The following is a 56,247-nucleotide window of genomic DNA, read 5'->3' as shown; positions in this document are numbered from 1 at the left end:
AATATTAAACCGCCGATCAGGCCGCAAAAGGCCATTGACCGACTGATCGATGTGCTTGAGCCACACGCGACGCCCGTTAACGCGATCGCCAGAAAAAGACTCACCTGGGAATATAAAGGCAAAACCCAGCTCTTTATTTTTAAAAAAGGCGAGCTATCGATTATTCGGAATTCCGACAAGCTATTGATGGTGACCGTCTATGAGCCCCACCTTTTCGGCGTGGCGGAAATGCTACAGCCCAGCCGCAGCCATAGCCTGCGAGCGGAAGTCTCTTCCGAACTGCTACGCATCGACTATGACCTGGCTTCCGCGCTCTTTCGTCAGCATAACCTGTGGGAGGAGGTGACCAGCCTGCTGGCCTATCATACTTCTTACCTGGTATATCGTGACGATCTGGTCCTGCAACAGCGAACCTATTCAGTGATCCGTAACCATCTGCTGGAAATGATGCTATTAACCGCAGAGACCCGACTGCGCGTGTCTATTCTTGAATATATTCAGGACAGGACCCACCTGTCGCGCAGCAGTATTCTCAATGTCTTGTCAGCATTAAAGAAAGGCGGTTATATTGCTTTCGCCCGCGGCGGTTATTTGCAAAGTATCACCTCACTTCCTGAAAAATTTTGACCGCGTCAGTCACCTTTATTTGTTGTTACTCGCCTCAATGTTGAAAATGTTTAAATTTAAATTAATAAACGCTAACGGTAAAAAAAGAAAAATTTTATGCTGAGCACCTGAATTTACCGGCGGACAACATGTCCCTGGGCTCGACCAGCAGGCAACCACTCACGGCGTTAACCGCCGGGCCTGCACCGGCTCAGGATATGCCCCGGAAATCGGCCAGGCGTGAGCAGCGGTAGCGGGAGTTGACCCCCTCGCCTGCCGTCTGCAGCGACCATAACGATGAGATCCAAGAACCCGTTAATTTTGCCCGAACGCCCGTATCGGGCTTTTTTTTATCTGAAGGAATTCAACAATGAAGTCGATTGCTCCAAAATTGTTTGCCGTGATGATCGCCCTGGGGGCCAGCAGCGCCGTCTGCGCATCCGTTAACCTGCATGGTGAAGCCGGTGCCGAGTTCACCAATCTGTCCGCCAGCTTTGGCGCCGGGGAACCGGGTATGACGTTCAATACCCAGTGGGCTCACAGCGACAATGACGGGGACAGCGTAGGGCTGGGAATGGGCTACAACTTTAACCTTGGACCTTTTCTGATGACGCTGGGCGGTAAAGGCGTCTATCTGAATCCCAAAGATGGTGATGAAGGCTATGCCATCGCCGCTGGCGGCGGCGCAGAGCTGCCCCTCGGCCAGTACTTCACGCTCTTCGGTGAGGGGTATTACTCGCCGGACTCAATGTCCAGCGGCGTCGATGATTATGTGGAGGCCAATGCCGGATTACGTATTAACGTACTCCCGTCTCTGAATATCGAAGCAGGCTATCGTTATATCGATATGGCGGGGAAAGATGGCAATCGTGACAATACCCTTGCCGACGGGGCCTATGCCGGGGTTAATTTCCGCTTTTAATCCTTACACAGGGATTGCTGTCCGGCAGTCCCTGTCTTCTCTCAGCTGGCCAACGGCACGCTTTTCAGCACGCGGTTGATCTCCTGCAGACCGGCAACATTATTCTCTTTACGGTAAACATCATTCATGGACGCCATCTGCTCCAGACGGGTCAGGGCGCCATACACCTGGTACGCCTCACTATGTCTGTCAAACACATCGCGGCGCTCCACATCCTGCAAATAATGATTTTTCAACGAATGGTTAAGGCGACCAATCAGCGCCGTATTGTCCTGGAAATAGCGCGTCACCGCCTGGGCATTATTCGCTGTCGCCCCAGGCTCACTGTGCGATACCGGTACCGTTAGCGCATTAATCGTCTCCACCGTTTGGGAGGGCGATGTTGAACTGCACCCTGCTAAACCGAGCACACCGGCGACGATAAGCAACCCGATCTTGTTCATTATGTCACTTCACCTCTGTTAATTTGACGAGGCGACTTTAACGACAGTAAAAGAAGGGAACCAGCAAAGAGATGTTTATAATTAAATGGCCGGAGGGGACAAAAACAAAAAAAGACGCTTTTCAGCGTCTTTTTTCTGGAATATTGGTACCGAGGATGGGACTCGAACCCACAAGCCCGTTAGGGCACTACCACCTCAAGGTAGCGTGTCTACCAATTCCACCACCTCGGTACAGAATACTTAGTGCGGGATGTCGCTGGTCGGCTGAGCCGGCGCAGTTGGCTGAGTTTGCTCCGTTTTCGGTGCACTCAGGTTATCCCACTCACTTCCTTTACTGGTCTTGTTGCTGTTGATGTTACCCAGCGCCAGACTGATGATGAAGAACAGCGCAGCCAGGATACCGGTCATACGGGTCATGAAGTTGCCAGAACCGCTGGACCCAAACAGTGTGCCGGAAGCGCCTGCACCGAAGGAGGCTCCCATATCAGCGCCTTTACCTTGCTGCAGCATAACCAGACCAACAAGGCCAATCGCTACAATAAGGAAAACAACCAAAAGAGCTTCGTACATAATCAACCTGTTCCTTGCGGATTTGCCGCATACCAAGTGCTTCGACCAATAAAGCGGGACGTTTTAACGTTTCCCACTGAAGCGGGTGTGAATACTAACCAAAGCGAATGACCTTCGCAAGGGCAATTTCGACACATTGTATCAACTGCAGAAAAAAACAGCAAAAAGTCGGTTTTCTATCATAAAAAAGGCGGCAAGCGCCGCCTTTTTAACCACTTAGCCGGCAAGCTTAGACGCTTTTTACCGCTTCGGCGATGCGATGCGCAAACTCGTGCACCTGATCTTCATGCTCGCCTTCTACCATGACGCGGATCAGCGGCTCCGTTCCGGATTTACGCAGCAGGACACGGCCGCGTTTCCCTAACGCTGCTTCCACTTCTGCGGTCACCGCTTTGACATGCTCGTTCTCCAGTGGGTTACCGCTGCCTTCGGTAAAACGCACATTCACCAGTAACTGAGGGAACATCTTCATGCCACTGCAAAGGTCATGCAGACTCATATGGTTACGTACCATCGCCGCGACCACCTGCAGACTGGCGACGATGCCATCGCCGGTGGTGGTTTTATCCAGCAGGATCACGTGGCCTGAGTTTTCCGCACCAATGCGCCAGCCTTTTTCCTGCAGCATCTCCAGTACATAACGGTCACCGACCTTCGCGCGGGCAAACGGGATGCCTAACTGCTTGAGCGCCAGCTCCAGTCCCATATTACTCATCAGGGTACCAACGGCGCCGCCGCGCAGCTGCCCCTGACGCAGCCCTTCCCGGGCGATGATGTAGAGGATCTGGTCGCCATCGACTTTATTGCCTTCATGGTCAACCATGATCACCCGATCGCCATCGCCGTCGTAGGCAATACCCAGATCGGCTTTCTCCGCCAGCACGCGCGCCTGCAACGCACGCACGTCGGTGGCGCCGACCTCTTCGTTGATGTTGAGGCCGTCAGGCTCGCAGCCCATCGCGATAACCTGAGCGCCCAGCTCGCGGAAGACATTGGGGGCAATGTGATAGGTCGCACCGTGCGCGCAGTCCACCACCACTTTCAGCGTGCCGAGGCTCAGTTCGTTGGGAAAGGTGCCTTTACAAAATTCAATGTAGCGCCCGGCGGCATCAACGATACGGCTGGCTTTGCCCAGCTCTGCCGAATCCACGCAGGTGAGTTCTTTCTCCATTTCGGCTTCAATCGCCTCTTCCACATCATCCGGCAGCTTGGTGCCCTCAATGGAGAAGAATTTAATACCGTTGTCGTAGAAAGGGTTATGCGAAGCTGAAATAACGATCCCCGCCTCGGCGCGGAAGGCGCGCGTCAGGTAGGCGATGGCCGGTGTCGGCATGGGTCCGGTGAACGATGCAGAAAGCCCCGCTGCCGCCAGCCCAGCTTCCAGCGCAGACTCCAGCATATAGCCGGAAATACGGGTATCCTTGCCGATGATAATTTTACGCGAGCCGTGGCGCGCTAACACTTTCCCCGCTGCCCAGCCCAGCTTAAGCACAAATTCCGGAGTGATCGGCGCATCGCCGACGCGGCCACGAATACCATCGGTGCCAAAATACTTGCGGTTACTCATAACGTTTTTTTCCCTTAGCGGCGAGGGTGGCTTCCACCACGCGCAGCGCTTCTACCGTTTCTTTGACATCATGGACGCGGATTATCTGCGCGCCCTGCATTGCTGCAATGACGGCACACGCCAGGCTGCCGTTCAGCCGTTCTGACGGCCCGACGTTCAGCAACTGACCTACCATCGACTTCCGCGACATACCAACCAACAAAGGCAGCCCAAAGTGGTGAAATTCACCCAGTCTGGCCAGCAGCTGATAATTGTGGGAGAGATTTTTACCGAAACCGAATCCCGGGTCGAGCAGCAATTTTTCTTTTGCGATCCCCGCCTGCTCGCAGCGCACAATATGTTCTGCAAAAAAGCGCTTGACATCGGCGAAGACATCCTCATATTTCGGCGCCTCCTGCATGGTTTTCGGCTGACCTTGCATATGCATCAGACACACCGGCAGCCCGGTTTCCGCAGCGGCCTGCAGCGCGCCAGGTTCGGTCAGCGAACGAATATCGTTAATGATATGCGCCCCTGCCCGGGCCGATTCGCGGATAACCTCCGGTTTGGAGGTATCCACCGAGATCCACACTTCAAAGCGCTGAGCGATCGCTTCGACAACCGGGATCACCCGCGCGAGTTCCTCTTCTACGCTCACCTCAGCCGCCCCTGGCCGCGTGGATTCACCGCCGATATCAATGATGGTCGCCCCGGCGTTAATCATCAGATTGGCATGCTTCACCGCCTCAACCAGCGAGTTGTGAGCGCCGCCATCGGAGAAGGAGTCGGGAGTCACATTAAGAATGCCCATCACATGCGGATGAGAGAGATCGAGGGTTGAGCCCTGGGCTACAAGTTTCATCACAAAATCCCTGAGACTGAAGAGGTTAAAAAAAGAAAAACCCCGGAGCGGGCGCCCCGGGGTTTTTAAGGTTAAAACAAGACATCAACAGCGGTAGCTTACTTGTCGCCCAGCTGCTCTGACATGGTGTTGCCCGGGTTCGGCGTACGCGGTTCATCAACCGGACGCGGCGCACGAGGCGTGCCATTGTTGTCAGAGTTATTCGAAGAACCCGGTTCTTCCCAACCCGCCGGCGGACGAACATCGCGACGAGCCATCAGGTCGTCAATCTGCGGCGCATCGATAGTCTCATATTTCATGAGCGCATCTTTCATCGCGTGCAGGATATCCATGTTGTCGTTCAGCAGCTGGCGAGCACGACCGTAGTTACGCTCGATCAGCGATTTCACTTCCTGGTCGATGATACGCGCGGTTTCATCGGACATATGCTTCGCTTTCGCTACGCTACGGCCGAGGAAGACTTCGCCTTCTTCTTCCGCATACAGCAGCGGACCGAGTTTGTCGGAGAAGCCCCACTGGGTCACCATGTTACGCGCCAGGTTCGTCGCCACTTTAATGTCGTTGGACGCGCCGGTAGAAACATGTTCCGGACCGTAGATAATCTCTTCCGCCAGACGACCGCCGTACAGGGTGGAGATCTGACTTTCCAGTTTCTGACGGCTGGCGCTGATCGCATCGCCTTCCGGCAGGAAGAAGGTCACACCCAGCGCACGACCGCGCGGGATAATCGTCACTTTATGGACCGGATCGTGTTCCGGAACCAGACGGCCGATAATGGCGTGGCCTGCTTCGTGGTAAGCAGTCGATTCTTTCTGCGCTTCCGTCATCACCATGGAGCGACGTTCCGCACCCATCATGATTTTGTCTTTCGCTTTTTCGAACTCAACCATCGAAACAACACGTTTGTTGCCGCGAGCAGCAAACAGCGCCGCTTCGTTGACCAGGTTCGCCAGGTCCGCACCAGAGAAGCCAGGGGTACCGCGCGCAATGATCGCCGCGTCGATATCCGGCGCCAGCGGTACGCGACGCATATGCACTTTCAGGATCTGTTCACGACCGCGAACATCCGGCAGACCAACGACAACCTGACGGTCGAAGCGGCCTGGACGCAGCAGCGCGGGGTCCAGAACGTCCGGACGGTTAGTCGCCGCGATAACGATAATACCTTCGTTACCTTCGAAGCCGTCCATTTCAACCAGCATCTGGTTCAGGGTCTGCTCACGTTCATCGTGACCACCGCCAAGACCCGCGCCACGCTGGCGGCCGACGGCGTCGATTTCATCGATGAAGATGATGCAAGGCGCTGCTTTCTTAGCCTGCTCGAACATGTCACGCACACGAGATGCACCGACACCGACGAACATTTCGACGAAATCAGAACCGGAAATTGTGAAGAACGGTACTTTTGCTTCGCCAGCGATCGCTTTCGCCAGCAGCGTTTTACCGGTACCCGGAGGGCCGACCATCAGGACGCCTTTCGGGATCTTACCGCCCAGTTTCTGGAAGCGGCTCGGCTCACGCAGGTATTCCACCAGCTCACCGACTTCCTCTTTCGCTTCGTCACACCCGGCAACGTCGGCAAAAGTGGTTTTGATCTGGTCTTCCGTCAGCATACGGGCTTTGCTTTTGCCGAAGGACATCGCGCCCTTCCCGCCGCCGCCCTGCATTTGCCGCATAAAGAAGATCCAGACGCCGATCAACAGCAGCATTGGGAACCAGGAGATGAAGATGGAAGCCAGCAGGCTTGGCTCTTCTGGTGGTTCGCCAATAACTTTGACGTTTTTAGTCAACAGGTTATCGAGCAGCTTCGGATCGTTAACCGGAATGTAAGTCGTGTAACGGTTACTATCTTTCTTGGTAACGTTGATCTCACGTCCGTTGATACGCGCTTCGCGAACCTGGTCCTGATTGACCTCTTGCAGGAAGGTAGAATAATCCACCTTGCGGCCATTCGACTCGCTGGGCCCAAAGCTCTGGAATACTGACATCAGCACAACGGCAATGACCAGCCAGAGTATTAGGTTTTTCGCCATGTCACTCAAGGGATTAACCTCTTATTACAACTGTGTTAAAAACAGCGTCAGGATACTCTATATCCAGTTTCTTTCAAACTTTCGTTTGAAATCTGCCGGTTATGGTTTACGCCCGGTCGCTACAATATACACTTCACGCGAACGAGCGCGGGAAGAGTCCGGTTTACGAACTTTGACCTTCGTAAACAGGGAGCGAATTTCTCGAAGATACTCATCGAAGCCTTCGCCCTGGAACACCTTCACTACAAAACTACCACCTGGCGCTAATACATCACGAGACATTTCAAGCGCCAGTTCTACCAGATACATAGCCCGGGGAATATCCACCGCCGGTGTTCCGCACATATTCGGCGCCATATCGGACATGACAACTTGGACTTTACTGTCGCCCACTCGCTCAAGTAACGCTTTCAGGACTAATTCATCACGAAAATCGCCCTGAAGAAAGTCCACACCAACGATTGGATCCATTGGTAAAAGATCACAAGCGATGATGCGGCCGCTGTTGCCGATCTGCGTGACCGCATACTGCGACCAGCCACCGGGAGCAGCACCGAGATCGACTATCGTCATCCCCGGCTTAAAAATTTTGTCACTTTGCTGTATTTCATCAAGTTTAAACCAGGCACGGGAACGTAACCCCTTTTTCTGTGCCTGTTGAACATATTTATCGCTAAAGTGTTCCTGAAGCCAGCGGCTTGAGCTGGCAGAACGCTTTTTACCTGTCATTTAACATTCCCGTTCGGGTTCATCGTACTTTACTGCGTAAAAATCGACGCGGTAGTTTGGCGATATATGGGAGATGGCGGTAGAATGACCCGTTTTCAATCCCAACGTAAGCAAAAAAACACGATGAATCTGAGTACTAAACAAAAACAGCACCTGAAAGGTCTGGCACATCCGCTCAAGCCGGTAGTTATGCTTGGCAATAATGGTTTGACCGAAGGGGTACTGGCCGAGATCGAACAAGCGTTAGGGCACCATGAGCTCATCAAGGTGAAGATCGCCTCAGAAGATCGCGAAACTAAAGCCTTGATCGTGGAAGCCATCGTACGTGAAACCGGCGCCTGTAACGTACAGGTCATCGGTAAAACGCTGGTTCTGTACCGCCCAACGCCAGAGCGTAAGATCTCGCTGCCACGCTAAGAATATCCTGAATCTCGACACAACTTTGTGTAAAACGAGGGATTTCTGCGGCCAGGCGAGCAAAATGCCATGCTCCTGACGTTGATAAAAGGCCGCTATGCGGCCTTTTTCCTTTCTTTACAATCTATAAACATCGTAGCGGGAAATACGCCTTACAGGTATTCAACCTTAGTAATTTCGTATTCCACTTCACCACCCGGAGTACGGATAGTCACAACGTCATCCTGCTCTTTGCCGATCAGACCACGGGCGATCGGCGAGTTCACGGAGATCAGATTCTGCTTAAAATCAGCTTCATCATCACCCACGATGCGGTAGGTCTGTTCCTCATCGGTATCGAGGTTGAGCACGCTGACGGTTGAGCCAAAAATTACCCGGCCATTGTTCGGCATTTTGGTGATATCGATCACCTGGGCATTGGACAGCTTCGCTTCAATATCTTTGATACGCCCTTCGCAGAAGCCCTGCTGCTCACGCGCAGCATGATACTCAGCATTCTCTTTCAGATCGCCGTGTTCACGAGCGTCAGCAATAGCGGCAATGATTTCAGGACGACGCACAGACTTCAGATAATCCAGTTCTTCGCGCAGTTTCTCAGCGCCACGTAAGGTCATCGGAATCGCTTGCATTAGTTATACCTCTTTATCATTCCTTCAGGGAACGGAGAGCTCCGCCCCGCCACCTGCCCTGCCCACAGGCAGGACACGAGCAAAAAGAAACCGACCCGGGAAACACTCCCCAGGTCAGCAGCAATTTTTCATTTGATAGGTATTTTACCCCGAAGTTCATTATGGGTCATCGTTTACTTTACTGGGCGTTGCACCGTAGTATGACGGCCTGGCTTCAGGTTGTTAGCGCGAGATTATGCGATTTCCCAGATTTATCATCGGATTGACTGCCGGTATAGCGCTTAGCGCTCAGGCGGCGAATATTGACGAGTACATCAACCAGCTTCCCGCCGGTGCGAACCTTGCCTTTATGGCGCAAAAGGTCGGTGCATCGACGCCGGAAATCGACTACCACAGCCAGCAAATGGCGCTCCCGGCCAGTACGCAAAAGGTCATCACCGCGCTGGCGGCTCTGCTGCAGCTGGGGCCCGATTTTCGCTTTACCACCACGCTGGAAACCAAAGGCTCACTTGACGGCGGCGTGCTGAAAGGCGACCTGATTGCGCGCTTCGGCGGCGATCCGACGCTCAAACGGCAGGATATTCGCAACATGGTGGCGACGCTGAAGAAAGCTGGCGTGCAGCGTATCGAAGGCAATGTGCTCATCGATACCTCGGTCTTCGCCAGCCATGACAAAGCGCCGGGCTGGCCGTGGAACGACCTGACGCAGTGCTTCAGCGCCCCGCCGGCGGCCGCAATTGTCGACCGTAACTGCTTCTCTGTCTCGCTGTATAGCGCGCAGAAACCGGGCGATCTCGCCTTCATTCGCGTTGCGTCCTATTATCCTGTCACCATGTTCAGCCAGGTGCGAACGCTGGCGCGCGGCTCAGCAGAAGCACAGTACTGCGAGCTCGACGTAGTGCCAGGCGATCTCAATCGCTATACCCTCACTGGCTGCCTGCCGCAGCGTAGCGAGCCGCTGCCGCTGGCCTTCGCCATTCAGGATGGCGCCAGCTACGCCGGGGCGATCCTCAAAGCGGAGCTGACCCAGGCGGGGATCACCTATAGCGGCACGCTGTTGCGCCAGACGCTGGCCAATGACCCCGGAACGGTATTAGCCACCACCCAGTCGGCTCCACTGCACGATCTGCTGCGGATCATGCTGAAGAAGTCAGATAACATGATTGCCGACACCGTCTTTCGTACCATCGGCCACGCCCGCTTCGGCGTACCAGGCACCTGGCGGGCAGGATCCGATGCCGTACGCCAGATCCTGCGTCAACAGGCTGGGGTCGATCTCGGCAACACGATCATCGCCGACGGCTCTGGCTTGTCGCGCCACAACCTGATCGCCCCGGCGACCATGATGCAGGTGCTGCAGTATATCGCCCAGCACGATACCGAGCTCAACTTCATCTCCATGCTGCCGCTGGCGGGCCACGACGGGTCGCTGCAATACCGCGCCGGTCTCCACCAGGCGGGCGTGGATGGCAAAGTCTCGGCGAAAACAGGTTCGTTGCAGGGAGTTTATAACCTTGCAGGCTTTATCACTACCGCCAGCGGACAAAAGGTGGCCTTCGTGCAATATCTCTCCGGCTACGCCGTGGAACCCGCCGACCAGCGTAATCGCCGCATCCCGCTGGTCCGCTTTGAAAGCCGCTTGTATAAAGATTTGTACCAGAACAACTAAAACAAAAGGGCCGCATCAGATGCGGCCCTTTTTGATCCAGCGAAGTCAGGATTAGCGTTTGTAGATGAATTCGACGCCTTCTTCGTCGTCTTCGTCCCAGTCGTCATCCCAGTCTTCGTCATCTTCCACTTCGACTTCGGCTTCTTCAAGCTGCTGACGGTGATAGTCGTCCCACATGAACTCGACTTTCTCCGGCTTCTGCTCTTCTTCCACATGCACGATCGGGTTTTCGATGATAAAGGTCATCACGTCCCAGCACAGCTCTTTCACGCCCTGCTGGCTGGCCGCTGAGATCAGGTAGAATTTATCTTCCCAACCCAGCGCTTCGGCAATCGCCTTCGCTTTGGCTTCGGCTTCCGCTTTGTCCATCAGGTCAATCTTGTTAAAGACTAACCAGCGTGGCTTGGAGGCCAGCTTCTCGCTGTATTTCTCCAGCTCGCCAATGATAATGCGGGCATTCTCAACCGGATCGGAACCATCGATAGGCTCGATGTCGATGAGATGCAGCAGCACACGGCAGCGCTCAAGGTGCTTGAGGAAGCGGATACCAAGGCCTGCGCCTTCCGCTGCGCCTTCAATCAGCCCCGGGATATCGGCGACCACGAAGCTCTTCTCGTTGTCCATACGCACCACGCCCAGGCTCGGCACCAGGGTGGTAAACGGATAGTCAGCCACTTTCGGCTTGGCGGCGGAGACCGCGCGGATGAAGGTGGATTTGCCGGCGTTCGGCATCCCCAGCATCCCGACATCGGCCAGCAGCATCAGCTCCAGCTGCAGGTCGCGCTTATCGCCCGGGGTACCCATGGTCTTCTGACGCGGGGTGCGGTTAACGGATGATTTGAAACGGGTGTTGCCCAGACCGTGCCAGCCACCTTTCGCCACCATCAGACGCTGACCGTGTTTGGTCATGTCGCCCATGGTCTCGCCGGTTCCCTGGTCGATAACCCGGGTCCCGACCGGCACTTTCACCGTCACGTCTTTACCACGCTTACCGGTACAGTCGCGGCTCTGGCCATTCTGCCCGCGTTCGGCGCGGAACGATTTTTCAAAACGGTAGTCGATCAGGGTGTTCAGGTTCTCGTCCGCTTCCAGCCAGACATCGCCGCCGTCACCGCCATCGCCGCCGTCCGGACCGCCTTTCGGAATATACTTTTCGCGGCGGAAGCTTACGCAACCATTGCCGCCGTCACCTGCTACGACCAGGATCGTTGCTTCATCTACAAACTTCATTTTACTCTCCGTAAATCATTCGCCTGAGCGGGGCAGCGGTACTACCGCCTCTCGCTTACGCCAACGCCCCCAAAGACGATGGCCGATGGCGGAATACATCGCGCCCGCAACCACGACAAACGCACCGAGATAACCAATCAGGTTTAACATCGGTCTGGCGAAAACATCGGGCCAGGCCATTGATAATAAATCAGAAAACAGTAGCGTAAACAGTGGCGTCAAGGTGATTAACGCGCTGACCTGCGCCGCCTGCCAGCGCGCCATGGCTTCCGCCAGCGCCCCGTAGCCGACCAGGGTATTTAGCCCGCAAAAAATCAGGCATGCCAGTTGCCAGTCGCTTAGCTGGGATATCACCCCGGGCTTAGCGAGCGGCAGTAATGCAATCGTACATAAAGTGTACAGCAAAAATAGTATCTGCTGTGATGCCAGACGGCGCAATAACACCTTTTGCGCGACGCCATAGCTTACCCACACCGTTGCAGCAGCAACGCCGAAAATTACCCCCCATGTGTAATCCGTCAGGCGGGTAAAGATTTCAATCAGGCTGGTGTTGAAAAACATCACCAGCCCGCTGAGCAACATCAACGCGCCCACCACCTGGGTACCGCGCATGCGCTCTTTCAGAATCACGACGCTTGCCACCATCATGCCCACCGGCGATAGCTGGCCGATGACCTGAGAAGCAGTGGGGCTGAGATATTGCAGGGAAGAACTGAACAGAATGAAGTTACCGAACAGGCCACCGGTGGCAATGGCTAACAAAACCAGCCAGCGCGGCTTGCGAAAAATTCGCAGCGGCGGCAGTTTGCCTTTGATCGCGAGGATCGCGCCAAGCCCAATGCTGGCCATCAGGAAGCGATAAAACACCACCGTAGGCGGCTCCATCACCTCAAGAACCTGTTTCATCGCAATCGGCAACGCTCCCCAACACATCGCGGTGGTAAGCGCCAGAATAATGCCAATCCCAGCCTGCTGCTTCATGCCTGTTTCCCTGCAAAATTTTCCAGTAGACGAATGTAAAAAGCCCCGCAACGTGTTGCGGGGCTTTCATCCGTTACCGGGACGCGAAAAACTTATTCAGCAACGATGCTGATGAATTTACGGTTTTTCGGGCCTTTAACTTCGAACTTGACTTTACCGTCAGTCAAAGCGAACAGAGTGTGGTCACGGCCGCAACCAACGTTGGTGCCAGCGTGGAATTTGGTACCACGTTGACGAACGATGATGCTACCTGCCAGAACTGCTTCACCGCCGAAACGTTTTACGCCCAGACGTTTAGCTTCTGAATCGCGACCGTTACGAGTCGAGCCGCCAGCCTTTTTATGTGCCATTTAAATCTACTCCTCAGGTCTTAGGCGCTGATGCCAGTGATTTTCACATCAGTGAACCACTGACGATGGCCCTGCTGCTTACGATAGTGTTTACGACGACGAAACTTAACGATTTTAACTTTCTCGCCACGACCGTGAGCAACAACTTCAGCTTTGATTACGCCGCCCTCAACGAAAGGAACGCCGATCTTGATTTCTTCACCGTTTGCGATCATCAGCACTTCAGCGAATTCAACAGCTTCGCCAGTTGCGATGTCCAGCTTTTCCAGGCGAACGGTCTGACCTTCGCTTACTCGGTGTTGTTTACCACCACTTTGGAAAACCGCGTACATATAAAACTCCGCTTCCGCGCACCTCTTTATGTGATTCAGAGTGCGCTATAAATATTCACAATAGGGCGCGAATATTACGCAAAACGCGAGCCTTTGACAAGAGCGATTAGCGATCAATGCAGAAAAAAAACACAACTTTCACGACAACGTTTATCTACGGCAATTTTTCAGTACAATCATATCTTCTTTTAATTCTGTCTTAATCCTTCTGTGATCCCACCTGGATTCATGGTAACAGGACATTTGGCCCGGCTTTTGCGATGAATTTAGAAAAAATCAATGAGTTAACCGCGCAAGATATGGCGGGTGTCAATGCGACGATTCTTGAGCAACTCAACTCCGATGTTCAGCTTATCAATCAGTTAGGCTATTACATCGTCAGCGGCGGCGGCAAACGCATTCGCCCGATGATTGCTGTGCTTGCCGCGCGCGCGGTGGGCTATCAAGGGAGCGCGCATGTCACTATTGCTGCGCTGATTGAATTTATTCATACCGCCACGCTACTGCATGACGACGTCGTCGATGAGTCTGACATGCGTCGCGGCAAAGCCACGGCCAATGCGGCGTTCGGCAATGCCGCCAGCGTGCTGGTTGGCGATTTCATCTATACCCGCGCCTTCCAGATGATGACCCAGCTAGGCTCACTGAAGATCCTCGAGGTCATGTCGGAGGCGGTGAACGTCATTGCCGAAGGCGAAGTGCTGCAGTTGATGAACGTCAACGATCCGGATATCACGGAAGAGAACTATATGCGCGTCATCTACAGCAAGACGGCGCGCCTGTTTGAGGCGGCCTCGCAGTGTGCGGGAATGCTGGCCGACTGCTCCGCGGAAGAAGAGCGCGCGTTGCAGGATTATGGTCGCTATCTCGGCACCGCTTTCCAGCTGATCGACGATTTACTCGACTACAGCTCCGACGGAGAGCGACTCGGTAAAAACGTCGGTGATGACCTGAACGAAGGCAAACCGACGCTACCGCTGCTGCATGCTATGCATCATGGCACCCCCGATCAGGCGGCGATGATCCGCGGGGCGATCGAGCAGGGCAATGGTCGCCATCTGCTGGATGCTGTTCTGGAAACCATGGCCACCTGCGGTTCGCTGGAGTGGACGCAGAAGCGTGCTGAAGAAGAAGCCGATAAAGCGATTGCAGCCCTGCAGATCCTCCCGGACACACCGTGGCGCGAAGCTTTGATTGGACTGGCACATATTGCGGTCCAGCGCGATCATTAACCCCCCCTCCTTTCCCGCGCGATGCGCGGGAAAGTTCCAGTAAAATGCCACTTCTCTCCCTAAACTTCCGAATATCTTGATAGATTCTGAATATTCTGGCGCCTTAACAGAACTTGTTAGAACCCTACATAGTACGCGGGTATAGTGTCCCCATCGCCCATGTGGACGATCTGGACCTTTAACACCAGGAGAATTTATGGATAAGTTCATCGACTGGCATCCCGCCGATATTGTTGCTGGGTTACGTAAACGGGGAACATCGCTGGCGGCAGAGTCGCGACGGCACGGCCTGAGTTCTTCAACGCTGGCGAACGCCCTGACCCGCCCCTGGCCGAAAGGCGAGTTGATTATCGCCACGGCGCTGGAAACGCAGCCGTGGGTCATCTGGCCGTCACGCTACCACGACCCGGTGACTCATGAGTTTATCGACAGAACGCAGATGATGCGTCAAAAGAAGACAGACAGGTGATGTGATAATCGACAGGGTCCCGAACCAACGCCCCGGGGCCCTGTCAGGACACGGTTACTCGCCCTTCACGCGCTGAATATTGGCACCCAACGCCTGCAGTTTATCCTCGATACGCTCATAGCCACGATCGATGTGGTAGATGCGATCAACGATGGTGGTCCCTTCAGCGATGCAGCCTGCCAGCACGAGGCTCGCCGACGCACGCAAATCGGTCGCCATCACCTGCGCGCCCGAAAGCTGCTTCACGCCGTGACAGATAGCGGTATTGCTCTCGATCTCCGCGTGCGCGCCCATACGGATCAGTTCCGGAATGTGCATGAAGCGGTTTTCAAAGATCGTTTCGGTGATCACGCCGGTCCCTTCCGCCACCAGGTTAAGCAGCGTGAACTGGGCCTGCATATCGGTCGGGAAGCCCGGGTGCGGCGCGGTACGCACGTTGACCGCTTTCGGACGGTTGCCGTGCATATCGAGGCTAATCCAGTCTTCGCCCGTTTCGATGTCAGCCCCGGCGTCACGCAGTTTCGCCAGAACGGCATCCAGAGTATCCGGCTGCGCGTTACGGCAGAGGATCTTGCCGCCGGAAATCGCCGCGGCCACCAGGAAGGTGCCGGTTTCGATACGGTCCGGCAGTACACGGTATACGCCGCCACCCAGACGCTGCACGCCTTCGATGGTAATGCGATCGGTGCCCTGGCCTTTGATTTTCGCGCCCAGCGCGTTAAGGAAGTTGGCGGTATCGACAATTTCCGGCTCGCGCGCGGCGTTTTCGATAATCGTCGTCCCCTCCGCGAGGGTCGCTGCGCTCATGATAGTTACGGTAGCGCCGACGCTCACCTTATCCATCACGATATGCGCGCCTTTCAGGCGACCGTTGACCGAGGCTTTGACATAACCTTCTTCCAGTTTGATCTCGGCGCCCAGCTGTTCCAGACCGCTAATGTGCAGGTCGACCGGACGCGCGCCGATGGCGCAGCCGCCTGGCAGAGAAACTTGTCCCTGACCAAAACGCGCCACCAGCGGGCCCAGCGCCCAGATGGAGGCACGCATGGTTTTCACCAGGTCGTACGGAGCACAGAATACATCAACCGGGCCGGCGTCAATCCATACCGAACCATTGCGCTCAACCTTCGCGCCCAGCTGGCTCAGCAGCTTCATGGTGGTATCGATATCTTTCAGCTTAGGTACGTTCTGGATCTCTACCGGCTCTTCGGCAAGCAGCGCGGAAAAGAGGATTGGCAGGGCGGCGTTCTTTGCACCAGAAATGGTGACTTCGCCCTGAAGGCGAGTCGGCCCCTGAACACGGAATTTATCCATTGATTCTGTTCTCTATTAAAAATTCACATACGCTGCAGGGGACCCCCCACAGCTTAGAAGCCATTTAGTTTGCGGTCTCGCGCCCACTCCTGCGGAGTGAAGGCCTTGATCGACAGCGCATGGATACGGTTGTCAGCAATATATTCCATCAGCGGCGCGTAGACGCTCTGCTGCTTTTTAACCCGACTCATGCCATCGAACATCTCACCCACAGCAATAACCTGAAAGTGGCTGCCATCGCCAGAGACGTGGACTTCCTGGAGGGGGAGTGCGTTCATCAGCACGGTCTGAATTTCATGATTTTCCATGGGCTCAAATTTATCTGATAGTGAAAACAGCCCAACATCTTAGAGGAAAGTGGCGCGGTCTTAAACAAGCAAAAAGCCCCGACGAAAAGATTGCCGGGGCTTTCGGAATAGCTTCAACGCTAAGGCACTGAAAAGATTATGGGATCATATCGACAGGCAGGTTGTAAAGACCGATCAGCGTTTGCAGATTTTCGCTCTTCGCGATCAGCTGCGCTTCCCGCCCCTGACGGCGGATCAGTGCCACAAAATGCACTAACAGCGCCAGGCCCGCCGTGTCCACGCGCGTAGTCTGGCTGAGATCGATGATCGTCGCCCCCTCCGTCGCCCTGGCGCGTGCTTCCCAGAGCGGGACCAGCAGATCCTGGTCCAGCTCTCCGTGCAGCGCCAGCGTCTCGCCCTCGCGAGTCCAGCTCAGCTGCCCGGTCATTATTTTTTCTGTTCCAGGGTGATCGGCTGAGCGGAGATCGCTTTCAGCTGCGCGGTCAGGCCGTCAACGCCCTTGGTGCGCAGCAGATCGCTCCACTCATTCTGTTTGGTGGTGATCATACTGACGCCTTCGGCGATCATATCGTAGGCCTGCCAGTTACCGGTCTGGGTATTTTTACGCCACTGGAAGTCCAGACGCACCGGCGGACGACCGTTCGGGTCGATGATAGTGACGCGGATCGGAACGATGGTTGCGCTGCCCAGCGGCTGCTCCGGCGCAATCTGGTAAGTCTGCCCGTGGTACATCGCCAGCGCCTGGCCGTAGGCCTGCTTCAGATATTCACGGAAGGCGGCAAAGTAGGCCTCACGCTGCGCGGGGGTCGCTTCTTTGTAATAGCGGCCCAGCACCAGCGCGCCAGCATATTTCACCTGCACATACGGCAACAGCTCCTGGTCGACGATGTCGCGCAGATAGTTAGGGTTGGCTTTGATCTTCGGCTGTTCATTCTTCAGGCGATCGAAGGTTTTCTGCGCCGCTTCATTCATCAGCTTATACGGGTTGGACTGGTCTGCCGCCTGGACAGCGGTCAGCGGGGCAATCACCAGCATGGCGACCATGAGTAAGCGTTTAAACATATCGTGTTTCTCCTGAAATTAATGCGTCGTGCCGGCTGCCGGCGTCGCGTCAGTATGACCTTCTGCCTCGGCCTTATCATTGCCAGAATTCTGATTGTCGCCGCCCTTGCTGTTATAAAGGAACTGACCAATCAGATCTTCCAGCACCATGGCGGACTTGGTGTCCTGGATAGTACCGCCGTCTTTAAGGATAGTCGTCCCAAGGTCCGGGTCTTCAAAACCGACGTTCAGCGCCAGATACTGTTCGCCCAGCAGACCCGAGGTGCGGATCGCCAACGAACTGGTATCCGGGATATGGTTGTAGCGCTCATCGATATCGAGCTCCACGCGTGGCAGATAGGTTTTCGGGTCGAGAGTGATGTCCGCTACCCGTCCCACAACCACACCGCCGATGCGTACCGGCGAACGCGCCTTCAGGCCGCCGATGTTATCGAAGGTCGCGTAAAGGCGGTAAGTCGGCTCAGTACGTAGCGAGGTGACGTTCGCCGCCTTCAGGCAGACAAACAGCGCCGCCAGCAGCGCCACCAGTAAGAACACCCCTACCCAGATTTCATTTTTTTTCGTTTGCATGAACTCAATTCCCAAACATCAGCGCAGTCAGCACAAAATCCAGCCCCAGAACCGCCAGCGACGCATGCACCACGGTGCGTGTTGTCGCCCGGCTAATCCCGGCGGAAGTGGGGATAGCGTCATAACCGTTAAATAACGCAATCCAGGTTACCGTAATGGCGAATACCAGACTCTTAATCAGGCAGTTCACCAGGTCCATTCGCCAGTCGACGGCATTTTGCATCGCGGTCCAGAAAAAACCACCGTCAATGCCTTTCCAGCTTACGCCTACCAGCGCACCACCCCAGATCCCTACCGCGACAAAGATAATCGTCAACAGCGGCAGCGAAATGACGCCAGCCCAGAAGCGTGGAGAAATCACGCGACGCAGCGGATCCACCGCCATCATCTCCATACTCGAGAGCTGCTCCGTGGCCCGCATCAGGCCAATCTCGGCGGTCAGCGCCGATCCGGCGCGCCCGGCAAACAGCAGCGCAGCGACCACCGGCCCCAGCTCGCGCAGCAGCGACAGCGCCACCAGCATGCCAAGACTGGTCTCTGCGCTGTAGGTGGTTAAGACCAGATACCCCTGCAGCCCGAGCACCATACCGATAAACAAGCCCGATACAATGATAATCAGCATCGACAGAACGCCAACGTTATAGAGCTGACGAACCAGCAGCGGCGCGTGCTTGCGAAACTCTGGTTTGCCCACAACGGCGTTGAAAAGCATTAATCCGGCGCGTCCAAACGTCGCGGTGGTTTTAATCCCGCGATGCCCTAGCGCGGCCAGCGCATTAAACAGCATGAGTCGCTCAACTCCCTATGCCTAATAAATCATGGTGATAGTCGCCAGCCGGATAACGGAACGGCACCGGGCCGTCGGCAATACCATCAATAAACTGACGAACCCGAGGATCGGTATTCTCCCGCAGCGACTGGGCGCTACCGTGGGCGACAATCTTTTTATCCGCCACGATATACGCGTAGTCCGCAATGCTAAGCACCTCAGGCACATCGTGCGAAACCACGATGCAAGTGACACCCAACGTGTTGTTGAGTTCAGAAATCAGCTTCACCAGCACGCCCATGGTGATGGGATCCTGCCCGACAAACGGTTCGTCGAACATAATCAGATCCGGCTCAAGGGCAATCGCTCTCGCCAGGGCGGCGCGGCGCGCCATCCCGCCGGAAAGCTCGGAGGGCATTAACTTCGCAGCCCCACGCAACCCCACTGCTTCCAGCTTCATCATCACCGTCGTATGCAGCAGCGCAGGCGGCAGCTGCGTATGCTCGCGCAGCGGATAGGCAACGTTATCAAAGACATTGAGATCGGTGAACAGCGCGCCAGACTGGAACAGCATGCTCATCCGCTTACGCACCGTATAAAGACGCGATCGCGTCATCTGCGGCACGTTCTCGCCATCAAACAGGATCTCTCCCCTGTCCGGCGGGATCTGCCCGCCGATCAGGCGTAACAGGGTAGTCTTGCCGATCCCCGAAGGTCCCATGATCGCAGTAATTTTACCGCGCGGCACCGACAGCGAGATGTCGTCGAAGATCACACGATCGCCGCGTGAAAAGCGGATACCGCGTACTTCAACTAAATTCGCCTGAGTTTGGCTCATAAAATCATCCTTACTAAACACCTGACGGGCAAGCATGGCCCTTTCTTGCGCCACAATCACAACATTTTTACAGAATCTTACCTGCACAGGTTAGCGAAAGCTGGCATTTGTTTTACTTTTGGCACACATAAAGTCAAAATTAAGAATTCGTTACGCTGCGTAGGGATAACCCAGCGAGGCGACGATTATACCTGAAGAAAGGACTTTAGATGCTCTTAGCGACGGCTCTGTTAATTATTGGTTTACTGCTGGTTGTCTACAGCGCCGATCGTCTGGTCTATGCCGCTTCCATCCTGTGTCGTATGTTGGGGATCCCGCCGCTGATCATCGGTATGACGGTGGTGAGTATCGGCACCAGCCTGCCCGAGATCATGGTTTCCACCACGGCCTCGCTGCATGGGCAGATCGATCTGGCGGTCGGCACCGCGCTCGGCTCCAACATTACCAATATTCTTCTGATCCTCGGACTCGCCGCCTTACTCAGGCCATTTACCGTGCATTCTGATATTCTGCGCCGCGAATTACCGCTAATGTTGCTGGTCAGTGTGCTGGCCGGGCTGGTGCTCTACGATGGACAGCTGTCCCGTCTCGACGGGCTGTTTTTACTGGCGTTAGCGCTTCTGTGGCTGCTGTTTACCATCAAAATCGCCCGTCTGGCGGAGCGCCAGGGCAGCGATAGCCTGACTCGCGAACAGCTGGCGGAGCTGCCGCGTGAAGGATCGCTGCCGGTCGCTCTGCTCTGGTTAGGGGTCGCGATGATTGTCATGCCCATGGCTACCCGTATGGTGGTGGATAACACCACGGTATTGGCAAACTTTTTTGCCATTAGCGAGCTGACCGTCGGTCTGACGGTGGTGGCGATAGGCACCAGCCTGCCAGAGCTGGCCACCGCTATCGCCGGGGCGCGGAAAGGGGAAGATGACATTGCTATCGGCAATATCATCGGCGCCAATATCCTCAATATTGCGCTGGTGCTGGGTTTACCGGCGCTGATCGCGCCGGGGAGCTTTGCGAGCGAAGCCTTCACGCGCGATTATGGCGTGATGCTGCTGGTCAGCCTGATCTTCGCGGTGCTGTGCTGGCGCCGCCAGCAGCAGCCGGGACGACTGGTTGGCGCACTGCTGGTCGGCGGCTTTGTGGTTTGGTTGGCGATGCTGTTCTGGACAGCGCCGCTCTTCGTTGAATGACTCGGGATAACATCATGTCGCAAATAGATTTGCCCACGGATTTTGACTTTCAACAGGCAGGCCGTCAGGTGCTGGAAATTGAACGTGAAGGTCTGGCCCAGCTCGATCAATATATAAATGAAGACTTTACCCATGCTTGCGAAACGATTTTCCTCTGCGGCGGCAAAGTCGTGGTGATGGGGATGGGCAAATCCGGCCACATCGGCCGCAAAATGGCGGCGACGTTCGCCAGTACCGGCACCTCGGCTTTTTTTGTCCACCCCGGCGAAGCGGCGCACGGCGATTTAGGAATGGTCACTCCACAGGATGTGGTGATTGCGCTGTCGAATTCCGGCGAATCGAATGAAATTCTGGCGCTGATCCCGGTCCTGAAGCGCCAGCAGGTGAAGCTTATCTGCATCACCAGCCGGCCTGAGAGCAGCATGGCGCGCGCAGCGGATATCCATCTGTGCGTGAAAGTGCCCAAAGAGGCCTGCCCGTTAGGGCTGGCGCCCACCTCCAGCACCACCGCGGCGCTGGTGATGGGTGATGCCCTCGCCGTCGCTCTGCTGGAAGCCCGTGGCTTTACCGCCGAAGATTTCGCCCTGTCTCATCCTGGCGGCGCACTCGGTCGTAAGCTGTTGCTGCGCGTCAATGATATTATGCATACCGGTGATGAAATCCCGCACGTCGGCCTGCAGGCCACCCTGCGCGATGCGCTGCTGGAAATCACGCGTAAAAATTTAGGCATGACCGCCGTTTGCGATGACGATATGAACATCATCGGGATCTTCACCGATGGTGACCTGCGCCGGGTCTTTGATACCGGCGTCGATATGCGTAATGCCAGCATTGCCGATGTCATGACCCGGGGAGGGATCCGCATCCGTCCCGGCACCCTGGCGGTAGATGCGCTAAACCTGATGCAATCCCGTCATATCACCTGCGTGCTGGTTGCCGATGGCGACCACCTGCTAGGTGTGGTACATATGCACGATCTCCTGCGCGCGGGCGTAGTGTAAGTAAGGAAAAAATAATGAATAATGCTGATGCTCAGTTAGCGACATGCTATGGGCCGGTAAGCCAGGCGTTTCTCGATCGCGCGGCTAAGATCCGTCTACTGATCCTCGATGTTGACGGTGTATTATCCGACGGACTTATCTATATGGGTAATCACGGCGAGGAGCTGAAAGCGTTCAACGTCCGCGATGGCTATGGTATCCGCTGCGCGCTGACCTCCGGCATCGAAGTGGCGATTATTACCGGGCGAAAAGCTAAACTGGTAGAAGACCGCTGCCAGACGCTGGGCATTACGCATCTCTATCAAGGTCAGTCGGATAAGCTGTTGGCGTTTCGCGAATTAGTCAGCAAACTGGCGGTTCGTCCGGATGAAGTGGCGTATATCGGCGACGATCTGATCGACTGGCCGGTGATGGCGGAAGTGGGTTTAAGCGTCGCCGTCGCCGATGCGCATCCGCTGCTGCTGCCGCGGGCGAATTATGTCACGCGCATTAACGGCGGACGCGGCGCGGTACGCGAAGTCTGCGATTTGTTACTATTGGCGCAGGGCAAGTTGGATGAGGCCAAAGGGCAATCAATATGAGTAAAACCAGACGTTGGGTTATCATTTTACTGTCGCTGCTCGCGCTGATCCTCATCGGCCTGAATCTGGCGAATACGGACGACACGGCCCAGCCGGAGGTCAATCCCAACGACCCGACGTATAAAAGCGAACATACCGACACCGTCGTGTACAGCCCGGAAGGCGCCCTGAGCTATCGGCTGATTGCCGAGCATGTGGAATACTTTTCCGATCAGGAGGTTTCCTGGTTTACCAAGCCGGTGATGACCACCTTTGATACCAATAAGGTGCCAACCTGGTCAATCAGGGCAGATAAAGCGAAGCTGACGAATGACCGAATGCTCTATCTTTACGGGCACGTTGAGGTGAATGCGCTCGCGCCTGACTCTCAACTGCGCAAAATTACGACGGATAACGCCCAGATAAATCTGGTCACACAGGACGTTACCTCCGATGACATGGTGACGTTATACGGCACCACATTTAATTCCAGCGGCCTGAAAATGCGTGGAAACCTTCGCAGCAAAAATGCCGAGCTGATTGAAAAGGTGAGAACCTCTTATGAAATTCAGAACAAACAAACTCAGCCTTAAGATTGCGCTCGCCGGCGCTTTACTGGCCGCCAGCCTGCCGGCCCTGGCCAAGACGGGAGATACCGATCAGCCGATCCATATCGAGTCCGATCAGCAGTCACTGGATATGCAGGGCAACGTCGTCACTTTCACCGGTAACGTGGTCGTCACCCAGGGGACGATCAAAATTAACGCTGATAAAGTGGTGGTCACCCGTCCGGGCAATGAGAAAGGTAAAGAGGTGATCGAAGGCTTCGGTAACCCGGCCACCTTCTACCAGATGCAGGATAACGGCAAGCCGGTAAAAGGCCGGGCGTCGAAAATGCGCTACGAGCTGCAGAATGATTACGTCGTGCTGACCGGCAACGCTTACCTTGAGCAGCTCGACAGCAATATCAAGGGCGATAAGATCACCTATCTGGTGAAAGAGCAAAAAATGCAGGCCTTCAGCGACAAAGGTCGACGCGTCACCACCGTTCTGGTGCCGTCTGAGCTGCAGGATAAAAGCGGCAATCAGCAAAAGAAGAGTAACTAATTCGTTATGGCAACCTTAACTGCGAAGAACCTCGCCAAAGCTTATAAAGGCCGCCGCGTGGTGGAAGATGTCAGTCTCACCGTTAACTCCGGAGAGATTGTCGGCTTGCTCGGCCCGAACGGCGCCGGTAAAACCACCACCTTCTACATGGTGGTCGGCATTGTGCCGCGCGACGCGGGCAATATTATTATCGATGACGAAGACATCAGTCTGCTACCGCTGCACGCGCGCGCGCGCCGGGGCATCGGCTATCTGCCGCAGGAAGCCTCTATTTTTCGTCGTCTGAGCGTCTATGACAACCTGATGGCGGTCCTGCAGATCCGTGACGATTTAACCAGCGAACAGCGGGAAGATCGCGCCAAAGAGCTGATGGAAGAGTTTCATATTGAGCACCTGCGCGACAGCCTCGGTCAGGCGCTCTCCGGTGGTGAACGCCGCCGTGTCGAAATCGCTCGCGCGCTGGCGGCGAACCCGAAATTTATCCTTCTGGATGAACCCTTTGCCGGTGTTGACCCCATCTCCGTTATCGATATCAAACGCATCATTGAACACCTGCGCGACAGCGGCCTCGGCGTACTGATCACCGACCATAACGTCAGAGAGACCCTCGCCGTCTGCGAACGGGCGTATATTGTCAGTCAGGGACACCTTATTGCTCATGGTACGCCGCAGCAGATCCTCGAAGATGAGCAGGTTAAGCGCGTGTATCTTGGGGAAGACTTCAGACTCTGATAGGGTAGAGGTTACAGACGTTTTAGCCGGAGATATTTACCCTGAACATGAAGCAAGGTTTGCAATTAAGGCTTAGCCAACAGCTTGCCATGACGCCGCAACTGCAGCAGGCTATTCGTTTGCTGCAGTTGTCCACGTTAGAACTCCAGCAAGAGCTCCAGCAAGCGCTGGAAAGTAACCCATTGCTTGAGCAAACCGATCTTCACGACGAGGTAGAGGCGAAAGAAGTGGAGGACCGCGAGTCCCTCGATACCGTCGATGCGCTTGAGCAAAAAGAGATGCCGGACGAGCTCCCTCTCGATGCCAGCTGGGATGAAATCTATACCGCCGGTACGCCGTCAGGCAACGGCGTGGATTATCAGGACGACGAGCTGCCCGTCTATCAAGGCGAAACCACTCAGACGCTGCAGGATTATCTGATGTGGCAGGTCGAGCTGACGCCCTTCACCGACACCGACCGCGCCATTGCCACCTCCATCGTCGACGCCGTCGACGATACGGGCTATCTCACCATTCAGATTGAAGACATCGTCGACAGCATTGGCGATGACGAAATCGGCCTGGAAGAGGTGGAGGCCGTTCTGAAGCGCATCCAGCGTTTTGATCCGGTTGGCGTCGCGGCGAAAGATCTGCGCGACTGCCTGCTGATCCAGCTGTCGCAATTCGCTAAAGAGACGCCGTGGCTGGAAGAGGCCCGGTTGATTATCAGCGACCATCTCGATCTGCTGGCTAACCACGATTTCCGCACCCTGATGCGAGTGACGCGCCTGAAAGAAGAGGTGCTGAAAGAGGCGGTGAATCTGATCCAGTCGCTGGATCCCCGCCCTGGCCAGTCCATTCATACCAGTGAACCGGAATATGTCATTCCCGACGTACTGGTCCGCAAGGTCAGCGGCCGCTGGACCGTGGAGCTCAACGCCGACAGCATTCCCCGGCTGAAGATTAATCAGCAATATGCGGCAATGGGCAACAGCGCCCGCAATGACGCCGACGGCCAGTTCATTCGCAGCAATCTGCAGGAAGCCCGCTGGCTAATCAAAAGTCTCGAAAGCCGCAACGATACGCTGCTGCGCGTCAGCCGCTGCATCGTTGAACAGCAGCAGGCTTTTTTCGAACAGGGTGAAGAGTATATGAAGCCGATGGTGCTGGCCGATATCGCCCAGGCTGTCGAGATGCATGAATCCACCATTTCCCGTGTCACCACGCAAAAATATCTGCACAGTCCGCGCGGTATTTTTGAACTGAAGTATTTCTTCTCCAGCCATGTGAATACCGAAGGCGGCGGCGAAGCCTCGTCGACGGCCATTCGCGCGTTGGTGAAGAAGTTAATCGCCGCGGAAAACCCCGCGAAGCCGTTGAGCGACAGTAAGCTCACCTCCATGCTGTCCGAGCAGGGTATCATGGTCGCGCGCCGCACTGTCGCGAAGTACAGAGAGTCTTTATCCATTCCGCCGTCAAACCAGCGTAAACAACTGGTCTGACACAACCGATAAGGAAGACACTATGCAGCTCAACATTACAGGACACAACGTCGAGATCACCCCCGCGATGCGCGACTTCGTCACGGCGAAGTTCAGCAAACTGGAGCAATTTTTCGACCGGATCAATCAGGTCTATATTGTGTTAAAAGTAGAGAAAGTGACGCAAATTGCGGACGCGAATCTGCATGTCAACGGTGGCGAAATCCATGCCAGTGCGGAAGGGCAGGATATGTATGCAGCTGTCGATGGTCTTATCGACAAGCTGGCAAGGCAGTTAACGAAGCACAAAGATAAACTAAAACAACACTAATTGTCCGGGCCCCCCTGCGTCCGTCGTGGTTTAACATCGGCGGCGGGCGCGGGGGCGCTCAGGTGAAATTATGATGAACAACGATTCGGCTCTACAACTGAGCAACGTCCTGAACCAGGAATGTACCCGTAGCCAGGTTCACTGCCAGAGCAAGAAGCGTGCTCTGGAAATCATTAGCGAACTGGCCGCCAAACAGTTAAGTTTGCCGCCGCAGGTGGTGTTCGAAGCGATCCTCACCCGCGAAAAAATGGGCAGTACCGGGATTGGCAATGGTATTGCCATTCCTCACGGTAAACTGGAAGAGGATACGCTGCGTGCTGTCGGCGTTTTTGTCCAGCTGGAAACCCCCATCGCCTTCGACGCGATCGACAATCAGCCTGTCGACCTGCTGTTCGCGCTGCTGGTGCCAGCCGACCAGACAAAGACTCACCTGCATACGCTCTCCCTGGTGGCCAAACGGCTGGCGGACAAAGCGATTTGCCGTCGCCTGCGCGCGGCGCAGAGCGATGAAGAGTTGTATGAGATCATCACCGAAGCAGGAAGCAGCGATGACGCATAACGGCAGTCGCACCTTATCCTTTATCGTACTGAGGAGAAACGGTACATGGTACTGATGATCGTCAGCGGCCGCTCGGGCTCGGGGAAATCCGTCGCTCTGCGAGCGCTGGAAGATATGGGCTTTTACTGCGTGGATAACCTGCCGGTCGTGCTGCTGCCCGATCTGGCGCGGTCGCTGGCTGACCGCAATATCTCCGCGGCCGTCAGCATCGACGTGCGTAACATGCCGGAATCACCGGAAATCTTTGAACAGGCGATGCAGAACCTGCCGGAATGCTTTTCTCCGCAATTGCTGTTCCTTGATGCCGATCGTAATACCCTGATCCGCCGTTACAGCGATACTCGTCGCTTACACCCGCTCTCCAGCAAGAATCTGTCGCTCGAAAGCGCCATCGACGAAGAGAGCGACCTGCTGGAGCCACTGCGCTCCCGTGCGGATCTGATCGTCGATACGTCCGAAATGTCGGTGCATGAGCTGGCGGAAATGCTGCGTACTCGCTTGTTAGGCAAACGCGAGCGTGAGCTGACGATGGTCTTCGAATCCTTCGGCTTCAAGCACGGTATTCCGATCGATGCTGATTACGTCTTTGACGTGCGCTTTCTGCCAAACCCGCACTGGGATCCGAAACTGCGTCCAATGACCGGTCTGGATAAACCGGTGGCCGCCTTCCTTGACCGGCACACCGAAGTGCACAACTTTATTTACCAGACCCGGAGCTATCTTGAGCTATGGTTACCGATGCTGGAGACTAACAATCGCAGCTATCTGACGGTGGCCATTGGCTGCACCGGTGGTAAACATCGTTCGGTTTATATTGCTGAACAACTGGCTGACTACTTCCGCTCCCGCGGCAAGAACGTACAGTCTCGTCATCGGACGCTGGAAAAACGTAAATCATGACCGTAAAGCAGACCGTTGAAATCACCAATAAGCTGGGCATGCACGCCCGCCCGGCGATGAAACTGTTTGAGCTGATGCAGAATTTCGATGCCGAAGTACTGCTGCGCAACGATGAAGGCACGGAGGCGGAAGCAAACAGCGTGATTGCCCTGCTGATGCTGGACTCCGCGAAAGGGCGGCAGATAGAGGTGGAAGCCAGCGGTCCGCAGGAAGTTGAGGCGCTCGCCGCGGTGATTGCTCTTTTTAATGCCGGATTTGATGAAGACTAAGCGTCACGCTTCCCGGCGACGGCCGACTGGCGACAGTGCCAGCCCCGGCGCCGGATTCACGCGCTAATACAGCTTATGCTCGCGCATAAACCCTTCCCCGCCCAGCTGTCGCATCTGGCGTAAGATCCAGGCCTGGCGGCTGCGCACATAGCCCGAAGGCGCGTCAGCGCGATAGCGGATCGGATTTGGCAGCACCGCGGCCAGCAGAGCCGCTTCCCCCGGCGTCAGCTGGCTGGCAGGCTTGTGAAAATAGCGCTGCGCGGCCGCTTCCACACCAAATATCCCATCGCCAAACTCGGCAATATTCAGGTAGACGGTCAGGATCCGCTTTTTACTCCAGACGGTTTCTATACCGACCGTCAGCCCGGCTTCCAGCCCCTTACGCAACCAGCTGCGGCCATCCCATAAAAACAGGTTTTTCGCCGTCTGCTGCGACAGCGTTGACGCGCCGCGGATGCGGGTATCATGACGCTCATTGTGCGCCAGCGCTTTTTCTATCGCCGATACATCGAACCCCCAATGTTCCGGGAACTTTTGATCTTCGGCGGCAATCACCGCCAGCCCCATCCACGGAGAGATCTCATCCATGCCGACCCAATCAGAGTGCGCCAGATAGTGGACATCTCCGGAGAGCCAGGCGCTCACCTGCCGCTCAAGCATCACCGCCGAAAACGGCACCGGCAGCACGCTAAACAGCGCGATCCCCCCGCCCCAGAAGACGGCGGCGATCAGCAGCAGACGCAGCGCCAGTCGTTTTAGCAGCGCAAAGGGCGCAACGCGGAGCCTCATGCGCTCAGCGCCAGCACGCGGGCGACCAGCTTTTCGATCCCGGTGGCGGCTTGAGCAATATTCTCTGCCAGCATATACGCCGGGGTGGTGACCACTTTGTTCTCTTCATCCACCACGATGTCGTCGACCGGGCAAGGCACGTGCTCCGCCCCCATCTCTTCGACCACATCGGCAGTATCGAGATCGGTCCCGATGGTTATGCGCAGCGGAAACGCAAAAATCTTCGGCAGCAGCGCCGGGGCAATGCACATGAAACCCAGCGGTTTGCCGGCCTGATGCATCGCCAGTGCCAGAGCCTGCAGATCGCGGTCCACCTGACATTCGCTGCCCTCGGCGGCGAAGCTGCTTAAATTTTTCGCCGCGCCGAAGCCGCCGGGGACGATCAGCGCGTCCAGCGTCTCCGCACGCGCCTGCGTCAGCGGTAAGATGTCGCCGCGGGCAATTCGCGCCGCTTCCACCAGCACATTGCGTTGCTCCGTCAGCGATTCCCCCGTCAGATGGTTGATGACGTCGCGCTGCGGTTTATCGGGTGCAAAGCACACCGCCTGCGCGCCGTTGCGCGCGATCGCCAGCAGGGTAATCACCGCTTCATGAATTTCACTGCCGTCGTACACGCCGCAGCCGCTCAGTACCACACCAATTTTTTTCATCGCTTTCGCTCCTCCATGCAACTCGCTGAAACCAGTCAAAAATGTCGATTTACTCGCTATGCTTCACATATTTTACTGATTCATGTAACAAATTAGTTAAGCTTTGCTATCTTAATGAGCGAGCAATCCACTTCTCAGGTTGCGCCACGTAACAACATCACTCAAATAACACTGGCTCAACCACCAGTTCCCTGGTGTTGGCGCAGTATTCGCGCACCCCGGTCTGTCCGGGGTCATTTTTTCCCGGCCTTCGCCACCCACGCCTTCAGTACCGCCACGTCGTTTTGCCACTCAGATTTCATCTCTTCAACCCATTCAGCGACATTATCAGACCAGGCTGGCAGATCCGGCGTCTGGATCTGCTGCCCCAGCTGCTGGATGTGGCGCAGACCAATAGAACCCGCCGCCCCTTTGATCTTATGCCCCTCTTCGACAATCCCTTTTTGATCGCGGGCGGTGAGATTGGACTCGAGGACAGACATATAGCCCGGCATCATCTTCTCAAACACCGCGAGGCCATCGTTGATAAGCTTCGGTCCCACCAGTTCGATATATTGCTCCAGCATATCGGTATCCAGCACCGCGTCGGCTTTATGCAGATCGGCCGCCGGCGCTTCCTGCGCTTCCTCTTCCGGCGCATCCCAAAATTTCTTGATCATGGCCGTGAGCGCTGGCACCGACAACGGCTTGCTCAGCACATCGTCCATCCCGGCGTCGAGATACTCTTTCTTATTCTTCAGTACGTTGGCGGTCAGGGCCACCAGCGGCGGCAGCTCATCCGCGGCAAAGTTCTGTTTTAGCTGGCGAGAGATATCCAGCCCCGTCATATCCGGCAATTGAATATCCAGCAACACCAGGTCGTACTCGCCTGGCTCAAACATCTCCAGCGCGGCTTTCCCGGTCATGGCGACATCCACGCTGTTGCCCAGCTTTTCCAGCACCGAACGGGCCACAATGACGTTGAGCTCAATGTCTTCCACCAGCAGCACGTTAAGCGCGGGTAATGGCATGTCGTCTTCCGCCAGCGTATCTTCCACTTCTTCCGCAATGGCAGGCGCATGGACGGTGAGCGTAAAGGTCGCCCCTTTACCCGGCTGGCTGGTTACGCTGATATCGCCGCCCATATTGCGCGCCAGGCGACGCGAGACAGCGAGACCAATGCCGGTTCCGGTAGCTGGTTTGCCGCCGTGGCTGTCTTTGACCTGGTAATACATGGCGAAAATTTTGTCCTGTTCCGCTTCAGGAATACCAATTCCGGAGTCTTCCACTTCGAAGTGCAGGATATCGCCTTCGTCATAGCGCACGCGGACATTCACCCCGCCGCCCTGGGGGGTAAACTTCACGGCGTTGCTGATAAGGTTCCACAGGATCTGGCGCAAACGCGTACCGTCGGTGATCACTTTATGCGGTAGCGGTAGCGAGGGATCCAATACAAAGCGCAGGCCCTTCTGCTGGGCCTGCAGACCGGAGAGGTTTTCAAGGTCGGCAAGGAAGCTGGTGAAGTCCACCGGCTGGTTATCGAGCTGTACCTTACGGCGCTCCATTTTATCCATGTCGATAATATCATTGAAGATATTCCCCAGCGTCACCGCCGAGACATGGATGGTTTTCAGGTATTTCTCCTGCTCGCTGGTCAGTTCGGTATCCAGCAAAATACGGCTCAGCCCGACGATCCCGTTTAGCGGGGTACGCAGCTCATGGCTGATGGTCGAGATAAAGGTAGTTTTATCCCGGCTGGCGCGCTCGAGGGCGTCCTGATAGCGTTTTCGTTCGGTGATATCGCGCCCGAAGCCCATCAGGCCGCGACGCTTACCGACGCGATCGTAGTACGGGACCTTGCGGATTTCGAAGCACGCTTTGCGACCATCGGGATAGTCCAGCCACTGCTCATAGGTCAGCGATACATTGTGGCGGAACACCTTCTCGTCGGTTTCCAGCACCTTTTCCGCGGCCTCTTCGCTATAGACGTCCTGCGGTTTGAGATGGATCAGCTGTTTCTCACTTTTGCCGGTCAACAGCTCCATCGCCCGGTTACAGCCTGAAAACTCCTTATCCTCATTGCGGTAGAAAACCAGATCTGGCGAAGCGTCGAGGAAAGAGCGCAGAAAGGAGGATTGCTGTTCGAGTTGGATCTGCGTCTCTTCACGCTCTTTCATCTCGATCTTCAACTGCTCGAGAGTGGTCTCGCGCTCGGCTTCCGCCTTTTCACGTTCGCCAATCTCCTGATTCAACTGCGCGATGTTATCTTTCAGCTGCACGTTCAGCTTCAGATCGCGCTCGCGCATCTCCTCCAGCTTGTCCACCAGCCGCGAAAGACGCTGGCGGGACTCTTCGAGCTGCTCCACCACCACCGAGAGAAAGTAGACCGCCCAGGGGGTGATCAGCAGACCGAAGAAGATAGAGCGGATAACGTCGATACTTTCAACCTGGCCATGCAGCACCATAGTGACCGCCATCTGTACCACAATGGCCAGCACCACCAGCGCAAGAGCCAACAGCATCGAAAAGCGGACCAGACCCAGCTTCATCATCAGGTCGACATAATACTGCGCCAGCATACGAATTTGCTTCATAGGGGATTCCTTCACGACAACTCCGCACAATAATACTCAATTCTGAGCAATGCGCTGTAAGTTGTGCAAAAAATGCGGGAAGGAGCTGATATGACGGCTGGTCGCCAAGGCGAACCAGCCGCTAAAAAGAGGCAAGGTCAGGAGAACGATTAGCGCTTGCTTAACGCCTCCCAGAGCCCCTTCAGGTAGGTCACGCCGAGAGCGCGGTCGTACAAGCCATAGCCTGGCCGTCCGGTCTCTCCCCAGATAAAGCGGCCATGATCCGGGCGAATATAGCCGTCGAACCCGTTGTCATACAGCGCTTGCATCACCTTGTACATATCCAGGGAACCGTACTCTGACGGATGGGCGCACTCGTAAAAATCTTTATCCCGTATCAGCTTAATATTGCGGACGTGGGCAAAGTGGATCCGTTTGCGCCGGGTAAACTCTGCCAGGATGGCGTACACATCGTTATCCGGATCTTCGGCAATCGAGCCGGTGCAGAGCGTGATGCCGTTAGCGGGCGAATCGACGGCCCGGCAGATCCAGTCCAGATCGTCGCGGTTTTTGACCACCCGCGGCAGGCCAAAAATGGAGTACGGCGGATCGTCCGGATGGATCGCCATTTTCACCCCGACCTCTTCACAGACCGGGATCACCGCCCGCAGAAAATAGACCAGGTTCTCCCGCAGCTTGTGGTCATCCACCGCGCTATATTTGGCAAACAGGGTCTGCACCTCCGCCAGCCTTTCTGGCTCCCAGCCCGGCAAGGCGAAGCCGTTTGAGTTCTCCAGTACCTCTTTCACTACGTCTTCCAGCCGTTTATCGATATCTTTCTTCTCAAAAGCCATCGTCAACGAACCATCCGGCAGGACGTAGTTCATATCCGTCTTCATCCAGTCAAAAACCGGCATGAAGTTATAACAGATAACTTTGACGCCGAAGCGGGCAAGGTGGCGAATGGTCTGCTGATAGTTGGCAATATAGCGGTCACGGGAAGGAAGGCCGATTTTAATGTCATCATGAATGTTGACGCTCTCTATCACCTCCATTTTCAGGCCCGCGGCATGGGCCTGGCTGACCAGACGCTCAATTTTATCGACTGGCCATACCTCACCCACCGCGACGTCATAGAGCGCGCCGACGACCCCCTCCACGCCGGGCACCTGTCGTATATGCTCTAATGAAACCTTGTCTTCCTCTGGCCCAAACCAGCGCATTGTCATCTGCATCGTTATCACCTGCTTCATAATTTGTGTTTTACCCTACTACCATACCAGTAATCATAATCGAATTGCCCTTTCCTGTCGTGATAACGATCACATTCCTGCACCGGGCAAGCCCATCCCGGCGCATTCATATTTTTTTTCAATTTATTTCAATAGATTAATAATAGTCTGGCTTTTTCTGACGACCTCTTCCAAATGTGATCCAGAGCTATTTATGATCAAATGCATACTTGTATGGTAATAAAAACAGGCGAAATTCGTTCGCGAAACAGACAATGGAAGGAACAGAAATGAGAAGCGTCATCGTCAAAGAGCCAGGCCAACTGAACATTGCATCACGTCCGGTTCCCGTTCCGGGCAGCCATGAAGTACGGGTGAAAATCGCCTTTGCCGGGATCTGCGGTTCCGATGTACACATCTATCAGGGCCACAACCCCTTCGCGAAATATCCCCGCGTTATTGGTCATGAATTCTTCGGCATTATCGATGCCGTCGGCGAGCAGGTCTCTCCGGCGCGTATTGGCGAACGCGTCGCGGTCGATCCGGTGGTCAGCTGCGGCCATTGTTATCCCTGCTCGGTTGGCCGGCCGAATGTTTGCGCGCAGCTCCAGGTCATCGGGGTGCACCGCGATGGGGGATTCAGCGACTATGCCTGCGTGCCGGCCAAAAATGCCTGGCGCATTCCGGAGGCTATCAGCGATCGTCAGGCGACAATGGTTGAGCCTTTTACTATTGCGGCAAATATTACCGCCCAGCTGCAGCCCACGCCGCAGGATATCGCCCTGGTTTACGGCGCTGGCCCGATGGGCCTGACGGTGATCCAGGCGCTGAAGGGGGTGTATGGCGTTAAGCAGGTGATCGTTGTGGACCGCATTGCCGAACGTCTACAGATGGCACGGGACAACGGCGCCGATCTGACGCTCGATAACACCCATCAGCCGCTGGCGGATCAGCTGGCGCAGCGGCAGATAGCCCCCACGCTGGTCATTGATGCCGCCTGCCACCCAGCCATTCTGCAGGAGGCAATCCTCCTCGCCTCCCCTGCCGCCCGCATCGGCATACTCGGTTTCTCCGGCGAGGCGTCCACGCTGACCCAGCAAAGCATCACCAGTAAAGAGATCTCCATTTTCTCCTCGCGGCTGAACAGCGGGCGCTTTCCGCTGGTCATCGACTGGATGGAAAAAGGCCTTATCCATCCTGAGGCGTTAATCACCCACTGTATGCCGCTGGAGCAGGTGAAAGAGGCCATGGAGATTTTCGCCAACGATCGGAAGACCTGTTGCAAAGTGCTGCTGCAATTAGGCTAAGCCGACATCATTTTTAAATAACGGCCGACGGATATCTGTAGATCCGCCGCGCCTGATATAAATCATATAATGAGCATGGTGTTATCATGGGAAAAAATATTCGCTGGATTATCGTCCTGTTATTATTTTTAGTGTATATGATAAATTATCTGGACCGGGTGGCGTTATCCATTACGGTGCCGATGATTGAAAAGGACCTTGCACTTAACGCTGAACAATTTGGTATGATTTTCGGCAGCTTTTTCTTCGGCTACGCGGTCTTTAATTTTATTGGCGGCCTCGCCGTCGATAAATTTGGCGCCACATTGGTGATGGGCCTGGCGGTTGGGTTATGGTCGCTGTTTTGCGGCTTAACCGCGGTTGCCACCGGCTTTTATTCCATGCTGGTGCTCCGCGTGCTCTTCGGGATGGCAGAGGGCCCGATATGCGCCTCAGCGAACAAGATGATTAACGGCTGGTTTCCTAAAAAGCAAGCAGCAACCGCAGTGGGGTTCCTCAGCGCCGGCTCTCCGCTGGGCGGCGCGGTCGCCGGACCTATCGTCGGTTATCTGGCCCTGGCTTTCGGCTGGCGTCCCGCGTTTATGATTATTTTCGCCATCGGTATTGTGTGGATGGTCGTGTGGTTTTTTATTGCCGCCAACTCGCCTGACAAACATAAGCATGTCAGTCAGGAAGAGCTCATGCTCATTAATAAAATGAAGCAAGAGGAGGACGCCCTGGAAACCGTAGAAAATCAAACGGCCCACTCATTAGGTTATTATCTCAAGCAGCCTATTATTCTGGTGACGGCATTTGCCTTCTTCTGCTACAACTATATTCTGTTTTTCTTTCTCAGCTGGTTTCCGTCCTATCTGGTCCAGCAGCACCATCTGGATATTAAACAGATGAGTCTCACCACCATGATCCCGTGGATCGTCGGTTTTGTCGGTCTGGCGCTGGGGGGTTATATATCCGATAAAATATTTAACCTTACCGGAAGGCTGCTGCTGTCGCGCAAAATCGTGCTGGTGGTATGCCTGCTAATGGCCGCGCTCTGCGTGGGGCTCGCCGGTACCGTTAGCAGCGTCGTTCCTGCCGTTCTGCTGATGTCGGTCTCCATCTTTTTCCTCTATGTGACCGGGGCGATCTACTGGGCGATTATTCAGGACGTGGTGCATAAATCCCGCGTCGGCGGCGCCAGCGGCTTTATCCATCTTATCGGCAGCGTCTCCGGCATCGTGGGGCCGATTGTCACGGGCTATATCGTGCAGTCCACCGGCAAATTCGACAGCGCCTTTATTCTCGCCGGCACTATCGCCGCGCTTGGCGCCGTGCTGGTGCTGCTGGTGATTAAAACCCCGCGGATGACGATGAAAGCCAGTCAGGCATAAATGGCTGAAGAGCGATGTCCGGCCTTAGCCCGGACATCGTCTGCTTCTACTTCTCCGCCAGGGGCACAGCCCAGCTGCGGCCTAGCGCCGAGCCCTGAGCGCCCTGCTCATTCAGATAGCGATCCAGTTCAACCATTCCGGTCCAGCGATTTTCGCACCACAGCGGCGCCAATAGCGTGGGTCGACGGGCGCTGGCCGATATCCGGTGATAGATCACCTCCGGCGGCGTATGGCGAATCATCTCCCCGGCGGTCACGGTATACGCCTCCAGCTCAATGCCATTGAGACGCCCGGCCTGCCACGCTTTGGCCATAATACTGCCTTTGACAATGTGCAGCGGGTGCAGCTTGATGCCGTCCACGCCGGTCGCCACCACCCGCTCCAGCGTCTCCAGGCAATGGCCCTGGGTCTCTCCGGGCAGGCCGACGATCAGATGTGCGCAGACCTTCAGCCCTCGCGCTCGCGCCAGACGCGCAGTACGCTGGTAGCAAGCGAAATCATGCCCACGGTTAATCCGATGCAGGGTTTTATCGTGCGCGGTTTGCAGTCCCAGCTCCAGCCATACCTCATATCCTTGCTCATGATATTCACTCAGCAGATCGAGGACCGCCTCCGGCACGCAGTCCGGGCGGGTGCCGACGCAGAGGCCGACAATATTCGCCTGGCTGATGGCCTGACGATACATCGAGCGGAGCACCTGCACTTCAGCGAAGGTGCTGGTATAGGCCTGGAAATAGGCCAGATAGCGCTTTGCCCGGTTGACGAGCTGCGCCTGATGAGCGAGCTGTTCGGCGATGGAGCGATGCTGCTGCGCCTCATCGGCAAAGGAAGCCACATTACAGAAAGTGCAACCGCCGCGGCCCAGCGTGCCGTCGCGGTTCGGGCAGCTAAAACCGCCGTGCAGCGTCAGCTTATGGACCTTTTCGCCATAGCGGCGCATAAGATCCCCACCAAACATATTGACTAATTTCTGTAACTGCATAATCTGATAGACCGGCCTCAACAAAGGGGGCCAAGCCTGCCACTTTTTGTCACCGACGGCGATGACCTGGATCAATCGTCAGCGCGGCGGCCACCCTCATTGCATAAACAATCATGATTACTGCAATTTCATTCACCTCTGTGGTGATGAGTTTTCCTTATATTTCACCTGCGGATAGCCCTAATCTTCTTCACGGTAAAAAACAGTATTAATATCCATTGAGAAAATATATGGCAGTCAAATATGCTAATGATGACATGCATTTCAGCGCATAACGGTAATGCAAAGCCGCGTGCACAGTGAGACAGATCACACTAGCCTGACCTTCCTGAGGCGTATTCATAGCACAAAAAATGGCACTATTTATTTTTAAAACAACAAGTTAACACCTGTATAGCACATTTTTGTATTAATAAGATTGCCATTTGACGTAAGTGTGGATTCCCGATAAGTTGGGAATCCGCTGGAAGCTTTCTGGATGAGCACTCTGCTCATCATATTTATGCAGTAATTGAGATTCCCTCTTAACAGCAAGTCCTCAAACTTGTGTACCGATGCGAAAAGGATTTAAAGAGGGCGAATGCGAGGTGCAAACCCCGTCGCCATGCTCTTTCTGTGCCTGTGCGCAATCGGTATCGGAGGGTGTCCGCAGAGCCTGGGGAGGTTCACTGATATGTTGTACGACAAATCCCTTGAGAGGGATAACTGTGGTTTCGGCCTGATCGCCCACATAGAAGGCGAACCTAGCCACAAGGTAGTGCGAACCGCGATACACGCACTGGCCCGCATGCAGCACCGTGGCGCAATCCTTGCCGATGGTAAAACCGGCGACGGTTGCGGTCTGCTGCTGCAAAAACCCGATCGTTTCTTCCGCATCGTTGCTGAAGAGCGCGGCTGGCGTTTAGCCAAAAACTACGCCGTTGGGATGCTGTTCCTGAATAAAGATCCTGAGCTGGCTAAAGCGGCGCGCCGCATCGTTGAAGAAGAACTTCAGCTTGAGACCCTGTCGATTGTCGGCTGGCGCGATGTGCCGACCAACGAAGGCGTCCTCGGTGAAATCGCCCTCTCCTCGCTGCCCCGTATTGAGCAAATCTTTGTGAACGCCCCGGCTGGCTGGCGCCCGCGCGATATGGAGCGCCGTCTGTTTATTGCGCGTCGTCGCATTGAAAAACGCCTGCAGGAAGACAAAGATTTCTACGTTTGTAGCCTGTCCAACCTGGTCAACATCTATAAAGGTCTGTGTATGCCGGCGGATTTGCCGCGCTTCTACCTGGACCTCGCGGACCTGCGCCTGGAGTCGGCTATCTGCCTGTTCCACCAGCGCTTCTCCACCAACACCGTGCCGCGCTGGCCGCTGGCGCAGCCGTTCCGTTACCTGGCGCACAACGGTGAAATCAACACTATCACCGGCAACCGCCAGTGGGCCCGCGCCCGTACCTATAAGTTCCAGACCCCGCTGATCCCGGATCTGCACGACGCCGCGCCGTTCGTTAACGAAACCGGCTCTGACTCCAGTTCAATGGACAACATGCTGGAGCTGCTGCTGGCCGGCGGGATGGATATCGTGCGCGCCATGCGCCTGCTGGTGCCGCCAGCCTGGCAGAACAACCCGGATATGGATCCGGAGCTGCGTTCGTTCTTCGACTTTAACTCCATGCATATGGAGCCGTGGGACGGCCCGGCGGGCATCGTCATGTCCGATGGCCGCTACGCTGCCTGTAACCTCGATCGTAATGGCCTGCGCCCGGCGCGCTACGTCATTACCAAAGATAAGCTCATCACCTGCGCCTCTGAAGTCGGTATCTGGGACTACCAGCCGGACGAAGTGGTCGAGAAAGGCCGCGTGGGCCCGGGCGAGCTGATGGTTATCGATACCCGCGCCGGACGCATTCTGCACTCGGCGGAAACCGATGACGATCTGAAGAGCCGCCACCCGTACAAAGAGTGGATGGAGAAAAACGTTCGTCGCCTGGTGCCGTTCGAAGATCTGCCGGAAGAAGAAGTCGGCAGCCGCCAGCTGGATGACGACACGCTCGCCAGCTACCAGAAACAGTTTAACTACAGCGCGGAAGAGCTGGACTCCGTCCTGCGCGTGCTCGGCGAAAATGGCCAGGAAGCAGTCGGTTCGATGGGCGATGACACGCCTTTCGCCGTGCTCTCCAGCCAGCCGCGCATTATCTACGATTACTTCCGTCAGCAGTTCGCCCAGGTGACTAACCCGCCTATCGATCCGCTGCGTGAAGCGCACGTCATGTCGCTGGCCACCAGCATCGGTCGCGAAATGAACGTCTTCTGCGAAGCGGAAGGCCAGGCCCATCGCCTGAGCTTCAAATCGCCGATCCTGCTGTACTCCGATTTCAAACAGCTGACGACGATGGAAGAAGAGCACTATCGTGCCGACGTCCTCGACATCACGTTTAACCCGGCAGAGGCCTCGCTCAGCGAGACGGTGAAAGCCCTGTGTGACAAAGCAGAGCAAATGGTGCGCGAGGGTACCGTGCTGCTGGTGCTGTCCGACCGCAACATCGCCAAAGACCGTCTGCCGGTACCGGCGCCGATGGCCGTTGGCGCGATCCAGACCCGTCTGGTCGATAAAAGTCTGCGCTGCGATGCCAACATCATCGTTGAAACCGCCAGTGCCCGCGATCCGCATCACTTTGCGGTCCTGCTCGGCTTCGGCGCGACCGCTATTTATCCGTACCTCGCCTATGAAACGCTGGCGAAGCTGGTCGACAGCAAAGCTATCGATAAAGCCTACCGTGCGGTGATGCTGAACTATCGCAACGGTATCAACAAAGGTCTGTACAAAATCATGTCGAAGATGGGGATCTCCACCATCGCGTCCTACCGCTGCTCGAAGCTGTTCGAAGCCGTCGGTCTGCATCGCGAGGTTTCCGATCTCTGCTTCCAGGGCGTGGTCAGCCGCATCGGCGGCGCCGGCTTCGACGATTTCCAGCAGGATCTGCTGAATCTGTCGAAACGCGCCTGGCTGGCACGTAAGCCACTGGCTCAGGGCGGCCTGCTGAAGTTCGTGCACGGCGGTGAATATCACGCCTACAACCCGGACGTGGTTCAGACCCTGCAGAAGGCCGTGCAGAGCGGCGAATACAGCGACTATCAACAATACGCGAAACTGGTTAACGAACGTCCGGCGGCCACGCTGCGCGATCTGCTGGCGCTCAATCCAGGCGAAGACGCTATCAGTATCGACGACGTAGAACCGGCGAAAGAGCTGTTTAAACGCTTCGATACCGCGGCGATGTCGATCGGCGCGCTGAGCCCGGAAGCACACGAATCGCTGGCGGAAGCGATGAACAGCATCGGCGGTTTCTCTAACTCCGGTGAAGGCGGTGAAGACCCGGCGCGCTACGGCACCAATAAAGTGTCGCGCATCAAGCAGGTCGCGTCCGGCCGCTTCGGCGTCACGCCAGCCTATCTGGTCAATGCCGACGTCATCCAGATCAAAGTCGCCCAGGGGGCGAAACCGGGTGAAGGCGGTCAGTTGCCGGGTGATAAAGTCACCCCGTATATCGCCAAACTGCGCTATTCCGTACCGGGCGTGACGCTGATTTCCCCGCCGCCGCACCACGATATCTACTCTATCGAGGATTTGGCGCAGCTGATTTTCGACCTCAAGCAGGTCAACCCGAAAGCGATGATTTCGGTCAAACTGGTTTCTGAACCGGGCGTTGGCACCATCGCCACCGGCGTGGCCAAAGCCTATGCCGATCTGATCACCATCGCCGGCTACGACGGCGGTACCGGGGCGAGCCCGCTCTCATCGGTGAAATATGCCGGCTGTCCGTGGGAGCTTGGCCTGGTGGAAACCCAGCAGGCGCTGGTCGCTAACGGTCTGCGTCATAAGATCCGTCTGCAGGTGGACGGCGGACTGAAAACCGGCCTCGATATCATCAAAGCGGCGATCCTCGGCGCAGAGAGCTTCGGTTTCGGTACCGGCCCGATGGTCGCGCTGGGCTGTAAATACCTGCGTATTTGCCACCTGAACAACTGCGCGACCGGCGTGGCGACTCAAGATGACAAACTGCGTAAGAACCACTATCACGGTCTGCCGTTCAAAGTGACCAACTACTTTGAATTTATCGCCCGTGAGACCCGCGAGCTGATGGCCCAGCTGGGCGTCAAGCGTCTGGTGGATCTGATTGGCCGCACCGATCTGCTCAAAGAGCTGGATGGGTTTACTGCCAAACAGCAGAAACTGGATCTGGGTAAACTGCTGGAGACCGCAGAGCCGCATCCGGGCAAAGCGCTGTACTGCACCGAGAACAACCCACCGTTCGATAACGGTGTACTCAACGCGCAGCTGCTGCAGCAGGCGAAACCGTACGTGGATGAAAAGCAGAGCAAAACGTTTTGGTTCGATATCCGCAATACCGACCGCTCCGTGGGGGCCTCGCTGTCCGGGTATATTGCCCAGACCCATGGTGACCAGGGACTGGCCGGGGATCCGATCGTCGCCCACTTTAGCGGCACCGCAGGCCAGAGCTTCGGCGTGTGGAACGCCGGTGGCGTAGAGCTGCATCTGACCGGCGATGCCAACGACTATGTCGGGAAAGGCATGGCGGGCGGTCTGCTGGCCATTCGTCCTCCGGTCGGCTCTGCGTTCCGCAGCCATGAAGCCAGCATTATCGGCAACACCTGCCTGTACGGCGCGACCGGTGGTCGTCTGTACGCCGCAGGCCGCGCAGGCGAGCGTTTCGCCGTGCGTAACTCCGGCGCCATTACCGTGGTGGAAGGCATCGGTGACAACGGCTGTGAATATATGACCGGCGGCATCGTCTGCGTGCTCGGTAAAACCGGCGTCAACTTTGGCGCAGGGATGACCGGCGGCTTTGCTTATGTCCTGGATGAAGATGGCGACTTCCGTAAACGCGTGAACCCGGAACTGGTGGAAGTGCTGGACGTTGATTCTCTGGCTATCCATGAAGAGCACCTGCGCGGTTTAATCACCGAACATGTGCAGCTTACCGGTTCGCAACGTGGCGAAGAGATCCTCGCCAACTGGCCGGCCTTCTCCGCGAAGTTTGCGCTGGTTAAACCGAAGTCCAGCGATGTTAAAGCACTGTTGGGTCACCGTAGTCGTTCCGCAGCTGAGCTGCGGGTGCAGGCGCAGTAAGGGGTTAAGATGAGTCAGAACGTTTATCAATTTATCGACCTGCAGCGCGTTGATCCGCCAAAGAAACCGCTGAAGATCCGTAAAATTGAGTTTGTGGAAATTTACGAGCCGTTTTCAGAAGGCCAGGCCAAGGCGCAGGCAGATCGCTGCCTCTCCTGCGGCAACCCGTACTGTGAATGGAAATGCCCGGTGCATAACTACATCCCGAACTGGCTGAAGCTGGCCAACGAGGGACGTATTTTTGAGGCGGCTGAGCTGTCGCATCAGACCAACACCCTGCCGGAAGTCTGCGGGCGCGTTTGCCCGCAGGATCGCCTGTGTGAAGGCTCCTGTACGCTGAACGATGAGTTCGGCGCGGTGACCATCGGCAACATCGAACGCTATATCAATGACAAAGCGTTCGAAATGGGCTGGCGTCCGGATCTCTCCGGCGTGAAGCCGACCGGTAAAACCGTCGCGATCATCGGTGCTGGCCCGGCGGGCCTCGCTTGTGCCGACGTGCTGACCCGCAACGGCGTCAAGGCGGTGGTGTTTGACCGCCATCCGGAAATCGGCGGCCTGCTGACCTTCGGTATCCCGGCGTTCAAGCTGGAAAAAGAGGTGATGACCCGCCGCCGTGAAATCTTCACCGGCATGGGCATTGAGTTCAAACTCAATACCGAAGTGGGTCGCGACGTACAGCTCGACGACCTGCTGAAAGAGTACGATGCCGTGTTCCTCGGCGTCGGGACCTATCAGTCGATGCGCGGTGGACTGGACAACGAAGACGCCCCGGGCGTCTACGACGCGCTGCCGTTCCTGATCGCTAACACCAAGCAGATCATGGGTTTTGGCGAAACAGCTGATGAGCCCTACGTCAGCATGGAAGGCAAACGCGTGGTCGTGCTCGGCGGTGGCGACACCGCGATGGACTGCGTGCGGACCTCCATTCGTCAGAATGCGGCGCACGTGATCTGTGCCTATCGTCGTGACGAAGAGAACATGCCCGGTTCAAAACGCGAAGTGAAAAACGCGCGTGAAGAAGGCGTTGAGTTCCAGTTCAACGTCCAGCCGCTGGGCGTGGAAGTGAATGCCAATGGCAAAGTGTGCGGCGTGAAGATGGCGCGCACCGAGATGGGCCAGCCGGACGCGAAAGGCCGCCGTCGCGCGGAGATCGTCGCTGGTTCTGAACACGTGGTGCCGGCTGATGCGGTGGTAATGGCCTTTGGCTTCCGTCCGCACAGCATGGAGTGGCTGGCGAAGCACAGCGTCGAGCTGGACTCTCAGGGCCGCATCATCGCGCCGGAAGGCAGCGACAACGCTTTCCAGACCAGCAACCCGAAAATCTTCGCCGGTGGCGATATCGTTCGCGGTTCTGACCTGGTGGTCACCGCGATTGCCGAAGGCCGTAAAGCGGCGGACGGGATCCTCAACTACCTTGAAGTCTGATTAGGCTCTGAGCCTCAGCGCATAAAAGCCCGATGGTTAACGCCATCGGGTTTTTTTATTGCTCATTCGCCGGACAAACCGCCGCTTTCAGCGCCGAATTATACCAGCCGCAGATATGCTCTAAGCGGGTGATCGCCGATCCGACGGTCACCGCCCACGCGCCGCAGCGCATCGCTTCAGCCGCCTGCGCAGGCGTATTGTAGCGCCCCTCTGCGACCACTCGGCAGCCCGCGGCGCTCAGGCTTTTCACCAGCGCCAGGTCCGGTTCGACCGGTGTCCCCTCTGCGGTATAGCCGGAGAGAGTAGTGCCAACCATATCGAAGCCCAACTGCCAGCATTCCAGGGCATCGTCGAGAGAGGAACAATCTGCCATCGCGTTTTTCCCCTGGCGGTGAATTGCCGCCAACAGCGACGCGACAGAGGCCGGACGCTGGCGCCGCGTGCCGTCAACCGCAATGATATCGGCCCCCGCCTGCGCCAGGGCATTCACATCCTCAACCCACGGCGTAATACGCACCGGGCTATCATGCAGATCGCGCTTAATCAGCGCGATAACAGGCACCGTCACTAACGGACGAACGGCCTGCAGATTGGCCAGACCTTCTATGCGCAGCGCCACCGCCCCCGCCTGTTCCGCCGCCAGCGCCATCGCCGCGACGATGGCGGGGTTATCCAGCGGGCTGCCCGGCACCGGCTGACAGGAGACAATTAACCCACCGTAATAGCGAATACGCCGATCCAGTTGTGCAAGTAAAGACATGACTGCTCCCTGAAAGATAAGTGTGGCAATAACAGTACCAGCCGCAGGGGCGCGTCGTGTGTGGCGGGGTTAACAAAGCAGGCAGGAAAAAAAACAGGCCCCGGAGGGCCTGTCAGGCGTTACTTCACAACGCGGAGCGCCGGGCGACCACCGCGCGGCGGCGGCGTGTCGTCAGGATCGTCGTCGTGATTATCCGGCTTATCGCCATCGATCACCGACATCACCGTTTCGCTTTCACTCTCAGGCGCGACGTCATCATCGTTGAGGCTGCTGACATCTTCGTCATAGGCCGCTTCCGGTTCAAACATCGTGCCGGCGCCGTTCTCACGGGCATAGATGGCGAGTACCGCAGCCAGCGGAACAGACACGTTACGCGGCACGCCGCCAAAGCGCGCGTTAAAACGCACCTCGTCATTCGCCAGCTCCAGATTGCCGACCGCACGTGGGGCAATATTGAGAACGATTTGTCCGTCGCGCGCGTACTCCATCGGTACGAGCACGCCCGGCAGAGTGACATCCACCACCAGGTGCGGCGTCAGCTGGTTATCCAGCAGCCACTCATAAAACGCCCGTAACAGATACGGGCGACGCGGCGTCAGCTGTGATACATCCATTATTTAGCCCCGACCGAGGCGCATTTCACGCTCGGCTTCAGTTAAAGAAGCGAGGAAGGAATCACGCTCAAATACGCGAGTCATGTAGCCTTTGAGCTCTTTCGCGCCTGCGCCAACCAGTTCCACACCGAGAACCGGCAAACGCCACAGCAGCGGCGCCAGGTAGCAATCCACCAGGCTGAACTCGTCGCTCAGGAAGTAAGGTTTCTGGGTGAAGACCGGCGCGATGGCCAGCAGTTCTTCACGCAGCTGCTTACGCGCAGCATCAGCTTGCGCTGCGGTACCGCTCTGGATGGTGTTCATCAGCGAATACCAGTCCTTCTCGATACGTTGCATATACAGGCGGCTTTCTCCACGCGCCACCGGATAAACCGGCATTAACGGCGGATGCGGGAAACGCTCATCCAGATACTCCATAATGATGCGAGATTCCCACAGAGTGAGCTCACGATCCACCAGCGTCGGTACGCTTTGATTCGGGTTGAGGTCAATCAGATCCTGAGGTGGGTTGTCCTTCTCCACGTGCTCTATCTCAAAACTGACACCCTTCTCAGCCAGCACAATGCGGACCTGATGGCTATAGATGTCAGTAGGACCAGAAAACAGCGTCATTACCGAACGTTTGTTGGCAGCGACAGCCATGAAAACCTCCAGGTATATTCAGAATTTTGTACTGCTGCCAGTCACTCATGACCGGCCAGATGTAAAAACCCCAGTAGCGCGATGTCACCTTCGTTCACGAATAAAACAAAAAATGAACAATCACCAGCATTTGGGCAGAAAATTGGATGATAGTTTACCAGATTTTGAAGACGTTGTGGTGAGGGGATTCTGGAAATGCTGAAAAAGTGGCGAAAACCGGCGGCATGATTGTGGATAACAGCCGTTTTATCCATAAAAAAACCCGCCGGAGCGGGTTTTTTCGCAAATTGTTCTGCGCGAGCAGAAGACAATTAACGTTTGGAGAACTGCGGACGACGACGTGCTTTACGCAGACCGACTTTCTTACGTTCAACCTGACGAGCGTCACGAGTAACGAAGCCTGCTTTACGCAGTTCGCCACGCAGGGACTCATCGTACTCCATCAGAGCGCGGGTGATACCGTGACGGATCGCACCAGCCTGACCAGAGATACCACCACCTTTAACAGTGATGTACAGATCCAGTTTCTCAACCATGTCGACCAGTTCCAGCGGCTGACGAACTACCATGCGGGCAGTTTCGCGACCGAAGTACTGTTCCAGAGAACGCTGGTTGATAACGATTTTACCGTTGCCCGGTTTGATGAATACGCGAGCTGCGGAACTTTTGCGGCGACCAGTGCCGTAGTATTGATTTTCAGCCATTGCCTATAATCCCGATTAGATGTCAAGAACTTGCGGTTGCTGTGCCGCGTGGTTGTGCTCGTTACCCGCGTAAACTTTCAGTTTACGGTACATAGCACGACCCAGCGGGCCTTTTGGCAGCATGCCTTTAACCGCGATTTCAATCACACGCTCAGGACGGCGGGCAATCATCTCTTCAAAGGTCGCTTCTTTGATACCACCGATGTGGCCGGTGTGGTGGTAGTACATTTTGTCTTCGCGCTTGTTGCCGGTTACAGCAACTTTTTCTGCGTTCAGAACGATGATGTAATCACCGGTATCAACGTGCGGAGTGTATTCCGCTTTATGCTTACCGCGCAGGCGACGAGCCAGTTCAGTAGCCAGACGGCCCAGAGTTTTACCGGTCGCGTCAACAACATACCAGTCGCGTTTTACGGTTTCTGGTTTAGCTGTAAAAGTTTTCATTAAAAGCTTACCCAAATAATAAGTTACACGTTGGTGAACACCCAAACGTTTAGTCAGTTGAGGTTCACACGACATTGTCCAGCAAACCTACCCCTTCGAATAGCCTATGCCGGCGCATAGAAAGTTTCGGGAAAAAAACCTTCTCGTAACGTGGGGTCGCAAGATTATAGAGAAGTCGGGGTCAAAGATCGACCCCTTTATGAGATTTTTCAGGCAGGCCCCGGGGTGGCCTTCCGGCTCTCAATCCGTCGGGAAAAAGCGCCCTGTCAGGGCATATGCGGACGCTTGAGATACTCTTCGCTCTGCATCTCCTGCAGACGCGACAGACAGCGCTGGAACTCAAACTTCAGCCGCTCTCCCTGATAAATGTCGTACAGCGGCACCGCCGCGCTGACCACCAGCTTCACGTGGCGCTCATAGAACTCATCCACGAGGGCAATAAAGCGCCGGGCTTCGCTTTCCAGCTGCGCGGTCATCACCGGCACATCGAACAGCATCACGGTGTGGAACAGACGGGAGAGGGCAATATAGTCATGCTGGCTACGGGCATCCACACACAGCGTGGCGAACGACGCCGCCAGCGTCTGGTTTTCCACGCCAAGCGTGGGCAGCTCGCGGTGATTGATCTCCAGCGTCGGGCCGACAGCCGCGCGCGGCGCCCCGGCCAGCGCCAGCCACAGTTTATCCATCTGTTCGCGGGTTTCGCTGTTCAGCGGCGACAGCCACAGGTGCGCCTGCGTCAGCGTACGCAGACGATAATCGATGCCGGCATCGACGTTCATAATATCGCAATGCTGCTTGATGGCGTCGATCGCCGGCAGAAAACGGGCCCGTTGCAGGCCATTGCGATAGAGCTCATCCGGCGGAATATTGGAGGTGGCGACCAGGGTGATGCCGCGGGCAAACAGGGCTTTCATCAACCCGCCTAACAGCATGGCATCGGTAATATCAGAGACGAAAAACTCGTCAAAACAGAGCACATCCGTTTCCGCCTTGAAACGGTCGGCGACAATCTCCAGCGGGTCGCTATGTCCCTGCAGGGTGGTCAGCTCTTCGTGCACGCGCAGCATGAAGCGATGGAAATGCAGGCGCTGCTTACGCTCGCCCGGCAGGCTCTGGTAAAACAGGTCCATCAGCCAGGTTTTTCCCCGCCCCACGCCGCCCCACATATACAGGCCGCGGACAGGTGCCGCCTCGGCAGCCGGTTCGCGCTTACCCAGCAGTTTGCCGAATTTCGCGCGCAAACCGCCGCCTGACGCGACGGGCGCGGGCTGAGTCTGCAGTTCCTGGTAAATGGTATCGAGGCGGCTCACCGCTTCTTGCTGGACGTCGTCGGGTTGATGGCTGCCCTCTTTCAGGGCTAAAAGGTAACGCGATGTTGGAGACAGGCTTTGCATGATCTAATTGTTATTCCTTGAAAACCGTAATGCCGAAGCTCACGATTGACGAAAAAAAGGCCGTTCTACACTACGCGATGATACGCCAGGATTCCACTTCTGTGGAATTAGCGGTTATAGTGGCACTATCGGGCGCAGGCGGAGAGCCTAAGAGCCACCCTACGGAACCACAAAACAACGGGAGATGTTCATGACCTGGGAATACGCGCTAATTGGGTTAGTCGTCGGTATCATTATTGGTGCCGTCGCCATGCGTTTCGGCAACCGCAAACTGCGCCAGCAGCAGGCGCTGCAGTTCGAACTGGAAAAGAATAAAGCCGAGCTTGAAGAATACCGTGAAGAGCTGGTCAGCCACTTCGCGCGCAGCGCCGAGCTGCTGGATAACATGGCGCATGACTATCGTCAGCTGTATCAGCATATGGCGAAAAGCTCTAACAACCTGCTGCCGGACTCTATGGCAGACGCCAACCCGTTCCGCAACCGTCTGGAAGAGTCTGAAGCCAGCAACGATCAGGCGCCGGTCCAGATGCCGCGCGACTACTCTGAAGGCGCATCCGGTTTACTGCGCGGTGGCGCAAAACGCGATTAACTGATCGCGTCTGATAAAATATCTCCGGGCGCGCCCACCGCGCCCGCTCCTTCCCCCACTTCCCGGCTACAATTTAAACCAGTACCCACATTGTTACCTGTGCAAAAATTCAATAACATCAGGTTATTCAGGACGTTTTTCCATACACCTCAGGTTACGAGAGCCAGCATCTAATGAAGAAACAGACTTTGCTGTTGAGTGCGTTAGCGTTAAGCATTGGGTTATCGTTGTCGGCCCTGCCTCCGGCAGCAGCATCCTTACCGACTCAGGTGCCCGGCCAGGGCGCGTTACCGAGCCTGGCGCCGATGCTGGAAAAGGTCCTGCCAGCGGTGGTCAGCGTGCAGGTGGAAGGCACCGCCTCGCCGACGCTCAATATGCCGGAAGAGCTGAAGAAATATTTTGGTGATAACGCCCCGCAGGAGCAGGCGCAGCCGTTTGAAGGGCTCGGCTCCGGCGTCATCATCGACGCAGCGAAAGGCTACGTGCTAACCAATAATCACGTCATCAATCAGGCACAGAAGATCAGCGTCCAGCTGAACGATGGCCGTGAATTTGATGCCAAACTGGTCGGCAGCGATGAACAGAGCGATATCGCTCTGCTGCAGCTGATCAAGCCGGCGAACCTGACGCAAATCGCCATTGCTGACTCCGATAAACTCCGCGTCGGCGACTTCGCCGTCGCCGTCGGCAACCCGTTCGGCCTTGGCCAGACCGCCACCTCCGGCATTATCTCTGCCCTTGGCCGCAGCGGCCTGAACCTGGAAGGGCTGGAGAATTTCATCCAGACCGATGCCTCGATTAACCGCGGTAACTCCGGCGGCGCGCTGTTGAACCTCAACGGCGAGCTTATCGGGATCAACACCGCGATCCTGGCGCCGGGCGGCGGTAGCATCGGTATCGGCTTCGCCATTCCAAGCAACATGGCGAAAACCCTCGCCGACCAGCTCATTCAGTTTGGCGAAATCAAGCGCGGCCTGCTGGGCATTAAAGGCATGGAAATGAGCGCCGATATCGCTAAGGCGATGAATCTCGACGTTCAGCGCGGCGCCTTCGTCAGTGAAGTGTTACCAAACTCCGGTTCCGCCAAAGCAGGGATCAAATCCGGCGACGTCATTGTCAGTCTGAACGGCAAGCCGCTGAACAGTTTTGCCGAACTGCGCTCGCGTATCGCTACAACCGAACCGGGGACCAAGGTCAAACTGGGCCTGCTGCGCGACGGAAAACCGGTCGATGTCGAAGTGACGCTGGATAAGAGCACCTCCTCCGCCGCCAGCGCCGAGCTGATTATCCCTGCCCTGCAGGGAGCCTCGTTCAGCGATGGTCAGATGAAGGACGGTACCAAAGGCGTGGTGATCGATAATGTCGATAAAGGCAGCGCCGCCGCCCAGGTCGGCCTGCATAAGGATGACATTATCATTGGCCTTAACCGGGAACGTATTCATTCGATTGCCGAACTGCGCAAAGTGCTTGAAGGCAAACCGCCGGTCATCGCCCTGAATGTGATCCGCGGCAACGAAAGCATCTATCTGCTGCTACGCTGATTGTCTTCCCGGACATCGCCGCCATGTGCGATGTCCGGACAACTCATGCTATGCTGCGTCTGACCATTCATTAACGATATTTGCATCATGCCTGGAAAGTTATTACGTTCGATACTCATCGGTTTGATTGTCGGGGGACTGCTGCTGGCCCTGATGCCATCGCTGCGCCAGTGGCAACTGACGCCGACCACCCAAAACGATACGGCAGACGACTCCCCTGTGAGCTATAACGCCGCCGTACGCCGCGCGGCGCCCGCCGTGGTGAACGTCTATAACCGCGCCCTGAACAGCACCAGCCATAATCAGCTGACGCTTGGCTCCGGGGTGATCATGGATCAGCGCGGCTATATCCTGACCAACAAGCATGTTATCAACGATGCCGATCAGATCATTGTCGCACTGCAGGACGGCCGCGTCTTCGAAGCGCTGCTGGTCGGATCCGACACCCTGACTGACCTCGCCGTGCTGAAGATCAACGCCACCGGCGGGCTGCCGGTGATCCCGATCAACCCGAAACGCACGCCGCATATTGGCGATGTCGTCCTGGCGATTGGCAACCCCTATAACCTGGGGCAGACCATCACTCAGGGGATCATCAGCGCCACAGGGCGCATTGGCCTCAACCCGACCGGCCGCCAGAACTTCCTGCAAACTGACGCCTCGATTAACCACGGTAACTCGGGTGGGGCGCTGGTGAACTCCCTCGGCGAGCTGATGGGGATTAACACCCTCTCCTTTGACAAGAGCAATGACGGCGAAACGCCGGAAGGCATTGGCTTTGCGATCCCGTTCCAGTTAGCGACCAAAATTATGGATAAGCTGATCCGGGATGGCCGGGTGATCCGCGGCTATATCGGCATTAGCGGCCGGGAGATCGCCCCGCTGCACGCACAGGGCGGCGGGATCGATCAGATCCAGGGGATCGTGGTTAACGATGTGGCGCCTGATGGCCCCGCAGCACAAGCCGGGATCCGCGCCAACGACGTGATCATCTCCGTGAATGACAAACCTGCGGTTTCTGCACTGGAGACGATGGATCAGGTGGCCGAGATCCGCCCGGGATCGGAAATTCCGGTAGTCATCATGCGTGATGATAAGAAAATTACGCTCCATATCGCCGTTCAGGAATACCCGGCCACCAACTAAACGGCTCCCCGTTTGGGGAGCCTCGTTAATCGCTAAATACCGGACCGGCCGGGAATCTGACCAGAAACCCGGTCACCGCCAGCAGCGATCTCAGCCCGGGCCAGACTATCTGTCGCTCGCGAAGCTCATCATCCAGCGTCAGTAGCGCAAATTCCCCCTTCTCACCCAGCACGCCACCCTGCCAGAGCAGGCGCTGCGCCTGCTGCCGCGCCCAGGGCGACTCACTCTTCCAGGCCAGCAAATGCAGCAGCGCCTGCTGCAGACAGACGCTGTGCGAATGGTTATCCCGCCGCAGCCGCCGGTAAACGGGCAGGGACACGCTGCGCACGGTATAAAATCCACTGCCCGCCTCTTCATCGCCTTCAGGAATAGCGCGGGCGAACTGCCCCGCCACGTCGCACAGCCGGTTGTGCGTCAGCGGAAGTTGCCGGGCGCTGAGCGCCCCGGCCGCCATGCACAGCAGACCGCTGCGCTGCAGCGAGGGCGTCGCAGAGCGCACGACCGCCGCCGGTAAGGCGATCACCGCCCGTGTCGCCTCGTCAGCGTTATGGTCAGCGCCGGCCTCATAACAGCTGGCCAGCAGCGCTTCACCAGGCGTGGCGTTCAGCGGGGGCGAAAGCAGGTTCAGCGCCGGCTGCAGTTGTGCAAGTTCATCGCCTGACGCCAGCATGGCGTCAACCACCGCCTCCCGTGTTGATGTCCGGTTTTCCGGACAGCATGCTATGGCTTCATTCATCACCGTCTCCTTATGAGAAATCTCCGCGGCCGGTATGCCAGCCGCGGGAACAGGCTGGCCTACATCGCCAGCACGTACTTGAGCATCACCCCGGCGGCGATCGCCGAGCCGATCACCCCGGCCACGTTCGGGCCCATGGCGTGCATCAGCAGGAAGTTCTGCCCGTCCGCTTCCAGACCCACTTTGTTCGACACCCTGGCTGCCATCGGCACCGCCGACACCCCCGCCGAGCCGATCAGCGGGTTGATTTTGTGCCGGCTGAACACGTTCATCAGCTTCGCCATCAGCACCCCGGCGGCGGTGCCCACGCAGAAGGCGATCACCCCCAGCACCAGGATCCCCAGCGTCTGCGGCTGCAGGAACTTGTCCGCCACCAGCTTGGCCCCCACCGACAGCCCGAGGAAGATGGTCACGATGTTGATCAGCGCGTTCTGCACCGTATCGCTCAGCCTCTCCACCACGCCGCTCTCGCGCATCAGGTTGCCGAAGCAGAACATCCCCAGCAGCGGCGCGGCGTCCGGCAGCAGGAGCGCCACCAGCAGCAACAGCACCGCCGGGAAGAGGATCTTCTCCCGCTTACTTACCGTGCGCAGCTGCACCATGCGGATCTTCTGCTCCTTATCCGTGGTCAGCGCCTTCATGATCGGCGGCTGGATCAGCGGCACCAGCGCCATATAGGAGTAGGCCGCCACCGCGATGGCCCCCAGCAGCTCCGGCGCCAGCTTGCCCGACAGGTAAATCGCCGTCGGGCCGTCGGCGCCGCCGATGATGCCGATGGCCGCCGCCTGCGGCAGGGTGAAGCTGATGATGCCGAAGTAGTTCAGCGTCAGCGCCCCGAGCACGGTGGCGAAGATCCCGAACTGCGCCGCCGCCCCCAGCAGCAGGGTGCGCGGGTTGGCCAGCAGCGGGCCGAAATCGGTCATTGCCCCAACGCCCATAAAGATGACCAGCGGCGCGATGCCCGAGCCGATGGCCACCTTATAGAAGATGGCCAGCACCCCGGCGGAGTAGCCCATGTCCACCGCGAGGCTCTCCATCTGCCCCTGCACCGACGGCAGGGCCAGCGCCAGCGCCTCCTTAATGGCGTGGACGTCCGGCGCGCAGTGGAGCTTCGCGGCAATCACCGCCAGCTGCGCCGGGTCGTGGTGGGCCAGCAGGCTCTCCAGGGCGGTGAGCGCCAGCCCGGCCTCCGGGATGTTCGACAGCAGGCCGCCGAAGCCAATCGGCAGCAGCAGTAACGGCTCGAACTTCTTCGCAATCGCCAGCCACAGCAGCAGCAGGCTGACCAGCAGCATCACCGCCTGGCCGGCGCCGAGGTGCATCAGCCCCATGCCCTGAATCAGGGCGTTCAGACTTTCCATTTCCGCTCCTCGTCCTTACGCCAGCTGCAGCAGAGTGTCGCCGACCGCCACCGCGTCGCCGGCTTTCACCGCGATGCCGCGCACGGTCCCGGCCTGCGCGGCGCGGATTTCGGTCTCCATCTTCATGGCTTCCAGAATCAGCAGCACCTCGCCTTCGGCCACCGCCTGGCCCTCCGCGGCCAGCACCTTCCAGATAGTGCCCGCCAGCGGGGCGGTCACCGGGGTGCCGGCGCCGGCCGGAGCCGGGGCAGCAGGCGCAGCGGCCACCGGCGCGGCGCTGAGCTGGCTGACGTCGCCGCCGTCGCTGACTTTGACCACAAAGGCTTTGCCTTCCACTTCGACGGTGTAGACGCCGGAGGCGGCAGGTTTTTCTGCTTTTGCCAGCGGCTGCGCGGCTTCCGCCTGCGGTACCGGCTCAAAGGCTGCCGGGTTGTGGCGGTTTTCGAGGAACTTCAGGCCGGGCTGCGGGAACAGGGCCACGGTGAGCACGTCGTCGATGGCGTTTTCGGCAAGGGTGATGCCTTTCTCCTGCGCCTGGCGTCTGACGTCGGCTTCCAGCTGCGCCAGCTCCGGCTTCAGCAGGTCGGCCGGGCGGCAGGTGATGGCTTCAGCGCCCTCGAGCACCCGCGCCTGCAGAGCGGCGTTCACCGGCGCCGGGGTGTGGCCGTACTCACCCTTCAGGATACCGGCGGTCTCCTTCGCGATGGTTTTGTAGCGCTCGCCGGTCAGGACGTTGAGCACCGCCTGGGTGCCAACAATCTGCGAGGTCGGGGTCACCAGCGGGATGAAGCCGAGGTCCTCGCGCACGCGGGGGATTTCCGCCAGCACCTCATCCAGACGGTGGGCGGCGCTCTGCTGCTTCAGCTGGCTTTCGAGGTTGGTGAGCATCCCGCCCGGGACCTGGGCGACGAGGATGCGGCTGTCGGTGCCCTTCAGCTGGCCTTCGAAGGCGTGGTACTTCTTACGCACCTCGCGGAAGTACGCGGCGATGCTCTCCAGCTTGTGGATATCCAGCCCGGTGTCATATTGCGTGCCGGCGAGGGTGGCGACCAGCGCCTCGGTGGCCGGGTGGCCGTAGGTGGCGCTCATCGAGGAGATGGCGGTGTCGACGCCGTCGACCCCGGCTTCAATGGCCTTCAGCAGGGCCATCTCCGCCATCCCGGTGGTGGCATGACAGTGCAGGTGCAGGGTGACGTCGTAGCGCTTCTTGATTTCGCTGACCAGCGCAAAGGCGGCATGCGGCGTCAGAATGCCGGACATGTCCTTGATGGCGACGGAGTCGACGCCGGTCTCCAGCAGCTGTTCGGTGAGGTCAAGCCAGGTCTGCAGGGTGTGCGCCGGGCTGGTGGTGTACGAAAGCGTGCCCTGGGCGTGGGCGCCGTGGCGGCGGACCGCCTGCAGGGCGGCCTGCATGTTGCGCGGGTCGTTCATGGCGTCGAAGACGCGGAAGACGTCCATGCCGTTTTTGACGGCGCGCTCCACGAAGCGCTCCACCACGTCGTCGGCGTAGTGGCGGTAGCCGAGCAGGTTCTGGCCGCGGAGCAGCATCTGCAGCGGGGTCTTCGGCATCGCCTTTTTCAGCTCGCGCAGGCGGACCCACGGGTCCTCGCCGAGGAAGCGGATGCAGGCGTCAAAGGTGGCGCCGCCCCAGCACTCAAGGGAGCGGTAGCCGACGTCATCCAGCTGAGCGGCGACGGGGAGCATATCGTCGAGACGCAGACGGGTGGCGAACAGGGACTGGTGGGCGTCGCGCAGGACGACATCGGTAATGGCAACGGTCATAAATTCCTCCGTGAATTAAGGGTGAAGACGGCGATGGTGGTGAATGGCGGCGACAATCGCCGGCTTTAAGCGGGCGAAGTCGTCGGCGGGCGCGACGGCGGCCGGTTTGGGGGCGGCAGGCGGCTCGGGAAACAGGCGGTTGACGGCGAGGGACATTCCCCGGATGGCGAAAATGAGCAGCAGCAGGAACACCAGCACAAAGCCCATGCCGAGAAACATCAGGGTGAAGCCTTCGCCTAACAGGACGGCATTGTTAGTCATAAAATAGCCTTTGGGAGGGGGCGCAATAATGGCTAACAGCAGACCGCGTTAGCCGAGTGGATTTCCCCGGACCGCCTGGTCAGAAGCCTCTGTTTAGCAGTCAGCTGCCGCTGCCATTACTGCGCTATATATTCAATCGGGGTTATTTAATGAAGCTCACATGTTTGCAGATTTCATCGGCGACCATGTCTTTGCGCTGATTAAAGATCACTTTATTCTGCTCAAACAGGTTATTGCCGTGGGTATCGATTGAGACAATTAACGGCCCGAACTCTTTCACCCGACATACCCATAAGGTTTCCGGCATCCCTAAATCACGCCACTGCGCATCTTCGATTTCTTCCACGCAGACCGCGGCGACGACCGCGCAGCCGGCCGGGAACACGCAGTGCAAGGCTTTATGCTCGGCGCAACCCTCTTCAGTTCCCTTCCCCATACCGCCTTTACCAACGATTAATTTCACGCCAGTCCTGGCAATAAACTCTTTTTCAAATTTCTCCATGCGCATACTGGTGGTCGGCCCAACGGAGACCATTTCAAATTTATCTTCCGAACCTTTAATCGGTCGCACAATCGGCCCGGCATGCAATATCGCGCCACCGGCAACATTGACCGGTAATTCACGCCCGCCCTCAATTAAGCGACGATGAGCCACATCGCGACAGGTCACAATATGGCCGTTGAGATAAATGATATCGCCCGCTTTAATATCAGCTAAATCTTCATCTTTAATGGGCGTAGTGAGTATTTTTTTAGCCATCAGAATGCCACTCCTGTGTGAGACGTAATGGTGTAGTTCAGGTCTTTATCGAAAACGATATGTCCTTTGCGGTGCGACC

General features: G+C 56.7%; 60 protein-coding genes and 1 tRNA gene (2 of these 61 running past the window's edge). 24 read left to right on the top strand and 37 right to left on the bottom strand.

The window, feature by feature from the left end; all coding sequences use genetic code 11:
- Both AC3EMD_RS02780 and AC3EMD_RS02775 read left to right on the top strand, forming a co-directional pair.
- Positions 1–627: the 3' portion of a winged helix-turn-helix transcriptional regulator gene (locus AC3EMD_RS02780; protein ID WP_012540476.1), read on the top strand. 3 nt of this gene lie to the left of the window's left edge; the window shows 627 of its 630 coding nt (coding positions 4–630); its start codon lies off the left edge, out of view; its stop codon occupies positions 625–627.
- A gap of 349 nt (positions 628–976) precedes the next feature.
- Positions 977–1,528, top strand: coding sequence for a YfaZ family outer membrane protein (locus AC3EMD_RS02775; RefSeq protein WP_008806633.1), 552 nt, complete (start codon positions 977–979; stop codon positions 1,526–1,528).
- Positions 1,529–1,569: 41 nt separating this feature from the next.
- Here the strand turns inward: AC3EMD_RS02775 and AC3EMD_RS02770 are convergent, their stop codons facing one another.
- From AC3EMD_RS02770 to rlmE, 7 genes are all read right to left on the bottom strand, one after another.
- A complete protein-coding gene (locus AC3EMD_RS02770) occupies positions 1,570–1,818 on the bottom strand; it encodes a hypothetical protein (RefSeq protein ID WP_162493299.1) in 249 nt (82 codons plus the stop codon).
- 297 nt (positions 1,819–2,115) lie between these two features.
- Positions 2,116–2,202: transfer RNA gene (locus AC3EMD_RS02765), tRNA-Leu, on the bottom strand.
- 9 nt (positions 2,203–2,211) lie between these two features.
- Positions 2,212–2,541: a preprotein translocase subunit SecG gene (gene secG / locus AC3EMD_RS02760; RefSeq protein ID WP_002918369.1), complete on the bottom strand. Its 330-nt coding sequence runs from the start codon at positions 2,539–2,541 to the stop codon at positions 2,212–2,214.
- A gap of 229 nt (positions 2,542–2,770) precedes the next feature.
- Entirely contained in the window at positions 2,771–4,108 is a 1,338-nt protein-coding gene (glmM, locus tag AC3EMD_RS02755; protein ID WP_002918370.1) for a phosphoglucosamine mutase, read from the bottom strand.
- Positions 4,101–4,949 carry a dihydropteroate synthase gene (gene folP, locus AC3EMD_RS02750; RefSeq protein ID WP_302073918.1) on the bottom strand — a complete coding sequence of 283 codons (849 nt, stop codon included), beginning with the start codon at positions 4,947–4,949 and terminating at the stop codon, positions 4,101–4,103. The genes glmM and folP overlap by 8 nt, the downstream gene beginning before the upstream one ends.
- Before the next feature lie 98 nt (positions 4,950–5,047).
- Positions 5,048–6,982 (bottom strand): ATP-dependent zinc metalloprotease FtsH, encoded by a 1,935-nt coding sequence (gene ftsH, locus AC3EMD_RS02745; RefSeq protein ID WP_008806637.1) that lies wholly within the window; start codon positions 6,980–6,982, stop codon positions 5,048–5,050.
- Positions 6,983–7,081: 99 nt separating this feature from the next.
- On the bottom strand, positions 7,082–7,711 hold the full coding sequence (gene rlmE, locus AC3EMD_RS02740; protein ID WP_008806638.1) for a 23S rRNA (uridine(2552)-2'-O)-methyltransferase RlmE: 630 nt from the start codon (positions 7,709–7,711) through the stop codon (positions 7,082–7,084).
- 123 nt (positions 7,712–7,834) lie between these two features.
- Here rlmE and yhbY point away from each other — a divergent pair, with 123 nt between their 5' ends.
- A complete protein-coding gene (gene yhbY, locus AC3EMD_RS02735; protein WP_002918374.1) occupies positions 7,835–8,128 on the top strand; it encodes a ribosome assembly RNA-binding protein YhbY in 294 nt (97 codons plus the stop codon).
- 152 nt (positions 8,129–8,280) lie between these two features.
- Here yhbY and greA read toward each other — a convergent pair whose 3' ends face one another.
- The gene (greA, locus tag AC3EMD_RS02730; protein ID WP_008806639.1) at positions 8,281–8,757 is read right to left on the bottom strand and encodes a transcription elongation factor GreA; all 477 of its coding nucleotides are present in this window, start codon (positions 8,755–8,757) and stop codon (positions 8,281–8,283) included.
- Positions 8,758–8,992: 235 nt separating this feature from the next.
- On the opposite strand from greA, the gene dacB reads away from it, so the two are divergent.
- Positions 8,993–10,426: a serine-type D-Ala-D-Ala carboxypeptidase gene (gene dacB / locus AC3EMD_RS02725; protein WP_008806640.1), complete on the top strand. Its 1,434-nt coding sequence runs from the start codon at positions 8,993–8,995 to the stop codon at positions 10,424–10,426.
- A 51-nt stretch (positions 10,427–10,477) separates the two neighbouring features.
- On the opposite strand, the gene cgtA is transcribed toward dacB, so the two are convergent.
- The 4 genes from cgtA to rplU form a co-directional block, all read right to left on the bottom strand.
- Positions 10,478–11,656: an Obg family GTPase CgtA gene (cgtA, locus tag AC3EMD_RS02720; protein ID WP_008806641.1), complete on the bottom strand. Its 1,179-nt coding sequence runs from the start codon at positions 11,654–11,656 to the stop codon at positions 10,478–10,480.
- A gap of 15 nt (positions 11,657–11,671) precedes the next feature.
- The gene (locus AC3EMD_RS02715) at positions 11,672–12,637 is read right to left on the bottom strand and encodes a DMT family transporter (protein ID WP_008806642.1); all 966 of its coding nucleotides are present in this window, start codon (positions 12,635–12,637) and stop codon (positions 11,672–11,674) included.
- A gap of 92 nt (positions 12,638–12,729) precedes the next feature.
- Positions 12,730–12,987 (bottom strand): 50S ribosomal protein L27, encoded by a 258-nt coding sequence (rpmA, locus tag AC3EMD_RS02710; RefSeq protein WP_002434222.1) that lies wholly within the window; start codon positions 12,985–12,987, stop codon positions 12,730–12,732.
- A 20-nt stretch (positions 12,988–13,007) separates the two neighbouring features.
- Complete coding sequence (rplU, locus tag AC3EMD_RS02705) at positions 13,008–13,319, bottom strand: 50S ribosomal protein L21 (protein WP_002918379.1); 312 nt, start codon at positions 13,317–13,319, stop codon at positions 13,008–13,010.
- A gap of 260 nt (positions 13,320–13,579) precedes the next feature.
- On the opposite strand from rplU, the gene ispB reads away from it, so the two are divergent.
- Complete coding sequence (gene ispB, locus AC3EMD_RS02700; protein ID WP_008806643.1) at positions 13,580–14,551, top strand: octaprenyl diphosphate synthase; 972 nt, start codon at positions 13,580–13,582, stop codon at positions 14,549–14,551.
- Between the two features lie 196 nt (positions 14,552–14,747).
- Positions 14,748–15,020: a DNA-binding transcriptional regulator SfsB gene (sfsB, locus tag AC3EMD_RS02695; RefSeq protein ID WP_008806644.1), complete on the top strand. Its 273-nt coding sequence runs from the start codon at positions 14,748–14,750 to the stop codon at positions 15,018–15,020.
- 54 nt (positions 15,021–15,074) lie between these two features.
- Here the strand turns inward: sfsB and murA are convergent, their stop codons facing one another.
- The 7 genes from murA to mlaF all read right to left on the bottom strand — a co-directional run bounded on the left by murA (position 15,075) and on the right by mlaF (position 19,881).
- Positions 15,075–16,334, bottom strand: coding sequence for a UDP-N-acetylglucosamine 1-carboxyvinyltransferase (gene murA, locus AC3EMD_RS02690; RefSeq protein ID WP_008806645.1), 1,260 nt, complete (start codon positions 16,332–16,334; stop codon positions 15,075–15,077).
- Positions 16,335–16,387: 53 nt separating this feature from the next.
- Complete coding sequence (gene ibaG / locus AC3EMD_RS02685) at positions 16,388–16,642, bottom strand: BolA family iron metabolism protein IbaG (RefSeq protein ID WP_004144910.1); 255 nt, start codon at positions 16,640–16,642, stop codon at positions 16,388–16,390.
- 136 nt (positions 16,643–16,778) lie between these two features.
- Positions 16,779–17,069 (bottom strand): lipid asymmetry maintenance protein MlaB, encoded by a 291-nt coding sequence (gene mlaB / locus AC3EMD_RS02680; protein ID WP_008806646.1) that lies wholly within the window; start codon positions 17,067–17,069, stop codon positions 16,779–16,781.
- Positions 17,069–17,704: a phospholipid-binding protein MlaC gene (mlaC, locus tag AC3EMD_RS02675; protein ID WP_002918386.1), complete on the bottom strand. Its 636-nt coding sequence runs from the start codon at positions 17,702–17,704 to the stop codon at positions 17,069–17,071. The genes mlaB and mlaC overlap by 1 nt, the downstream gene beginning before the upstream one ends.
- A gap of 18 nt (positions 17,705–17,722) precedes the next feature.
- Positions 17,723–18,274, bottom strand: a complete 552-nt coding sequence (mlaD, locus tag AC3EMD_RS02670) for an outer membrane lipid asymmetry maintenance protein MlaD (protein WP_004206195.1) — start codon at positions 18,272–18,274, stop codon at positions 17,723–17,725.
- Between the two features lie 4 nt (positions 18,275–18,278).
- Complete coding sequence (gene mlaE, locus AC3EMD_RS02665; protein ID WP_004150949.1) at positions 18,279–19,061, bottom strand: lipid asymmetry maintenance ABC transporter permease subunit MlaE; 783 nt, start codon at positions 19,059–19,061, stop codon at positions 18,279–18,281.
- Between the two features lie 7 nt (positions 19,062–19,068).
- Positions 19,069–19,881, bottom strand: a complete 813-nt coding sequence (gene mlaF / locus AC3EMD_RS02660) for a phospholipid ABC transporter ATP-binding protein MlaF (protein WP_012540470.1) — start codon at positions 19,879–19,881, stop codon at positions 19,069–19,071.
- A 209-nt stretch (positions 19,882–20,090) separates the two neighbouring features.
- On the opposite strand from mlaF, the gene AC3EMD_RS02655 reads away from it, so the two are divergent.
- The 11 genes from AC3EMD_RS02655 to npr all read left to right on the top strand — a co-directional run bounded on the left by AC3EMD_RS02655 (position 20,091) and on the right by npr (position 27,987).
- Positions 20,091–21,068 (top strand): calcium/sodium antiporter, encoded by a 978-nt coding sequence (locus tag AC3EMD_RS02655; protein WP_008806648.1) that lies wholly within the window; start codon positions 20,091–20,093, stop codon positions 21,066–21,068.
- Complete coding sequence (kdsD, locus tag AC3EMD_RS02650; RefSeq protein WP_436799157.1) at positions 21,065–22,069, top strand: arabinose-5-phosphate isomerase KdsD; 1,005 nt, start codon at positions 21,065–21,067, stop codon at positions 22,067–22,069. Before AC3EMD_RS02655 ends, kdsD begins: the two co-directional genes overlap by 4 nt.
- Positions 22,070–22,083: 14 nt before the next feature.
- Positions 22,084–22,650: a 3-deoxy-manno-octulosonate-8-phosphatase KdsC gene (gene kdsC, locus AC3EMD_RS02645; RefSeq protein WP_008806650.1), complete on the top strand. Its 567-nt coding sequence runs from the start codon at positions 22,084–22,086 to the stop codon at positions 22,648–22,650.
- A complete protein-coding gene (gene lptC, locus AC3EMD_RS02640) occupies positions 22,647–23,222 on the top strand; it encodes an LPS export ABC transporter periplasmic protein LptC (RefSeq protein ID WP_008806651.1) in 576 nt (191 codons plus the stop codon). Before kdsC ends, lptC begins: the two co-directional genes overlap by 4 nt.
- Entirely contained in the window at positions 23,191–23,736 is a 546-nt protein-coding gene (gene lptA, locus AC3EMD_RS02635; RefSeq protein WP_002918415.1) for a lipopolysaccharide ABC transporter substrate-binding protein LptA, read from the top strand. Before lptC ends, lptA begins: the two co-directional genes overlap by 32 nt.
- A 6-nt stretch (positions 23,737–23,742) precedes the next feature.
- Positions 23,743–24,468 (top strand): LPS export ABC transporter ATP-binding protein, encoded by a 726-nt coding sequence (lptB, locus tag AC3EMD_RS02630; RefSeq protein WP_002918417.1) that lies wholly within the window; start codon positions 23,743–23,745, stop codon positions 24,466–24,468.
- A 47-nt stretch (positions 24,469–24,515) separates the two neighbouring features.
- Positions 24,516–25,949 (top strand): RNA polymerase factor sigma-54, encoded by a 1,434-nt coding sequence (gene rpoN / locus AC3EMD_RS02625; protein WP_012540467.1) that lies wholly within the window; start codon positions 24,516–24,518, stop codon positions 25,947–25,949.
- Positions 25,950–25,971: 22 nt separating this feature from the next.
- Positions 25,972–26,259 (top strand): ribosome hibernation promoting factor, encoded by a 288-nt coding sequence (hpf, locus tag AC3EMD_RS02620; RefSeq protein WP_004206206.1) that lies wholly within the window; start codon positions 25,972–25,974, stop codon positions 26,257–26,259.
- A gap of 70 nt (positions 26,260–26,329) precedes the next feature.
- The gene (ptsN, locus tag AC3EMD_RS02615) at positions 26,330–26,818 is read left to right on the top strand and encodes a PTS IIA-like nitrogen regulatory protein PtsN (RefSeq protein ID WP_004144926.1); all 489 of its coding nucleotides are present in this window, start codon (positions 26,330–26,332) and stop codon (positions 26,816–26,818) included.
- Positions 26,819–26,863: 45 nt separating this feature from the next.
- Positions 26,864–27,718, top strand: coding sequence for an RNase adapter RapZ (gene rapZ, locus AC3EMD_RS02610; RefSeq protein WP_002918428.1), 855 nt, complete (start codon positions 26,864–26,866; stop codon positions 27,716–27,718).
- Positions 27,715–27,987 (top strand): PTS phosphocarrier protein NPr, encoded by a 273-nt coding sequence (gene npr, locus AC3EMD_RS02605; RefSeq protein WP_002918431.1) that lies wholly within the window; start codon positions 27,715–27,717, stop codon positions 27,985–27,987. The genes rapZ and npr overlap by 4 nt, the downstream gene beginning before the upstream one ends.
- 63 nt (positions 27,988–28,050) lie before the next feature.
- Here the strand turns inward: npr and mtgA are convergent, their stop codons facing one another.
- From mtgA to uxuA, 4 genes are all read right to left on the bottom strand, one after another.
- Positions 28,051–28,776, bottom strand: a complete 726-nt coding sequence (gene mtgA / locus AC3EMD_RS02600) for a monofunctional biosynthetic peptidoglycan transglycosylase (RefSeq protein ID WP_008806653.1) — start codon at positions 28,774–28,776, stop codon at positions 28,051–28,053.
- Positions 28,773–29,426, bottom strand: a complete 654-nt coding sequence (gene elbB, locus AC3EMD_RS02595; RefSeq protein ID WP_136454582.1) for an isoprenoid biosynthesis glyoxalase ElbB — start codon at positions 29,424–29,426, stop codon at positions 28,773–28,775. The genes mtgA and elbB overlap by 4 nt, the downstream gene beginning before the upstream one ends.
- Positions 29,427–29,659: 233 nt before the next feature.
- Positions 29,660–31,999, bottom strand: coding sequence for an aerobic respiration two-component sensor histidine kinase ArcB (gene arcB / locus AC3EMD_RS02590; RefSeq protein ID WP_023323321.1), 2,340 nt, complete (start codon positions 31,997–31,999; stop codon positions 29,660–29,662).
- A gap of 149 nt (positions 32,000–32,148) precedes the next feature.
- Positions 32,149–33,213 carry a mannonate dehydratase gene (uxuA, locus tag AC3EMD_RS02585; protein WP_008806656.1) on the bottom strand — a complete coding sequence of 355 codons (1,065 nt, stop codon included), beginning with the start codon at positions 33,211–33,213 and terminating at the stop codon, positions 32,149–32,151.
- Positions 33,214–33,500: 287 nt separating this feature from the next.
- Here uxuA and AC3EMD_RS02580 point away from each other — a divergent pair, with 287 nt between their 5' ends.
- Positions 33,501–34,517 (top strand): Zn-dependent oxidoreductase, encoded by a 1,017-nt coding sequence (locus tag AC3EMD_RS02580; RefSeq protein ID WP_016161879.1) that lies wholly within the window; start codon positions 33,501–33,503, stop codon positions 34,515–34,517.
- A gap of 86 nt (positions 34,518–34,603) precedes the next feature.
- Positions 34,604–35,887 (top strand): MFS transporter, encoded by a 1,284-nt coding sequence (locus tag AC3EMD_RS02575; RefSeq protein WP_008806658.1) that lies wholly within the window; start codon positions 34,604–34,606, stop codon positions 35,885–35,887.
- Between the two features lie 46 nt (positions 35,888–35,933).
- On the opposite strand, the gene mnmL is transcribed toward AC3EMD_RS02575, so the two are convergent.
- Complete coding sequence (gene mnmL, locus AC3EMD_RS02570; RefSeq protein ID WP_008806659.1) at positions 35,934–36,869, bottom strand: tRNA modification radical SAM protein MnmL/YtqA; 936 nt, start codon at positions 36,867–36,869, stop codon at positions 35,934–35,936.
- 673 nt (positions 36,870–37,542) lie between these two features.
- Between mnmL and gltB the strand changes: the two genes are divergently transcribed.
- Entirely contained in the window at positions 37,543–42,003 is a 4,461-nt protein-coding gene (gene gltB / locus AC3EMD_RS02565) for a glutamate synthase large subunit (protein WP_008806660.1), read from the top strand.
- A 9-nt stretch (positions 42,004–42,012) separates the two neighbouring features.
- On the top strand, positions 42,013–43,431 hold the full coding sequence (gltD, locus tag AC3EMD_RS02560) for a glutamate synthase subunit GltD (protein ID WP_008806661.1): 1,419 nt from the start codon (positions 42,013–42,015) through the stop codon (positions 43,429–43,431).
- A gap of 55 nt (positions 43,432–43,486) precedes the next feature.
- Here gltD and AC3EMD_RS02555 read toward each other — a convergent pair whose 3' ends face one another.
- The 7 genes from AC3EMD_RS02555 to zapE all read right to left on the bottom strand — a co-directional run bounded on the left by AC3EMD_RS02555 (position 43,487) and on the right by zapE (position 47,992).
- Positions 43,487–44,191 (bottom strand): N-acetylmannosamine-6-phosphate 2-epimerase, encoded by a 705-nt coding sequence (locus AC3EMD_RS02555; RefSeq protein WP_080928835.1) that lies wholly within the window; start codon positions 44,189–44,191, stop codon positions 43,487–43,489.
- Between the two features lie 119 nt (positions 44,192–44,310).
- Positions 44,311–44,805: a ClpXP protease specificity-enhancing factor gene (gene sspB / locus AC3EMD_RS02550; RefSeq protein WP_008806663.1), complete on the bottom strand. Its 495-nt coding sequence runs from the start codon at positions 44,803–44,805 to the stop codon at positions 44,311–44,313.
- 3 nt (positions 44,806–44,808) lie between these two features.
- Entirely contained in the window at positions 44,809–45,447 is a 639-nt protein-coding gene (gene sspA, locus AC3EMD_RS02545) for a stringent starvation protein SspA (RefSeq protein ID WP_002918467.1), read from the bottom strand.
- Between the two features lie 41 nt (positions 45,448–45,488).
- A complete protein-coding gene (locus tag AC3EMD_RS02540; protein ID WP_136047529.1) occupies positions 45,489–45,701 on the bottom strand; it encodes a hypothetical protein in 213 nt (70 codons plus the stop codon).
- A gap of 57 nt (positions 45,702–45,758) precedes the next feature.
- Positions 45,759–46,151 carry a 30S ribosomal protein S9 gene (gene rpsI / locus AC3EMD_RS02535; protein ID WP_000829815.1) on the bottom strand — a complete coding sequence of 131 codons (393 nt, stop codon included), beginning with the start codon at positions 46,149–46,151 and terminating at the stop codon, positions 45,759–45,761.
- A gap of 15 nt (positions 46,152–46,166) precedes the next feature.
- Positions 46,167–46,595 carry a 50S ribosomal protein L13 gene (gene rplM, locus AC3EMD_RS02530; RefSeq protein ID WP_002918559.1) on the bottom strand — a complete coding sequence of 143 codons (429 nt, stop codon included), beginning with the start codon at positions 46,593–46,595 and terminating at the stop codon, positions 46,167–46,169.
- A gap of 266 nt (positions 46,596–46,861) precedes the next feature.
- Positions 46,862–47,992, bottom strand: a complete 1,131-nt coding sequence (gene zapE / locus AC3EMD_RS02525) for a cell division protein ZapE (protein WP_048268249.1) — start codon at positions 47,990–47,992, stop codon at positions 46,862–46,864.
- 190 nt (positions 47,993–48,182) lie between these two features.
- Here zapE and zapG point away from each other — a divergent pair, with 190 nt between their 5' ends.
- From zapG to degS, 3 genes are all read left to right on the top strand, one after another.
- Complete coding sequence (gene zapG, locus AC3EMD_RS02520; protein ID WP_012540461.1) at positions 48,183–48,581, top strand: Z-ring associated protein ZapG; 399 nt, start codon at positions 48,183–48,185, stop codon at positions 48,579–48,581.
- Positions 48,582–48,754: 173 nt separating this feature from the next.
- Positions 48,755–50,122, top strand: coding sequence for a serine endoprotease DegQ (gene degQ, locus AC3EMD_RS02515; RefSeq protein ID WP_048268250.1), 1,368 nt, complete (start codon positions 48,755–48,757; stop codon positions 50,120–50,122).
- Positions 50,123–50,209: 87 nt separating this feature from the next.
- Positions 50,210–51,268 (top strand): outer membrane-stress sensor serine endopeptidase DegS, encoded by a 1,059-nt coding sequence (gene degS / locus AC3EMD_RS02510; protein ID WP_008806667.1) that lies wholly within the window; start codon positions 50,210–50,212, stop codon positions 51,266–51,268.
- Between the two features lie 25 nt (positions 51,269–51,293).
- Here degS and AC3EMD_RS02505 read toward each other — a convergent pair whose 3' ends face one another.
- From AC3EMD_RS02505 to ttdA, 6 genes are all read right to left on the bottom strand, one after another.
- Positions 51,294–52,004, bottom strand: a complete 711-nt coding sequence (locus AC3EMD_RS02505; protein ID WP_008806668.1) for a hypothetical protein — start codon at positions 52,002–52,004, stop codon at positions 51,294–51,296.
- A gap of 59 nt (positions 52,005–52,063) precedes the next feature.
- A complete protein-coding gene (locus AC3EMD_RS02500; protein ID WP_302073916.1) occupies positions 52,064–53,365 on the bottom strand; it encodes an oxalacetate decarboxylase subunit beta in 1,302 nt (433 codons plus the stop codon).
- A 15-nt stretch (positions 53,366–53,380) separates the two neighbouring features.
- A complete protein-coding gene (gene oadA, locus AC3EMD_RS02495; protein ID WP_302073915.1) occupies positions 53,381–55,147 on the bottom strand; it encodes a sodium-extruding oxaloacetate decarboxylase subunit alpha in 1,767 nt (588 codons plus the stop codon).
- 15 nt (positions 55,148–55,162) lie between these two features.
- Positions 55,163–55,408, bottom strand: a complete 246-nt coding sequence (locus AC3EMD_RS02490; protein ID WP_302073914.1) for an oxaloacetate decarboxylase subunit gamma — start codon at positions 55,406–55,408, stop codon at positions 55,163–55,165.
- A 142-nt stretch (positions 55,409–55,550) separates the two neighbouring features.
- Positions 55,551–56,168, bottom strand: coding sequence for a L(+)-tartrate dehydratase subunit beta (ttdB, locus tag AC3EMD_RS02485; protein WP_012967163.1), 618 nt, complete (start codon positions 56,166–56,168; stop codon positions 55,551–55,553).
- On the bottom strand, positions 56,168–56,247 hold the end of the coding sequence (gene ttdA, locus AC3EMD_RS02480) for a L(+)-tartrate dehydratase subunit alpha (protein WP_008806674.1). 820 nt of this gene lie beyond the right edge of the window; the window shows 80 of its 900 coding nt (coding positions 821–900); the start codon falls outside the window, past its right edge — the gene reads right to left on this strand; its stop codon occupies positions 56,168–56,170. The genes ttdB and ttdA overlap by 1 nt, the downstream gene beginning before the upstream one ends.

It is taken from the genome of Klebsiella sp. PK18 (assembly GCF_057784655.1).
This window is presented reverse-complemented; position numbering and strand designations above follow the sequence as displayed.

Coding starts and splice junctions, on each gene's coding strand:
- murA (WP_008806645.1), bottom strand. CDS start 16,334: ATGGATAAATTCCGTGTTCAGGGGCCGACTCGCCTTCAGGGCGAAGTC.
- rpmA (WP_002434222.1), bottom strand. CDS start 12,987: ATGGCACATAAAAAGGCTGGCGGCTCGACTCGTAACGGTCGCGATTCA.
- AC3EMD_RS02775 (WP_008806633.1), top strand. CDS start 977: ATGAAGTCGATTGCTCCAAAATTGTTTGCCGTGATGATCGCCCTGGGG.
- mlaE (WP_004150949.1), bottom strand. CDS start 19,061: ATGCTGTTTAATGCGCTGGCCGCGCTAGGGCATCGCGGGATTAAAACC.
- ibaG (WP_004144910.1), bottom strand. CDS start 16,642: ATGGAAAATCATGAAATTCAGACCGTGCTGATGAACGCACTCCCCCTC.
- AC3EMD_RS02505 (WP_008806668.1), bottom strand. CDS start 52,004: ATGAATGAAGCCATAGCATGCTGTCCGGAAAACCGGACATCAACACGG.
- AC3EMD_RS02490 (WP_302073914.1), bottom strand. CDS start 55,408: ATGACTAACAATGCCGTCCTGTTAGGCGAAGGCTTCACCCTGATGTTT.
- ptsN (WP_004144926.1), top strand. CDS start 26,330: ATGATGAACAACGATTCGGCTCTACAACTGAGCAACGTCCTGAACCAG.
- rplU (WP_002918379.1), bottom strand. CDS start 13,319: ATGTACGCGGTTTTCCAAAGTGGTGGTAAACAACACCGAGTAAGCGAA.
- mnmL (WP_008806659.1), bottom strand. CDS start 36,869: ATGCAGTTACAGAAATTAGTCAATATGTTTGGTGGGGATCTTATGCGC.
- dacB (WP_008806640.1), top strand. CDS start 8,993: ATGCGATTTCCCAGATTTATCATCGGATTGACTGCCGGTATAGCGCTT.
- ftsH (WP_008806637.1), bottom strand. CDS start 6,982: ATGGCGAAAAACCTAATACTCTGGCTGGTCATTGCCGTTGTGCTGATG.
- glmM (WP_002918370.1), bottom strand. CDS start 4,108: ATGAGTAACCGCAAGTATTTTGGCACCGATGGTATTCGTGGCCGCGTC.
- ttdB (WP_012967163.1), bottom strand. CDS start 56,168: ATGGCTAAAAAAATACTCACTACGCCCATTAAAGATGAAGATTTAGCT.
- greA (WP_008806639.1), bottom strand. CDS start 8,757: ATGCAAGCGATTCCGATGACCTTACGTGGCGCTGAGAAACTGCGCGAA.
- lptC (WP_008806651.1), top strand. CDS start 22,647: ATGAGTAAAACCAGACGTTGGGTTATCATTTTACTGTCGCTGCTCGCG.
- zapG (WP_012540461.1), top strand. CDS start 48,183: ATGACCTGGGAATACGCGCTAATTGGGTTAGTCGTCGGTATCATTATT.
- degQ (WP_048268250.1), top strand. CDS start 48,755: ATGAAGAAACAGACTTTGCTGTTGAGTGCGTTAGCGTTAAGCATTGGG.
- mtgA (WP_008806653.1), bottom strand. CDS start 28,776: ATGAGGCTCCGCGTTGCGCCCTTTGCGCTGCTAAAACGACTGGCGCTG.
- rpoN (WP_012540467.1), top strand. CDS start 24,516: ATGAAGCAAGGTTTGCAATTAAGGCTTAGCCAACAGCTTGCCATGACG.
- rlmE (WP_008806638.1), bottom strand. CDS start 7,711: ATGACAGGTAAAAAGCGTTCTGCCAGCTCAAGCCGCTGGCTTCAGGAA.
- hpf (WP_004206206.1), top strand. CDS start 25,972: ATGCAGCTCAACATTACAGGACACAACGTCGAGATCACCCCCGCGATG.
- mlaC (WP_002918386.1), bottom strand. CDS start 17,704: ATGTTTAAACGCTTACTCATGGTCGCCATGCTGGTGATTGCCCCGCTG.
- folP (WP_302073918.1), bottom strand. CDS start 4,949: ATGAAACTTGTAGCCCAGGGCTCAACCCTCGATCTCTCTCATCCGCAT.
- AC3EMD_RS02580 (WP_016161879.1), top strand. CDS start 33,501: ATGAGAAGCGTCATCGTCAAAGAGCCAGGCCAACTGAACATTGCATCA.
- gltD (WP_008806661.1), top strand. CDS start 42,013: ATGAGTCAGAACGTTTATCAATTTATCGACCTGCAGCGCGTTGATCCG.
- ispB (WP_008806643.1), top strand. CDS start 13,580: ATGAATTTAGAAAAAATCAATGAGTTAACCGCGCAAGATATGGCGGGT.
- yhbY (WP_002918374.1), top strand. CDS start 7,835: ATGAATCTGAGTACTAAACAAAAACAGCACCTGAAAGGTCTGGCACAT.
- oadA (WP_302073915.1), bottom strand. CDS start 55,147: ATGACCGTTGCCATTACCGATGTCGTCCTGCGCGACGCCCACCAGTCC.
- lptA (WP_002918415.1), top strand. CDS start 23,191: ATGAAATTCAGAACAAACAAACTCAGCCTTAAGATTGCGCTCGCCGGC.
- kdsD (WP_436799157.1), top strand. CDS start 21,065: ATGACTCGGGATAACATCATGTCGCAAATAGATTTGCCCACGGATTTT.
- npr (WP_002918431.1), top strand. CDS start 27,715: ATGACCGTAAAGCAGACCGTTGAAATCACCAATAAGCTGGGCATGCAC.
- sspB (WP_008806663.1), bottom strand. CDS start 44,805: ATGGATGTATCACAGCTGACGCCGCGTCGCCCGTATCTGTTACGGGCG.
- degS (WP_008806667.1), top strand. CDS start 50,210: ATGCCTGGAAAGTTATTACGTTCGATACTCATCGGTTTGATTGTCGGG.
- mlaD (WP_004206195.1), bottom strand. CDS start 18,274: ATGCAAACGAAAAAAAATGAAATCTGGGTAGGGGTGTTCTTACTGGTG.
- AC3EMD_RS02575 (WP_008806658.1), top strand. CDS start 34,604: ATGGGAAAAAATATTCGCTGGATTATCGTCCTGTTATTATTTTTAGTG.
- elbB (WP_136454582.1), bottom strand. CDS start 29,426: ATGAAAAAAATTGGTGTGGTACTGAGCGGCTGCGGCGTGTACGACGGC.
- AC3EMD_RS02715 (WP_008806642.1), bottom strand. CDS start 12,637: ATGAAGCAGCAGGCTGGGATTGGCATTATTCTGGCGCTTACCACCGCG.
- AC3EMD_RS02555 (WP_080928835.1), bottom strand. CDS start 44,191: ATGTCTTTACTTGCACAACTGGATCGGCGTATTCGCTATTACGGTGGG.
- uxuA (WP_008806656.1), bottom strand. CDS start 33,213: ATGCAGATGACAATGCGCTGGTTTGGGCCAGAGGAAGACAAGGTTTCA.
- cgtA (WP_008806641.1), bottom strand. CDS start 11,656: ATGAAGTTTGTAGATGAAGCAACGATCCTGGTCGTAGCAGGTGACGGC.
- rpsI (WP_000829815.1), bottom strand. CDS start 46,151: ATGGCTGAAAATCAATACTACGGCACTGGTCGCCGCAAAAGTTCCGCA.
- mlaF (WP_012540470.1), bottom strand. CDS start 19,881: ATGAGCCAAACTCAGGCGAATTTAGTTGAAGTACGCGGTATCCGCTTT.
- kdsC (WP_008806650.1), top strand. CDS start 22,084: ATGAATAATGCTGATGCTCAGTTAGCGACATGCTATGGGCCGGTAAGC.
- AC3EMD_RS02500 (WP_302073916.1), bottom strand. CDS start 53,365: ATGGAAAGTCTGAACGCCCTGATTCAGGGCATGGGGCTGATGCACCTC.
- rplM (WP_002918559.1), bottom strand. CDS start 46,595: ATGAAAACTTTTACAGCTAAACCAGAAACCGTAAAACGCGACTGGTAT.
- AC3EMD_RS02540 (WP_136047529.1), bottom strand. CDS start 45,701: ATGGATAAAACGGCTGTTATCCACAATCATGCCGCCGGTTTTCGCCAC.
- mlaB (WP_008806646.1), bottom strand. CDS start 17,069: ATGACCGGGCAGCTGAGCTGGACTCGCGAGGGCGAGACGCTGGCGCTG.
- sspA (WP_002918467.1), bottom strand. CDS start 45,447: ATGGCTGTCGCTGCCAACAAACGTTCGGTAATGACGCTGTTTTCTGGT.
- lptB (WP_002918417.1), top strand. CDS start 23,743: ATGGCAACCTTAACTGCGAAGAACCTCGCCAAAGCTTATAAAGGCCGC.
- gltB (WP_008806660.1), top strand. CDS start 37,543: ATGTTGTACGACAAATCCCTTGAGAGGGATAACTGTGGTTTCGGCCTG.
- sfsB (WP_008806644.1), top strand. CDS start 14,748: ATGGATAAGTTCATCGACTGGCATCCCGCCGATATTGTTGCTGGGTTA.
- secG (WP_002918369.1), bottom strand. CDS start 2,541: ATGTACGAAGCTCTTTTGGTTGTTTTCCTTATTGTAGCGATTGGCCTT.
- zapE (WP_048268249.1), bottom strand. CDS start 47,992: ATGCAAAGCCTGTCTCCAACATCGCGTTACCTTTTAGCCCTGAAAGAG.
- arcB (WP_023323321.1), bottom strand. CDS start 31,999: ATGAAGCAAATTCGTATGCTGGCGCAGTATTATGTCGACCTGATGATG.
- AC3EMD_RS02655 (WP_008806648.1), top strand. CDS start 20,091: ATGCTCTTAGCGACGGCTCTGTTAATTATTGGTTTACTGCTGGTTGTC.
- rapZ (WP_002918428.1), top strand. CDS start 26,864: ATGGTACTGATGATCGTCAGCGGCCGCTCGGGCTCGGGGAAATCCGTC.